The following is a 56,765-nucleotide window of genomic DNA, read 5'->3' as shown; positions in this document are numbered from 1 at the left end:
GAGTGGTCCTGCCCGCGGGCCAGAAGGCCGTAGTTTCGGCCATTGACGGGGCCACGGCTGTGGTTTCGGCCCCGCCGGAGCAAGCCAACCCGTCCTAGATACAGCTTCACTGTCAACTGGGGAAAAAGGAGATGTATGGATAACGCAGGCGGAGCCGCCCTGGCCATTGTGCTGGTGGTCCTGATCGTGTTCGTAATTATTGTTTTGGTCCGTTCGGTGCGGATCATCCCGCAGGCGCGGGCCGGCGTTGTGGAACGGCTTGGAAAGTACCAGCGGACCCTCAACCCGGGCCTCACCATCCTGATCCCTTTCGTGGACAGGCTCCTGCCGCTGCTTGACCTCAGGGAACAGGTGGTTTCCTTTCCCCCGCAGCCGGTGATCACCGAAGACAACCTGGTGGTGTCCATCGATACGGTGGTCTACTTCCAGGTCACCGATCCGCGCGCGGCCACCTACGAAATCGCCAACTACATCCAGGCCGTGGAGCAGCTCACCACCACCACGCTGCGTAACGTCGTCGGTGGTTTGAACCTGGAGGAAGCGCTCACGTCGCGTGACCAGATCAATGGTCAGCTGCGCGGTGTCCTCGACGAGGCAACCGGCCGCTGGGGCATCCGGGTCTCCCGCGTTGAGCTCAAGGCGATCGATCCGCCGCACTCCATCCAGGACTCGATGGAAAAGCAGATGCGGGCCGAGCGCGACCGCCGCGCCGCGATCCTCACCGCGGAGGGCACCAAGCAGTCCGCCATCCTCACCGCCGAAGGCCAGCGGCAGGCATCCATCCTCGCTGCCGAAGGTGACGCCAAAGCAGCCATCCTCAGGGCAGACGGTGAAGCGCAGGCCATCCAAAAGGTGTTTGATGCCATCCATAAGGGCAACCCCGATCAGAAGCTTCTTGCCTACCAGTACCTGCAAACACTGCCGAAGCTGGCAGAAGGCTCTTCCAACAAGCTGTGGATCATCCCCAGTGAGGTCGGCGAGGCTTTGAAGGGCATTGGCAACGCACTGGGCGGCACCAATCCCGATCCGCGCTCCGGTGGCGGTCTCTTCGACGAAGAACCTGCGAGGCAGCCCGGCTCCTGATGTGACCGCACCGCTTTATGACTGCGCCGCCTTGCGTCTGCGAGGCGGCGCACCGGCGCCTCCGGCGCGGTGTATAATTGTATATTTGTCCGGTCGGATTGGATCCACTGGAACAAGAAAGCTGCGCGAAGCGTTGAAACTTATGATGCAGCACAGTGAACACAGAAGTCCGGAGCGGTAATGTCGCGCCGGCATGCGCGGAGCCCTGCTTCGCGAACCGACCAGAGGGAGAAAACATGAGCGATCGCAGCCTGCGGGGTATGCGCCTTGGCGCGCAGAGCATGGAGACCGAGTCCGGCGTTGAGCCGGCCCCGCGTCAGCGTGTCGAATACCGGTGCGAGGACGGCGAGCAGGTTTTTGTCACCTTCTCCTCAGAGGCAGAAATTCCTCCTGTGTGGGTTTCCAAGACCGGCAAGGAAGCGCTTCTCGTGGACGGGGAACGCCCCGACACCAGCAACGAAAAAGCTGTCCGCACGCACTGGGACATGCTCCTGGAGCGCCGGTCCCTCCCGGAACTGGAGCAGATCCTCGAGGATCGGCTGACCATCCTGCGCGAACGCCGCGGCGAACGGCGCAGTGCCTGACCCAACCCTCAGGTACAGCATCGCCCCTTGAGGCGGTCTGACGAATTGAAAAAGCCGGCCCGGCAACGTGATCGCGTTGCCGGGCCGGCTCTTTTTGCGCTGTGCAGTGCTCTTAGGTTGCGGTTCTTAGGTTGCGCTTTTCCCGGTGAGCTTGTTCCACCGAGCCAGCAGGCCCCACTTGGTGACATTGATCATGGCCTCAACAACGATGTTGCCGCTCATCTTGGATGCCCCAAGCTCCCGCTCCACGAACGTGATGGGACGCTCCTCGATCCGGAGCCCCATCTTGGCCACCCGCCACGCCAGGTCCACCTGGAACCCATAACCCACAGAATCGACCTGATCCAGGTTCAGCTTTTCCAATGTGGTGCGCCGGAAGGCGCGGTAGCCGCCCGTGACGTCCTTGATCTTCAGGCCCAGCATCAGCCGCGCATAGGTGCTTCCAATGCGCGAGATTGCCTGCCGGTACAGCGGCCAGTTGACCACGCTGCCACCCGGAACCCAGCGTGAGCCCATGGCGAGGTCGGCGCCCTGTTCAACGGCTTCGAGCAGTTGTGGGAGCTGCTCGGGCTGGTGCGAGCCGTCGGCGTCCATTTCCACCAACACGTCGTAGCCGGCATCCAGCCCCCATTTGAATCCCGCGATGTAGGCAGCGCCGAGTCCTTCCTTACCCTTGCGGTGCAGGACGTGGACCTGTGAGTCTTCGGCTGCAAAGCCGTCAGCCAGCTCTCCGGTGCCGTCCGGGCTGTTGTCGTCCACCACCAGCACGTCCGAGGCGGGCACGGCTGCCCGCAGGCGTTGAAGGGTTATCGGCAGCGATTCCAGCTCGTTGTAAGTCGGAATGATGGTGAGGACGCGCACAAAGGGCCTTTCCTGGAGGGGAGCGGTCGGAGCGGCTGATCAACAGCTGGGTAGCTGGCTGGCAGGCACAACTTCCTATTATAGGGCGATCAGTTATGAATGAACTGTCTACCGTGTCAGGAACGCAGGCCAGGACTCGAGAAGAGCTCCTTGCCGTCCCGCACCGTCTGGAGGCAAGCCGGGTCGGTACCCGTGTCGAGCGCTGGCAGCAGCGGTGTGCGGGCCCGGGGATCCGTGCTCCAGGACTGCACGCGTCCATCCGCCACCTGGACCATCAGCTCCTCAACGTCCCAGACCGCGAAACTCGCCGGCGCGCCCGGTACCAGCTGGCCGGCCATCGGATTGTGATACTTCGCGGCGCGCCAGCCTGCCCGGGTGTGGCCCAGGAAAGCTGCCCGTGCGGAGATCCGTTCGTCGTGGTTGTGGTGTTCCAGGCAAGCGCGGACACTTGACCACGGACGAAGCGCTGTCACGGGGCTGTCGCTGCCGAAACAGATGGGGACGCCTGCTGAGTAGAACGAGGCGAACGCGTTCATAGAACGGCTCCGGCAACCCAGGCGCTGTTCGTACATCCCGCCGTCGTGCCCCCACGCGGCATCGAATCCCGGTTGGGCGCTGACGGTGACCGAGTACTGCGCCAGTTGCCGGATGGCGTCGGCGTCGGCAATTTCCACGTGCTCAAAACGGTGGCCCGCCGCCCGTATCCGTTGCTCCCCCACTTCCGCGGACGCCAGCTCCAGTGCCTTCAATGCAGCGTCAAGACCGGCGTCGCCAATGACGTGGAAGCCGCCCTGGATCCCCAGCAGCGAGCAGGCGGCCAGGTGCGCGGCAGCCTGTTCAGCAGAGAGGTACAGGCTTCCGCGCTCCCCTGCGGCGTCGCAGTAGTCCGAACGCACAGCTGCAGTCCGGGACCCGAGGGAGCCGTCAATGTTCAGGTCGCCGGCCAGGCCGCGCACCGGGACGCCAAGCCCGTCAAGCAGTGTCCGGGCATGCTCCTGGGAGGTGGCCAGTTCGCCCCAGTACGGCAGGACCTCGGGCGCAGCGGTCCCGCCGGCGCTGTTCCAGGTTGTGGCGACTCTGAGGTCGGCTACGCCGCCGATATGCGGCGCGGCCATCTCCACCACAGCCACGTAGCCATTTTCGGCGGCCTCCGTCAGGGTGCGCTGCTGATAGTCACGGAGCGTGGACTCCGGGAGCCGCCGCGCTTCCTGGCGGGCCGCTACATGGGCAGCCTTCGTGACCTGCGATCCGGACGTCAGGCCGTCAAGGCCGGAAAGTCCGGCAGCGGCCGCCAGCGAGGAAGACACCAGGGCCGAGTGTGAGTCCACCCGGGACAGGAATACGCGGCGGCCCCCGGCAGCGCGCTCCAGCTCGTCGGCTGCCGGCATGGCGGGGTCAGCCCACGTGGACTCATCCCACCCGTGACCCAGTACCGGCCCATCGCCTTTGAAGGATGCGACGGCGTCGAGCAGTTCCCTGGCTGAGCGGACCCCTGCCAGCTGCAGGGATCCCAGCGCAATACCGGATTCGGTGAGGTGGACGTGGGAGTCCACAAAACCTGGCGCCACCAAGGCGCCCTTCAGATCGATGATCTCCATCGAACTGTCGGCAATGGAGGATGCTGCCTGCTCGGAGCCCACCCATGCAACGGTGTCCCCGTCCACCAGCATGGCGGTAGCAAAGGGGTCCGCCGCTGTATAGACCGAGCCGTTGCGGTACAGGACTACTTTCCGCTCAGCGGGAACGGGCACGGTTGAGGGGTGGTTGGTCATGCAGTCAAGCTCCTGGAATTAGGGTGGGCAGTCGGCTGCCGGTGAATCAGAGGACTGAGGTGAATCAGAGGACTGAGGAGTACGCCACCACGCCGCGGCGGATGAGCGAGATGGCTTCGGCGCACAACCGGGCCAGGCGCGGGTCGAGTCCAGGGATTTTGGCGAGCTGGTCCAGGAGGTCGATCACCTGTTTGACCCAGCGGACAAAGTCGCCGGCCGCGAGGTCCGTGCCGCTGAGCACGTCCTGGAGGTGCCGTCCCTTGGCCCACTTGTACATCGGCCACATCAGCCCCAGTTCGGGCTCGCCGGTCAGCGGAAGTTTGTTCTGTTCCTCCACGTCTTCGAGTGCTGACCACTCCCGGACCACCACATCCACAGACGTTTCAAGCGAGACACTCGGCATCCGCGGGCGGAGGCCCCGGTCCTCGCGTTTGGCCTGATACACCAGCACAGTGGCCAAGGTGGCAACCTCGACGGCGTCGAGGTCATCGAAGGCGCCCAGCCGCAGTGACTGCGAAATCAGAAGGTCCTTCTCACCGTAGATCCGGCGCAGCCGCTGGCCGTCGGGGCTGATCGCCTGGCGGCCGTCAGCTCCTGTCTCCAGATAGCCATAAGCCGAAAGGACATCGCAGACCCGGTCGAAGGTCTTGGCGATGGTGTTGGTCCGGCCCTGGATCTGGCGGACCAGGGCGTCCGTCTCGCGGCGCAACTTCCACCAGCGCTCAGACCACCGGGCATGGTCTTCGCGCTCACTGCAGCCGTGGCAGGGGTGGGCGCGGAGGGCCCGGCGAAGCTCGGTAATCCGCTTTTCCTGATTGGGCAGGACTGCCGCCAAGCCGAAATCGGTGGAGCGGCCCGGCGCGGGCGGACGGTTTTCGCGCAATGCGTTCCGCGCAGAAGATGCCAGGTCCCGCCGGGACTTGGGTACTTTGGCGTTGAAGGTTTTTGGAATACGGATCCGGGTCAGCGGCGCGATGGGGCCTTCGAGGTCTTCGGTGCCGATTCTGCGCAGCTGGTTGTCAAGGGTCAGGACAGCCGGCCGTGGTTCCCGGCCGCTATGGTCCGAGCTGAGCACTATGGCCGGCCCGGGGGCACGCCCGCCGGGAACGTCCACCACATCGCCAGGCATGAGCCGTGCCAATGAGTCTTCGTTCAAGGACTTGCGTGCCCGCGAGGTGCTGCGGGTGGTGATGTTCTCGGCGTCGGACAGTTCCCGGCGCAACCGCGCATACTCGGTGAAATCGCCAAGGTGGCAGGTCATGGATTTGGCGTAGCCGGCCAGGGATTCCTCGCGGCTGCGCACCTGCTTGGCCAGGCCCACTACAGAGCGGTCGGCCTGGAACTGTGCAAAGGACGATTCGAGGATCTCGCGTGCGCGGGCGCGGCCGAACTGCGCCAGGAGGTTGATGCTCATGTTGTAGGTGGGCCGGAAGCTGGAATTAAGCGGGTACGTCCGCCGTGAGGCGAGGCCTGCAACGGCCGCAGGATCCGTCCCTGGCTGCCACAGGACAACGGCATGGCCTTCGACGTCGATGCCCCGGCGGCCGGCGCGGCCCGTCAGTTGGGTGTACTCCCCCGCGGTGATGTCCACGTGGGCTTCGCCGTTGAACTTGTCCAGTTTCTCAAGAACCACCGAACGGGCGGGCATGTTCACGCCCAGGGCGAGGGTTTCGGTGGCGAAAACAGCCTTGACAAGCCCTTCAACGAAAAGTTTCTCCACTACCTCCTTGAAAGTTGGCAGCATACCCGCGTGATGCGCCGCGAAGCCACGCAGCAGGCCGTCCCGCCAGGTCCAGAAGCCAAGGACGTCCAGGTCATCGGACGGGATGTCCTGCCCGGCCTCATCCACGCGCTGGGCGATGATCCGCTGCTCCTTCTCGGTGGTCAGCCACAGTCCCGAAGAAACGCACTGGGCTACCGCCGCATCGCAGCCGGCCCGGGAGAAGATGAACGTGATTGCAGGCAGCAGGTCCTGGCGGTCAAGGCTGGCTATCACCTGCGGACGGCTTGCTTTCCGGACAGCGCCCTGCGGTGCAGCCTGTCCCTGGCGTTCATCACCGCGCTGGCGGTGCTGGCGGCGTTGGCTCCGGCCGCCGTGCCCGAACCGTCCGCTGATGCTCTGCTGGCTTTCGCTACGTGCCATCGCCAGCAGGTCCGGGTTCACTTCGAAGCCTGGCCGGGAGGTGTCATCCCTGGCCGGGTCCAGCCGTTCGGGCGCCGTGACCGGAACGCCGGTTTCCGCGTCCGCCGGTGGTGCTATTTCGTCGAAGGTGGTTTCGCCGGCAAACAGGTCCACAATCTGGCGGCCCACCATCACGTGCTGCCACAGGGGCACCGGCCGGTGCTCGGACACTATGATGTCTGTGTCGCCGCGTACAGTGTCCAGCCAGGCCCCGAACTCCTCGGCGTTGGACACTGTGGCGCTGAGCGATGCCACCTGGACCTCGCTGGGAAGGTGGATGATGACTTCCTCCCAGACGGCGCCCCGGAACCGGTCCGCTAAGTAGTGCACTTCATCCATGACCACAAAGCCAAGGTCATCAAGCGTGTCCGAATCGGCGTAGAGCATGTTCCGGAGGACTTCGGTGGTCATGACAACCACGGGAGCGTCACCGTTGATGCTGGTGTCCCCGGTCAGCAGGCCCACATTTTCAGCGCCGTATTTCTCGGCGAGCTCGGTGAATTTCTGGTTGCTGAGTGCCTTGATCGGCGTGGTGTAGAAGGCCTTGAGATGGCGTTCGAGTGCTAGGTAGATGGCAAACTCACCCACGATGGTCTTGCCTGCACCGGTGGGGGCCGCCACCAGCACACCCCGTCCCTCCTGCAGCGACTTGCAGGCAAGCCGCTGGAAATCATCGAGTTCAAAATCCAGGGTGCGGACAAACCCGCCCAGATAGGTGCCTGCCTCGGCTGTGCGCTCCGCGCTGGCCCGGTAACTTTCAGAGGGCGAGAGCGGCTCGGAAATAGACATACCTCAAGCCTAGTGCGCCCGGCGCTACAGGTTTTTCAGTTCGCTGCCCGGCGTCGCGGTGTCGGCCGTCGCGTCAGTCTCGGCGGCGCGCTTCGCCAGCCGGGCATCACGCCGTTTGTCGTTGAAAATACACAGGCCGATCGCTGCGAAAAACAGCACCAGGAGCGGGGCTGCCAGCAGGAACATGGACAAGGCGTCGGTGCCCGGCGCTGCCAGGGCAGCGAGGACAAAAACCAGGAAGACGATGATCCGCCAGGCCTTGAGGATGGTCTTGCCCCGGACCACGCCCGCCATGTTGATACCCACCAGAATCACAGGTACCAGGAACGAGATGCCGAGGATCAGGAGCATCTGTGAGGTGAACGTGAGGTAGTCAGTCGCCGAAATATTGTTGGCGCCGGTGGCGGGCGTGAACTGGAGAAGCGCCCGCACGACGGTCGGGAATACGAGCCAGGCGACAAAAACCCCGGCCAGGAACAGTGGTACGGCTGCCGCCATAAAGCCGAGGGTGTAGCCGCGTTCCTTCCGGGTCAGGCCCGGGGTGATGAACGCCCACACCTGGTAGATCCACACGGGGCTGGAAATTACCAGGCCGATCTGGATGGCGATCTGGATCTTGAACGCGAAAGGATCCGCAATAGTGGCAAAGTTCAGCACCGCGGTGCGACCGGTCTCGCGCGCAATGGTGACCAGCGGTTCGGAGAGGCTGGCCACCACCGGATCGTAGAGGAACCAGCCGCCCACTGCTGCAAGAAGCACAGCAATAGCCGATTTGATCAGCCGGTTCTTGAGCTCCTTGAGGTGGTCCCAAAGAGCCATCCGCCCCTCAGGGTTGTTTTTGGGGCCCCGCGTCAGTGCCACTGTGCGTTAAGCGCGGTTCGACGGCGGTACGTCGGTGCCGTCAGTCGGCTCATCGGGCTGGGTAGGTGCAGGCCTTGCCTGCGGGTGGTTTACAACCTTGCCCTCCACCGGACCCGAAGGGTCAGGGGTGGATTCAGTCTTGCCGTCGTTCTTCATCTCCTTGACCTCGGATTTGATGATCCGCATGGACTGGCCAAGGCTGCGGGCCATGGCAGGGAGCTTGGGCGCGGCAAACAGCAGCAGTGCAACGACGATAATAATGACAATTGGCCACGGGCCATCAAAGAGTCTTCCCACGGGAAATCCTTTCCTCTTACAACATCCTACGTCTAGCTGAAATCCAGATCGCGTAGGGACTGTGGCTGGCCACGGTCCGTCTTGCGCTGTACCCGCCTCTGGCGGCGGTCCTCCCGGCGGGATGACTTGGATGCGTGGTAATCATGTCGCATCCGGGCCGGGGTAGCAAAAATGGCCTCTCCTGGCGGAACAGATGTCAGAGGCCGCGGGTGCTCGGCGGCAACTGCAAGCGGTGAAAGATGACCGATTTTCTCGCCGGCGGCGCCCAGATCCTTCACTGTGGCCATGAACTGGCGGTACAACCGGATACCCAAAAGAACATAGAAAAGCAGGGAGAGCGCAACGAGCGCTATCCAGATCAGGATCCAGGACCACCAAGGCATGCTGAAAAGTCTAGCCGCCGTACCGTGCCACAGCCGCCTCGACCCAGTTCCGCGCCGTTTGCGCCAGCTCCGCGGGTTCGAGGATCCGGGCAGCACCACCGTGCTGGGCTACCAGCATCGGGAGCCAGGCTGTGCTGCCGAACCGGATTTCAGCCACGAGCCCGCCGTCCGGCAGTGGCGCCACCCGCTCGGCGTAGTAGTCGTCCGCAAGGCCGGCCCCCTGCCTGGTGAGCTGCACGAGGACGGTGGTGTCGTCGTCGTTCGGTGTGAACAGCTTCGCCGGGAACCCTTCCTCTGGCCGTGCATGGCTGGAAGCCGGTTGTCCGTTGGGATGGACGTCCTGCACCCGGTCCAGCCGGAAATTCCTGAGGCCCTGCGCGGAGTGGCAGTAGGCCTCGAAGTACCAGGTGTTATCCAGCGAGTACAGGCGCAGCGGGTCAACATCGCGCTCTGAAACCTGGTCGCGCTGGGCGGAAAGGTAGACCAGGCGCAGCTGGGACTTGGTGCCAATAGCATGACGTACCGTCTCAAGGACAGCTGAATCGTCGGGGCCCACCGCAGGACCGGACAGCGACCCGGCGCGCAGCCCCTGTTCACCGGCTGCTGCCATCAGCTTGAGCGTCACCGACTCCAACGCACCGCCCTCCGCCAGGCCGGGAAGCCCGTTGAGCGTCTCCAGCCCGGTCAGGAGCGCGCACGCCTCTTCGACAGTAAACCGGACAGGCTTCTTAAGGTCCAGGTCCTCGGTGATGTAGACGTGGCCTTCCTCCCAGTGGATGTCCAGCAGATCGTCAGGGTATCCCCCGGGCAGTCCGGAGCAGATAAGGATGCGCAGGTCGCCTTCGAGCTCTTCGGGCGTGACGCCGAACCGCGCTGCAACCTCCTGGATGTGCAGGCCTTGGTTGTGGACCAGGAACGGGACAAGCTGCAGCATGCGCTTGAGTTGGTCCTCCGAGGTCCGTTTGCGCACGGTTGGGGTCCGTGCCGGGTCGGTGAACCGGTAGGAAGGAACCGGAGCGGCGCAGAAAGCTGCGGCTCCGCGAAGCCTCTGCTGGACAGCGGTGACAAGTTCTTCCGGCTCAAGCGCCACGGCGTCGGGACCGTACGACGCCAGCTCCTCCGCCAATGCGTCGCTGTCCCTGAAGCTGAGCACCAGCCTATCGTAGCCCGCACTGGGCTTGCCGCTGCCGGCCTCGGCTTCCGCTGTGGCCCGCCGTCGCAGGGCAAGGAGGCGGCCTTCCCGGACGTCCACAACGGCGTCCCGGAGCGGCAGTTCGGGAAGCTTGTCCAGGGCTTCGCGGATATTGAAGTTCGGTGGCGGTGTGTAAGTTTCCTTATCCAGCACTGTCACGGGGCCGGTGAACCGGGAGAGCCGGAAGTGCCGTGCCGCCTGACGTGAACGGTCGTAGCCGGTGAGGTACCAGTGCCCAAACCGGCTGCCCAGTCCCCAGGGCTCCACGGTCCGCTGTTCTTCCTTCCCCGTGGTGCCGGCCAGGTACGGGAAACGGACAGGATGTTGGGCGTGCATGGCAGCCACGAGGTCGTCAAAGGCCTGGCCTGCCGGCCTGATCCGGGGCTGCACTCCCACAGGCAGTTCGACGTCGGCGAGGGTACCGGAGGCCTGGAGCTTGCGGAGGGCGTCAGCCGCTGCAGTCCCAAGTGCGGCGCGCTCCCACAGCTGGGAGGCCAGGAGCAGGACCGCCCACTCCCCCGGGCTGAGCTGGACATCCGGCAGCCGGTTGGACTCCTTGCCAATCCGGTAGCGCGTGGTGGCAGAGTCGTCCTCCCACCCCGTGTCGGTGACGGCTTCGACGTCGAAGCCGAATTGCCGGAGATCGTTTTTATCACGCTCGAACATCCTGCCGAAGGCGGTGTCGTTGCCGGAAGTGTCGTGGTAGACCTTCTCACGGAGCTCCGAACGGCGCAGGCCGTATTTGGTGTTCAGGAGGGCGATCAGGAGGTTGAGCAGACGTTCAGTACGGGATGCGGACACTCTGGCTACGTTACTAAAATCCACTGCGGAAAGCAGAAAGCGCGGCAACAACCGGAAAACAGCTCCTGATTGTTACCGCGCCTTCCACCTGCCTCTACTCAGGCAAGGAACCTATGTCAGCGGACGCCGACGAGGTCCACCACGAAGATCAGCGCTTCGTTGGGGCCAATGGCTCCGCCGGCCCCGCGGGAGCCGTACGCAAGCTCGGAGGGGATCTCCAGCCGGCGCCGGCCGCCCACCTTCATGCCGAGCAGGCCCTGGTCCCAGCCCTGGATGACCTGGCCCACGCCGACGCGGAAGTCCAGCGGAGCGCCGCGGCCCCAGGATGCGTCGAACTCTTCGCCGGTGGACCAGGCCACGCCGACGTAGTGGGTGGACACGGTGTCACCCTTCTTGGCCTCGGCACCGTCACCTTCGATGAGGTCAGTGATGACCAGTTCGGTGGGGACGTCGCCTTCCGGGAAGTCAATTTCCGGCTTCTGGCGGTCGAAGTCGCGCTGACCAAATGACATTGTTGCTCCTTTGATGTGAGGTTGCTAAAGCAAGGTAACCGTGGGAAAGATTACTTGGAGCCGAGGATGTCCACAACGAAGACAAGGTCACCCTTGGCTTCGCCCTGGCCCTCGTCGCCGTACGCAAGGTCCTTGGGTATGACCAGCAGGACCCGTGAGCCTACTGTCTTGCCCGCCAGGCCCTGGGTCCAGCCCTTGATAACTCCGGTCAGCGGGAAGCTGGCCACTTCGCCGCGGTCAAAGCTTGAATCGAACTTGGTGCCGCCCACCAGGGTGACGCCTACATAGTTCACGGTCAGGGTGTCAGTTTCCTTGACTTCCGCGCCCTTGCCCTTGATAAGGTCCTGGGACACGAGGGCTGTCGGAGCAGCTGCGCCTTCGACGTTGATCTCGGGGACTCCCTCGCCGTTCTCGGTGACGGTCGGCAAACCAGCCGGCGGGGTCACGGTGTCGCCCTCGGGCTTCTCGAGGGCAGGAGTGACGTCCTTGGCGGAAACAATTTTGATGAGCAGGAGCTGGGTGGGCTGGGCTGGGGTTCCCTCAGCGGCGGCCTGGCCCGGGATGGCGAGGGCAAGGTTGGAACCGATTTTGGAACCTACAAATGCGTTGTAGATGACCGGGCTGCCGGTCTGCAGTTCCTCGTTGAGCTCCAGCGGCTCGGGCTCACCGGCGAAGGTGTCCTCCAACGTGGAACCGTCTGCCCCGCTGAGGGCAAGGATGGAGATGTTCGCGACCTGGTTGGCCTTCAGGAGGTCGCCGTTACCTTCGGTGACCACCTTGACGGTGGGCTCTGTGACCTCAAGCGGCTTGGTGAACTCAACGCCGGGAGCCGTCTTGTCCCCGTTGTCCGTCAGTTTCAGGGAGTCGAACTTGGCAGTATCACCTGCAGACTGGCTGGTGGGTTCCGGTGCTGCGGGCGAACCGCTGCAGGCGGTGAGCATCAGCAGACCGGGGATAAGGATTGCTAGGATTCGGCGCACGTAAGAGAACTTTCGTCGGGGCAGGGTGGACGCGGTGCCGGGACACAGGGTGCCTAAGCGCCGCTTCAGGGCCAAAGAACGGCCCTATCAAGGATAGCCCCTGAACCTGAACGTCAGCCCATAGAGTCCAGCAGGGCATCCACGCGGTCATCCACGCTCCGGAACGGATCCTTGCACAGGATGGTTTGGTGCGCGCGGTCATTGAGCTTCAGATGCACCCAGTCAACGGTGTAGTCCCGTCCCAGTTCCTGGGCCCGCCGGACGAAGTCACCCCTCAATTTGGCCCGTGTGGTTTGCGGCGGTGCGTCCACGGCATCCTTGACCACGGTGTCATCCACCACCCGCCGGACTGCACCGCGTGCCTGCAGCAGATAATAGAGCCCGCGGGTCCGCGAAATGTCATGGTAGGTCAGGTCCAGCTGCGCAATCCTGGGCGCATCGAGCCCCAGGTTGTGCCGCTCCCGGTAGTTGTCCATCAGCTTTTTCTTGATGGCCCAATCGATTTCGGTGTCGATGGTTTTGGTGTCGCCGCTTTCAATGGCTTTCAGGGTGCGTTCCCAGAGATCAAGGATGAGCGGCACATGGGGATTGTGGGCGCCGTGTTCCTGGACGAAGGCCGTGACCTTGGTCAGGTATTCCTGCTGGATCTCCAGTGCCGTCAGCTGGCGCCCGTTGGCCAGCCGCACCAGGGCCCGTCCACTGAGGTCGTGGGAGATTTCCCGGATGCTGCGGATGGGGTTCTCCATCCGCATGTCGCGCATGATCACTCCGGCTTCGATCATCCGCAGGATGAGGTCCACAGTGCCGGCCTTGAGCAGTGCGGTGGTCTCGGACATGTTGGAGTCGCCCACAATGACGTGGAGGCGACGGAAGAACTCGGCGTCGGCGTGTGGCTCGTCCCGGGTGTTAATGATGGGACGGGACCGTGTGGTGGCTGAGGAGACACCCTCCCAGATGTGGTCTGCCCGCTGCGAGAAGGCGTAGGTGGCGCCGTGCGGCGTTTTCAGGATTTTGCCGGCGCCCGCGATGAGCTGGCGCGTCACCAGGAAAGGAATCAGGATCTCGGCGAGCCGGGAGAATTCGCCCCGGCGCGGAATCAGGTAGTTTTCATGGCTGCCGTAGGAGTTACCGGCCGAATCAGTGTTGTTCTTGAACAGGTAAACGGTGCCGTTGAAGCCCTCCGCGGCCAGCCTCGCCTGTGCCTCGTCCACGAGGTCGTCAAGGATCAGCTCGCCCGCACGGTCGTGTGCGATGAGCTGGGCAAGGTCGTCACATTCCGCGGTGGCGTACTCCGGGTGTGAGCCGACGTCGAGGTAAAGGCGGGAACCGTTGGTCAGGAAGACGTTGGACGAACGGCCCCAGCTCACCACCTTGCGGAACAGGTAGCGGGCCACTTCCTCCGGTGCCAGCGGGCGTGAATCGGGGCTCGAGTACGAGATCCCGAATTCAGTTTCAATGCCAAAGATGCGCTTATCCATCTCAGTCCTCCTCAGCCAGCAGCGCCGTGATATCGGCGTCGTTAAGTCGTCGGAAGGCGCGCCGGGAACCCCGGGAGGTCTCCGACTGCCGGTCCAGGACCGCAACTTCAACAGCTTTAGCGGGCGGGGTCCCCGCGGCGTCGTCCTGGTCAGCACCGGTGGTCAGGGCGCCAATGGCGAGCCGGACGGCTCCGGCGAACCGCAGCGATGACCGCCACCCGCCGGCGATGGAAGCCGAGACCCGTTCCGCCTGGCCACCCATCACAATAAAGCCGTGTTCATCTGCGATTGAGCCGTCAAAGGTCAACCGGTAGAGGTGGTCCAGGTCCGGCGTCAGGCCCACTTCCGCCACCGCCAGCTCAACCTCAAAGGGTTTCTGTTCGGCGGTGAAGACTGCCCCAAGGCTCTGCGCGTAGACACTGGCCAGTCCCCGCGCCGTGACGTCCTCACGGTCGTAGGAGTAGCCGCGGACATCCGCGTACCGGACACCTGCCTGGCGGAGGCTCTCGAATTCGTTGTATTTGCCAACGGCGGCAAAGGCGATCTTGTCGTAGATCTCGCCGATCTTATGCAGGGACGGCGAGGGGTTTTCGGCCACCAGGGCAATGCCTTCCTCGCAACTGATAACCACCACGGACCTGCCGCGGGCAATGCCTTTCCGTGCGAAGTCCGCACGGTCCTTCATCAGTTGTTCGGGCGAAACGTAAAACTGCTGCGTCATCTCAGGCCTCCCGCCGCTCGGCAGTCCGGACTTCGATAATGCGGCCGGCAACTGCCGCAAGCTCAGCTTCGGGGACACGCCGTGCGCCGCTCCGGTTCACCGTGTACACCACGGGCCACAGCTGGCGGACAGGATCCGGACCGCCGGTGGCGGAGTCGTCGTCGGCCGCGTCGTAAAGCGATTCCACCGCGACTGACACAGCTTCTGCCTCCGTCAGGTTGGGCCGCCAAAGCTTCTTCAAGGCGCCCCGGGCAAAAACCGAGCCGGAGCCCACCGTGTGGTGCTCGCGTTCCTCGTACCTGCCGCCGGTGACGTCGTACGAGAAGAGGCGTCCCACCCCGGCGGTGGTGTCGAAGCCTGCAAATAGGGGAACCACGGCGAGTCCCTGCAGGGCCATCGGAAGGTTCCCGCGGATCATCGCTCCCAGGCGGTTCGCTTTACCGTCCAGGCTGAGGAGTGTGCCTTCGATTTTTTCATAGTGCTCCAGCTCCACCTGGAACAGCCGCGTCAGGTCGATGGCTATGCCGGCCGTCCCCGCAATGCCCAGAACGGAATACCTGTCCGCCGGGAAGACTTTTTCGATGTGGCGGCTGGCAATAACATTGCCCATCGTGGCCCGCCGGTCGCCGGCCATCAGCACGCCGCCGGCGTAGCCCATCGCCACGATGGTGGTGGCATGCGGCACCTGCAGCGGCGCTGCTGGCGCCGCCTGGAGCGGCAGTGCACGGTTATACGGAAGCAGGTCCGGCCGGTCCCGTTGCAGGTGCTCGGTAAAGGACGACGTCGCGTTGCCGGCTACCTGGTTGGCGGTTGATTCCTGCACTGATGCACTCCTTGAACGTGGTCCTTCAACGTCGGTACAGATTCCGTCCGGGTGCGGCAGCGCACCCGGAACCGGTTTACTGACCGCCCTTTTGGACGAAGGCCCGGACGAACTCCTCGGCGTTGGATTCAAGGACGCCGTCAATCTCGTCAAGGAGGTCATCGACGCCCTCGGTCGCGGCCGAAGCGCGGGCTTCGGGGGCCGCCGGGGGGGCCTCTGCGACGTCTTCGTCGACCTGGCTGTTCTGTGATTGTGGCTTCTGTTGCTCCTGGCCTGCCATGGTGATCTCTCCCTTTGCAATCATCGGATCCGGGCGGATCTGCCGATACGCCCATATTGCCACGCTCTGCGCCCGCCGGCGGTGTTTACGCCCGAGGCGGAGCGGTATTTTGCCCAAGCAGTTCAGCGAGGAACGGCCCCGCTGTGCGGTGGCGTGCAAAGAGCCCCCCGGTAAGCGCCCGGGTCCCCCGCAGGGGTTCGCGCGTGGGAACGCGCTGCAGCCGCCCGTAGCCTGGGACATCGAAAATGACCGAATCCCAGCTTGCCCCCACGACGTCTTTGCCGAACGTGCTGATGCAGCGTCCGCGGAAGAACGCACGGGTGTCCGGCGGCGGCTCGGTCACCGCTGTTGCGATGCGGGAGTCGTCCACGATCCGCTGCATCCGGTCCCGGGCCAGGAACCGGTAGTACAGTCCCTTCTCCGGCCGGATGTCCGCCCATTGCAGGTCCACCAGGCCCAGCCTGGCGTCGTCCCAGGCAAGGTTGTCGCGGTCGCGGTATCCCTCAAGGAGGGAGAGTTTCGCCAGCCATTCCACGGAGGCGGCCGCTGACTTCCGGTCCGAGTCGAGCTGGGTGAGTGTGGCCGCCCAGCGGTCCAGCACGTCATGCGTGTGGCCGTCCCCGTCTACAGCGTCACCGACGCCGGTGTCCTGTGCCAGCTTTGCCGCCGCCTCGTGGTACATCCACTGCAGGTCCAGGGCGGTGACCCGCCGGCCGTCCAGCAGTCTCAGTGTCGCCGTCAAAGTGGTGTCGTGGCTGATTGCCTGTAAGGCGGCGACGGGCTCGTGGACCTCCACTTTGGGTGCCAGCCCGGCTTCGATCAGGCTCAGGACCATTGCTGTGGTGCCGAACTTGAGATAGTTCGAGGCCTGGCTGAGGTTGGCGTCCCCGATGATGACATGCAGGCGGCGGTACTTGTCCGCGGTGGCGTGCGGTTCGTCGCGGGTGTTGATGATGGGCCGGCGGATAGTGGTTTCCAGCCCCACCTCAGCCTCGAAGAAGTCCGCCCGCTGGCTGATCTGGTAGCCCGGGGTCGAACTGTCCTGGCCGAGGCCCACGCGGCCGGCGCCGCACATGATCTGGCGCGTCACGAAGAAAGGGGTCAGCCCCCTGACGATGTCTCCGAAAGGGACTGGCCGCGGCATCAGGTAGTTCTCGTGGGAACCATAGGACACAGATTTGTTGTCCGTGTTGTTTTTGTATAGGTTGACCGGTGGCAGCTCAGGATCTGCGGCCAGGCGCCGCACCGCCGCCAGCGCAACGAGATCGCCGGCAGCGTCCCACACCACCGCATCACGGGGATTGGTCACTTCGGGGCTTGAGTACTCAGGGTGCGCGTGATCCACGTACAGGCGTGCGCCGTTGCCGAGGACCATGTTCATCAGCAGGCTGCCGGACTCGTCCTCGCCGTCAAGCTCCAGTTCCTCACGGCCATATGCCAGTGCCACCGCTTCGGCGTCGAGCACGGGCGGTTGGTCGGTCAGTTGGCTCGGGTGGGCCGCACCCCGTTCGAGGGTCCAGCCACGGGCATCATGGAGCGGTTCCTCGTCCGTATAGTCCCACCGGGTCTCGGCACCGCCGGCGGCCCGCTGCCGCGTCACCTGGGCGTAAGCCTGGACAACGCGGGCGGACATCATGGTGGCATTGGCTCCCGGGGCCGACGGCGCGTGGATGCCATACTCCGTTTCGGCACCCATGACACGCATGGCCCCGCCGGCCGGGAGTGCTCCCCCGCCGGCTGGTTCCGGAGCTGCCGTCACAGGTACTGCCCTGTGTTAGGCATGGTTTCGATGGACTTACCGGGCTCCTGGCCGGCCTTGCCCTGCACAATGGTGCGGATGTAGGTGATCCGCTCGCCCTTCTTGCCCGAGATCCTTGCCCAATCGTCCGGGTTGGTGGTGTTGGGCATGTCCTCGTGTTCGCGGAATTCATCCACCACGGCACGGAGGAGATGCTCGATGCGCAGGCCCTTCTGGTGCAGCGTCAGGAGATCCTTGATGGCGTACTTTTTGGCCCGGTCAACGACGTTCTGGACCACTGCCCCGGAGTTGAAATCCTTAAAGTACAGCATCTCCGTATCGCCGTTGGCGTAGGTGACTTCCAGGTACTCGTTGGATTTCTCCGTCGAGTACATGGCTTCAACAGTCCGCTGGACCATGGCGTCCACCGTGGCCTGCACATCGCCGTCGTGCTCTGCGAGATCGGACTCGTGGAACGGCAGGTCAGTGGTGATGTATTTGTTGAAGATGTCCGCGGCCGCTTCCGCGTCCGGGCGCTGGATCTTCACCTTCACGTCCAGCCGGCCCGGCCGCAGGATGGCGGGATCGATCATGTCCTCGCGGTTGGACGCGCCGATGACGATCACGTTATCCAGCCGCTCCACGCCGTCGATCTCGCTGAGCAGCTGCGGGACGATGGTGGTCTCGACGTCGGAGGAGATACCCGTTCCACGGGTCCGGAACAGCGAATCCATTTCGTCGAAAAAGACCACCACGGGGCTGCCGTCCGAGGCCTTTTCGCGGGCGCGGGAGAAGATCAGGCGGATATGCCGCTCGGTCTCACCCACGTACTTGTCCAGCAGTTCGGGCCCCTTGATGTTCAGGAAGTAGCTCTTCAGGTCCACGTTGCCCGAGCGCTCGGCCGCGCGCGCGGCGAGTGAATTGGCAACAGCCTTGGCGATCAGGGTCTTACCGCAGCCCGGCGGGCCGTACAGCAGGATGCCCTTGGGTGCCTTGAGGCCGTGTTCGCGGTAAAGGTCCGGGTGCAGGAACGGCAGTTCCACGGCATCGCGGATCTGCTCGATCTGCGGGCCGAGGCCGCCGATGTCCTCGTAGGTGATGTCCGGAACTTCCTCAAGAACCAGGTTCTCCACTTCGGAACGGGGCACTTTTTCGAGGGCGTAGCCCGTGCGGGAGTCGATGGACAAAGCGTCGCCCACCCTGAGCTTTTCGGTCAGCAGGGTGCCGGAGAGCCGGATGACCCGTTCCTCATCGGCCCGCCCCACCACCAGGGCACGGTCCGTTCCGAGCATTTCCTTCAGGGTTGCCAGCTCGCCGGCCCGCTCATAGCCGAGCCCAGCCACAACCAGGAGTGCCTCATTGAGGAGGACCTCCTGGCCGACGGCAAGCTGGTTGATGTTGACCAGCGGGCTGATCCCCACCCGCATCTTTCGGCCGGCGTTGAAGATATCCACGGATTCCTCCGTGGCGGCCTGGCCGCTGCTGCCAGCGGACGGCGGGCGCTTGGGATTAAGCGCCAGAACGGTGCCGAAGCTGTAGGGCGGTTGGCCTTCCTGCTCCAGCGCGCTCTTGAGCCGCAGAATCTCGGCTTTGGCGGCCTCCAGCATGCTGACGAGCTTGGTGTTGTTCTGCGTTGCAGCTGCAAGCTGGCGGTCGATGTGCCTGAGTTTGTCCCGGAGGATGTTCACCTGCCGGTCCGCGACGGTCAGTTCGTTGGCGGCCGACTGCTCCGCCGGTGTACGTCCGGAGTCCTGATTCGGCGTCTCCATGGTGCATCAGCCCCTTCCTGCTCTTCTTCTTAAGACCTTAGCCCCAAGATGGCGGGTACTGCTGGAGACTCCCAAAATATGGACTAGTTCGTGATCTCCGGTTCATCTTTAACGTTGGTGCCGGCGATTGCGTCCCGCGCTGCACGGCGGAGTTTCTTGTCTGAGACGAGGCGCTCCCCCACCGCGCCCGGTGTCCAGGCGTTGACATCGTCCTCGTTGAAGTCCGTCTTTGAGGGGCGCCGCTTGACCGAAATCCCGGTCACGCCGTCGGCCAGGCGCCTCGTTACCAGAAGGAAACCCGTGTGGGCCACCATCCGGTGGTCAGGACGGACAGCGAGCCCTTCCAGATGCCACCCGCGGACCATGGACTCCCATGCGTCAGGTTCGGTGAAGCGGCCGTCTGCCCTGATGGCCTCTGCCGTGCGGGAAAGCTGGGTGACGGTGGCGACGTAGTTGATCCAGACGCCGCCGGGAGCAAGTACGGTGGCTACGGCATCCAGGCACTCCCAGGGGGCCAGCATGTCCAGCACCACACGGTCCACCGAAGCGGGGGCCTCGGCGCGGACAACTTCCTCCTGGAAATCGCCGAGCGAAATCTTCCACGCCGGGTGCGGGCCGCCGAAGATGGTCTCCACGTTCCCGCGGGCAATGTCCGCGAATTCCTCGCGCCGCTCAAAGGAATGGAGGTAACCGTTGTCGCCGACGGCCCGGAGCAGCGAGATGGACAGCGCTCCGGAACCCACACCGGCCTCGACCACCCTGGCGCCCGGGAAGATGTCAGCCATGGTGACAATCTGGCCGGCGTCCTTGGGATAGACCACAGCGGCACCGCGGGGCATGGAGAGGACAAAATCAGAAAGCAGCGGGCGCAGCGTCTGGTACTGCTGGCCGACGTTGTTGACCACTACGGAACCGTCCACCCTCCCGATGATTTCATCGTGGTTCAGGAAGCCGCGGTGGGTGTGGAAGGCTCCGCCACTCTCCAGGGTGATCGTGTTCATCCGGCCACGCTCGTCGGTCAGCTGGACGCGCTCGCCAACGCGGAAGGGACCGCGGCGCCGGGCCGCCCCTACGGGCTGGGCGCCGGTGGCGGCAACGCCCGATGGGGCCGCCTCAACGGTTTCGGTGGCGGCAGTTTCGCTGCTCATGAATTTTCCTCGCTCCTGTAAAACTGTGGGGGCCGCTCATCGTAAAGGTTCACCCGGCGCGGTCCAGCCTTCGGGGCAGCCACACGGCAGCAATGCACGGCCGGCACGTAACTCTACCGGTTTTGACCCTGCTGGTACCTATTTTGAACGGACGGCCTTGCCGGTGATGGCGCCAACCACAGCGTTCTGTGCCAGGAGTCCGGTCACAATCCCGTTATGGTCCACCACCGCATACTCGTGGCCCTCGAGCTGGGAAAGGTACTGGATCAGCTCCTGCCCCTTGGACCACTCGGGAACATACGCCCCGGGAGCCAGGGCGTAGGAGACGGCGGTGACAGGCGTGGATCCCGCGGCGGAGGCCGGAACTGCAGCGACGGCGGCCGCATCCACCACACCCTGCGGGCGTCTGTCGGGCCCGCAGACAACGACGGCCTGCGAAGCATCCGGTGAGAGCCTGTGGAGGTCCGCAACTGTGGCGGTAGCGGGAATTCCGACGGCGGGTCCCGCCAACGCGCCGGCACTGACCAGGTGCAGCCTGCCGCGGAGTGCTCCCTGCTGGATCGAGGCGCTGGCCCCCATCCAGAGGAACCCGCAGACAAGGACTGTGACCATCAGGATACTGAAGTCCGTTTCGCCGCCTCCGAGCAGGGGCCTGCCGATGAACCAGAAAACCAGTCCCACCACAATGGCACGGCCAGCCCAGCCGGCGGCCACTGTGCCCTTGGCCTGGCTCCCGGTGGCCTTCCAGACGGCCGATTCGACGATCCTGCCGCCATCCAGCGGGAGCCCCGGCAAGACGTTGAAGATACCAATCACGAAGTTGGCCCACATGAAGATATTAACGAGGATCTCCGCCACACTGCCCATGCTGACGCTGGTCAGGACCACCCAGGCACCGCAGGCGAGGACCAGGTTGGCTGCGGGCCCGGCCAGGGCGACGATGACGGAACGCCCCGGAGATGCCGTGAAGTTTTCAAACTGGGTGTGCCCGCCCCACAGGTTGAGGACAATTTTCTGAGTGGGCCAGCCGAAGACCCTGGCCGTGAGGGCGTGGGCGAGCTCGTGGACCAGGACCGAAATCAGGAGGAGCAGGGCGTACGCGAATGCAACATAATAGGCGGCGGCACCGAGCGCGGGATTCTGGTTCGACAGCAATGGTCCATAGACAATGACGGTGAACGCGGCAATCACGAACCAGGAGTAGGCAAGAATCACCGGAATACCGGCAATCCGTCCCAGGCTGATTCCTTCACGGCGCCCTGTGACGGGAGCTGAGCTCATGGTGTTCTCCCGGACAAAGGTTCGGGCAGGACGGCCGTCGAGGCCAGGCTGACTGCGGCTATGGCCTCCAGGTCAGAGACTGTGCGGCCCGCCAACGTTTCCCAGATGGTGTGCCGGGGGTCCTCGGGCAGCGGGACGATGTGCGGGATGGCCACGGTGGCAACGCCGGAAGCCACTGCGGCTGCCACTCCAGGCGCGGAGTCTTCCAGCGCCACGCAGTGCCCGATGGTCAGGCCGGGGTCTGCGTCCTGGAGCAGTTCAACCGCCGTCAGGTACGCCTCGGGGTGGGGTTTGCCCTGGCTCACGGTGTCTCCCGTGACAAGGAATTCGAAGTACTGCTTTGGAAGGCTCGCCACAATCTCGCGGGCCAAAGGCGCCTCTGACATGGTGACCAGCGCACAGCGCACGCCGGCCTGGTGCAGGTCCTCCAGAAGTTCCCTGGCACCCGGGCGCCACGGAACCGAGCGCTGGACGCTGCTGATGACCTCCGCGGTGAGCGAGTCGATGATCTCCCGGATCTCCAGCTGAACGCCCGCTCCCTGGAGGATGCCTGCCGAGTATGTGAGTGACTGCCCCACGAGCTGCATGGCCTGGCCGTGCGACCAGGTTCCACCATGGGCTTCCACCAAGGCATGCTCAGCGGCAATCCAGTAGGGCTCGGTGTCAACGATGGTGCCGTCCATATCCCAAAGTACGGCTCTGAGCGGGGACACGGAGGGTGAGGGTCGCATGTTTTCAGTCTACGGTGCCGGCCTGAACGCCACCTGCGGGATACGCCCTTGGCGAATATAAGCACTGCGTTCGGCGCTCCCTGCGCCGCACCTTCACACTTTTCGGCGCTTCATTCAATGCATCACGCCTGTTCTTGGACGTAGGGTGAAGAAATGAATAGCTTCGACGGAGACACCACAGAACCGGGTGCCACGCCTGAACCGGAGCAGTTCCTGCTGCCAGTGCCTGATGGAGAGCGCATCACTGTGATGCTTGCCGCTTTTGAGGGCTGGAATGACGCCGGCGAAGCTGCCAGTGACTCCCTGCGCTATTTGAACAGGCTCTGGGGAGGCAAGAAGGTCGCGTCCATCGATGCCGACGAATACTACGACTTCCAGTTCACCCGGCCCACTGTCCGGCGGACCGCAACGGGAGAACGCAAAATCAAGTGGCCGTCCACCCGGATCTACAAGGCGAGTGTGCCCGATTCAAATGTGGACGTCATTTTCGTCCAGGGCACCGAGCCCTCCTACAAGTGGCGTGCGTACACTGCGGAACTGCTGGTCCATGCAGAGGCGCTTAAGGTGGACTACGTGATCCTGGTGGGGGCCCTGCTGGCAGATGTTCCCCACAGCAGGCCCATTCCGGTGAGCACGTCCTCCGACGATGCCCCGTTGCGGGAGCGCCTGAACCTCGAGGCCTCCCAGTATGAAGGCCCGGTGGGAATCGTGGGTGTCCTGGCAGAGGTGGCGTTGCTGGCCGGCATTCCCACCGTCTCGCTCTGGGCGGCCGTGCCCCATTACGTGGCGCAGGCCCCGTCTCCAAAAGCCCAGCTCGCCCTCCTTAACAGGGTCGAGGAACTGCTCCAGGTCCCGCTCGACACCCACGAACTGGCCGAAGAATCGGCTGCCTGGGAACGTGGCGTGGACGAATTGGCCACTGAGGATCCCGAAATCGCCGCGTACGTCCGTCAGCTCGAGGAAGCAAAGGACACAGCAGACCTTCCGGAGGCCACCGGCGAGTCCATTGCCCGCGAGTTTGAGCGCTATCTGAAGCGTCGCGGCCGGGACAAGCCCTAGGGTCCGGGCGAAGTCCTTAGGGCTGGGACAGGCCCTTAGAGTACGACGCCGAGCAGTGCGTCAGCGGCGTCGCTCACCAAAGCTTGATCGTGCTGGGAACCCGCTGCCGCGGCGGAGTTAGCCGCCGCTGCCCAGCGGTCAAGAGCCGCCAGTGCCGCCGGCGCATTGAGGTCGGCGGCGAGGGCGGAACGCATTTCTGCGATCACACCTGCAGCCGAGCCGGCCGGCGCAACGTCAAGAGCCTGCCGCCAGGTGGCCAGCCGTTCTTTGGCCTCAGCGAATCCCTCAGCTGTCCAGGACCAGTCGGAACGGTAATGGTGGGCCAGGATTGCCAGCCGGATGGCCGCCGGGTCTTCGCCGTCTGCCCTCAGCCTGGAAACCAGGACCAGGTTGCCCTTGGACTTGCTCATTTTTTCGCCGTCGAGGCCCACCATCCCTGCGTGGGCATAGTGGTGCGCCAGCGGGACGCCTGCCAGCGAGTAGGCATGCCCGGCCCCCATTTCGTGGTGCGGGAAAATGAGGTCAGTCCCGCCACCCTGGACAGTGAACGGGGCGGGAAGGTATTGCTGGGCTATGACAGTGCACTCAATGTGCCAGCCCGGCCTTCCCTGGCCCAGTTCGCCGCCGGGCCAGCTGGGCTCTCCGTCGCGGGCGACGCGCCACAGCAGCGGGTCCAGGGCCTGGCGTTTTCCGGAGCGTCCGGGGTCCCCGCCCCGCTCGGCGAAAAGTTCGAGCATTTCCGATTCGCCGAGGTGGGACACCGAACCAAGGGTCCAGGCGTCCGGGGCGACCGTACGCTTTCCGGCGGCTTCCACGTCATAGTAGACGTCGCCGTCGGGCTCCCCCGCGGTCCCCGGCACGCGGTAGGCGAGGCCATCGCGCAGTAACCGCTCAATGGCCGGGACGATCAGGGGCACCGATTCAACGGCACCCACGTAGTGGTCCGGCGCCAGGACGTTCAGGGCTTCCATGTCGGTCTGGAAGAGCTCGATCTGGCTCGCCGCCAGGTCCTGCCAGTCGACGCCGGTGGCCGTGGCGCGCTCCAACAAAGGATCGTCCACGTCGGTCACGTTCTGCACGTAGGAGACCTGCTGGCGGGCGTCGCGCCATGCCCTGTTCAGGAGGTCGAAGGCCACGTAGCTGGCGGCGTGGCCCATGTGGGTGGCGTCGTAGGGGGTGATTCCGCAGACGTACATGGACTGCTCCCCGCGGGCCGGGAGTGCCACTTCGCTGCCTTGGGCTGTGTCGAAGAGCCGGAGGGCAGGCATGGTGCCGGGCAGCACGGGGACAGGGCGGGAGGTCCAGGATTTCACAGACCAAGCCTAGTGCTAGGCGCTGATGACATTGAAACCGAGCAGGAGGTAGAGGGCGATGCCCAGGAGAATGCGGTACCACACAAAGAGCCGGTAGCTTCTGGTGGAAATGAATTTCAGGAACCAGCCGATGATGATGTAGCCCACCACAAATGCGATGACGGTGGCCAGCGCGGTCTCCGGGAGGCCGTATGGGCCGCTGATGCCCTCCTTGGAAACCGTCTTGTAGAGCTGGTAGAAGCCGCTGCCGAATACGGCAGGGATGGCGAGGAGGAAGGAGTAGCGGGCAGCTGCCTCGCGGGTGTAGCCCATCAGCAGGCCGGCAGTGATGGTCCCGCCGGAGCGGGAAACGCCTGGGATGAGGGCCAGAGCCTGTGCAAAGCCGTAGAGGATGCCGTGCTTGTAGGTCAGTTGGGTCAGTTCGCGTTCCTGTTTACCCACCGCGTCTGCCACTGCCAGGATCAGCCCGAAGACGATCAGCATGGTGGCCACGAGCCACAGGCTGCGGAGAACGGATTCGATCTGGTCCTGGAACAGGAGGCCGAGCACCACGATGGGGAGGCTGCCGAGGATAACCAGCCAACCCATGCGGGCATCCGGGTCCTGCCGGGAAACCTTACCGGTCAGCGATCCGGCCCACGCCTTGACAATCCGGACGATGTCGCGCCAGAAGTAGACCACTACTGCCGTTTCGGTGCCCAGCTGGGTGATGGCCGTAAAGGCCGCCCCGGGGTCGGCCGCATTGGGCAGGAACTGCCCCACAATCCGCAGATGCGCGCTTGATGAAATCGGAAGAAATTCGGTCAGTCCCTGCACAAGGCCCAGCAGGGCCGCCTCAAACCAGTTCACGGTAAGACCCTACGTCATGGACCGGAGGTCCATCCCCGTAAGCTTGCAGCTATGCAGCAGCGTTACGTCGGCAACAGTGGATTGCGAGTCTCCGCCCTCTCCCTCGGCACCATGTCCTGGGCTGGTGACACCGACGAACAGGACGCAACCGAAATCCTGCGCACCTTCATCGAAGGTGGCGGGAAACTTATTGATACTGCAGCGTCCTATGCTGACGGCCGGGCCGAGGCCATGATCGGTTCCCTGCTGGGCGATGTCGTTTCCCGCACCGAAGTCTGCATCTCCACCAAAGCCGGGATGTCGACGTCGGACGGCCGCCGCACGGTGGACACATCCCGTAATGCGCTGCTGACCGGCTTGGACGCCAGCCTCGCGAGGCTGGGGACCGACTATGTGGACCTCTGGTTCGCGCAGGCGTGGGACGGCAACGTCCCCCTGGACGAAACCCTGTCCGCGTTGGAATTCGCGCTCCGCAGCGGGCGCGCCCGCTATGTGGGGATCTCGAACTTCAACGGCTGGCAGAGCGCAAAGGCGGCCGCAGTGGCAGGGTTTCCGCTGGTTGCAGCCCAGGCTGAGTATTCGCTGCTGCACCGGACGCCTGAGGCGGAGCTGATTCCCGCCGTCGAAGACGCCGGGCTCGGCCTGATGGCGTGGGCGCCCTTGGGCCGCGGCGTCCTGACCGGTAAGTACCGCAGCAGTATTCCTGCTGATTCCCGCGCATCGCGCAATGATTCTGCACCGTATGTGGAGCCCTATTTGGCGCCGCAGCCTTCGAGCGTTGTGGAGGCAGTTGCGATGGCCGCCAAGGGGTTGGGCCGGACCCCGCTGGACGTCTCGCTGAGCTGGCTGCTGGCCCAGCATGGGGTTGCTACCGCGATCATCGGGCCACGGACGCCGGTCCAGGCGAAGGAAATCCTGGCTGCCCATCTGACACGGCTCCCGCCGGAAATTGCCAGGGCCCTTGAGGATGTGTCCTTGCCCGCCTGATCAGCCGGGCAGCGGGAAAAATTCAGTCTTCGACGATCTCCAGGTCCTCGTCGTCATCAACGCCGGATTCTTCGTCCTCATCCTCGTCTTCTTCATCGTCAAAGACCTGGAGGGGCGTGACTTCGCTGTAAGCCTCGTAGATCGCGTCTTCATAAACCTCGAAAGCATCCGCTACCGCGAAAAACGCGGCTTCAACGGCAGGATCCCCATCTCCGCGTCGGTTGGATGCTGCTATAAGGTGTTCTTCCAAAGCGGTGGTCAAAGATTGAAGCGCGACACGCGGATCGATGCTCATGACTTCACGTTAGCCGGAAAAGGACGAAAATGGAGAGCAATGAAGGAACATTTTCTGACCAGCTCGGTCCAACGGGAACGGGACTTTCTCAGTCAGTACGAGTACCTCGTATTGACGGTCAGTCCTGTGGATTCACTGCCTGAAGCACGCCGCCGGCTCGTTGAGCATTCCGAATACGGCAAGTGGGAACTCGAACGCAGCAAGCTGTATCTGGGCGGCGGCAGGCGTTTCTGGCTTCGCCGGCGGGTCATGCAGGTCCAGCGGACGGTCTAGGTTTCCAGCGGTCCCAGCCAGGCATTCGCCACGGTGTTGTGCGCCGATTCATCATCCGAGGGATGGAACATTCCGGCCAGCACATCACGGTACAGGCGTTCGAGCTCCGAGCCGCGGAAGTAACTGGATCCGCCGCTCACGCGGATAGCGAGGTCCACGACGCGGCGTGCTGTCTCTGTCGCGTTGACCTTCAGCCCCACGAGTTTGGGGAACCACTGGGGCCCGTGGTCGGTGAGGGCGTCGACGTCCCGGGTCACGGTCTGCAATTGCGGGTAGAGGTTGTCCATCGCCATGGCAGCCTCGGCCACTTTCCAGCGGATATCCGGATCCTGGGCGTAGCTCCTGCCACCGTTCTTGAACGATGTCCGGCGCTTCACGGCCTCCACGCCCAGCGTCAGCGCCCTCTCGCCGATGCCCGTATACACAGCAGCCAGGAGAGACTCGAAGCAGGCGAAAATGGCAAAAATCAGCGGGTCCGGAGCCGGCCCCACAGGCAGCTTGCGAAAGATCCGGTCCGGACCCACCGTGACGCCGTCCAGGACCGTGGTGTGGGACTGGCTGGCACGCATGCCGAGGGTGTCCCAGTCATCCAGGACCCGGTAGCCGGCGGTTTCGCGGGTGATGAACCCGTGGACCAACTCGCCTTCGCCGTCGCGCGCCGAGCCATCTTTGCCGAAGATCCCCAGCCTTGTCCACGCCGGGGAAAGGCTCGTGAAGATCTTCGTCCCGGTAAAGCGGTAGCCCCCGTCCGGAAGTGCTTCGGCCGTGGTTCTTGAGTCAAAGAGGACCGAATCGTTGCCTGCCTCGGAGTTGCCGAAAGCAAAAACCTCCCCTCGGCCTGCCTCCCGCAGGACAAAGTCCAGCGAATGGTCTCCCCGGGCTGCCAGCACTTGCGCGACGCCGGTCCACACCAGATGCATGTTGATGGCCAGTGCGGTGGCCGGGGCGGCCGTTGCCAGCCTCCGTTGGCACTGGGCTGCCGCTTCGAGCCCCAGGCCCAGCCCGCCGTCGGACACGGGAACCAGCATTCTGAGGTAGCCGGCTGCCGTCAACTCCTCCAGGTCCTCGGCGAAAAATGCGTTGTCCCGGTCATAGCCTGCGGCGCGGCCGCGGATGGCCTCGATCAGCGGTTCGGGCAGCACTTCTTCAGGAGTCATAGCCGGCCTCCTCAGTAGTTGGTGAGGAGGGTGTTCAGGACCCGTGCGCCGAACTTCAGGGAGTCCGCCGGCACCCTTTCATCCACGCCATGGAACATGCCGGTAAAGTCCAGATCGGGCGGCAGTTGGAGCGGAGCGAAGCCGTAGCCTGTGATACCCAGCCGGCTGAGCGACTTGTTGTCCGTGCCCCCGGAGAGTGTGTAGGGCAGAACCTTGGCCCCGGGGTCCTCGGAGTGCAGGGCATCGATCATGGAGTCCACCAGGTTTCCGGCGAACGGGACCTCAAGTGAGACGTCGTTGTGGACGTAGCTGACTTCGACGCCGGTACCTGCGAGCTCCCGGACGATCTCCAGGACGTGGTCCTGCTGGCCAGGCAGTGTGCGGCAGTCCACCAGGGCCTCGGCTGACTCGGGGATGACGTTGTGCTTGTAGCCGCCCTTGAGCAATGTGGGGTTGGTGGTGTTCTGCAGGGTGGCTCCCACGAACCGGGCCACCGTGCCGAGCTGGTCCAACAGGCGGTCAGGGTTATCCGGATCGAATTCGACGCCGGTGAGTTCTGTCACACCGTCCAGGAACTGACGGGTGGTGGGGGTCAGTTCGATGGGCCACTTGTATTCGCCGATCCGGGTCACCGCCGCAGCCAGGCGGGTGACAGCGTTATCGGTGTTGATCTGCGAACCATGGCCGGCCCGGCCATGAGCAACGAGTCGAAGCCAGGAGATGCCCTTCTCCGCTGTCTGCAGGAGGTAGGTACGCTGCCCGCCGATGGTCGCCGAGAATCCGCCAACCTCCGAGATGGCTTCCGTGGCCCCTTCGAAAAGTTCAGGCCGCTTGTCCACCGCATAGCGTGCGCCGTACTCGCCGCCCGCCTCCTCATCGGCGAAGAAAGCGAAGATGATATCGCGCTTCGGCTTCCGTCCCGTTCTGGCAAAATCCCGCAGGACCGCAAGAATCATGGCGTCCATGTCCTTCATGTCCACAGCCCCGCGGCCCCAGATGAGCCCGTCCTTCAGTTCGGCGCCAAACGGGTCCACCGACCATTGTTCGCGCAGGGCCGGAACCACATCCAGGTGGCCGTGCACCACCAACGCACTGGCTGACGGGTCCTCACCCTCCATCCGGGTCACCACGCTGGCCCGGCCGGGGGCGGATTCAAAGATCTCTGCCGAGAGGCCCACCTCCTCAATCAATCCCGCTGTGTATTCAGCGGCGGCGCGCTCCCCCGGACCGGAACCGTCTCCATAGTTTGAGGAGTCAATCCGGATGAGTTCCTGGCAGATCCGGACAACTTCATCCTCGGCACGGGTATCAGTCATGTTGGCTCCTAGGGCGGTGCGAGGGCGGCTGAGAACCGGTGAGGTCTCGTGTTTCCTTCAGCCTACCCAGTTGTCCCGATTCCATCTTTCCGGAAAGTTCGTGTTAGAGTTTTTCTCGCTGCTTCGGACAAGAGCGAAACGCTGAAAGGCGGAATCGTGGTCCGGAATACCACCTGCGCGGGTGGCGGAATGGCAGACGCGCTAGCTTGAGGTGCTAGTCCTCGAAAGGGGGTGGGGGTTCAAGTCCCCCTCCGCGCACAATGGGAAAAGCCCCTGAAATCCAAGGATTTCAGGGGCTTTTCTGTCTCCAACCACGGACGTGCGTATATGCGACCGCTGCGCCGGTGCCCCGCGATTGGTGACTTGGCTGCTCGCAAAGAAATAGACGGCATGGCGAGTCTGGAGAGCTTTGACAGTGGTGGGAAGATCGCCGCTTCTATTCCACCGTCCAACTACTCCCGGAACTGACCCGTGGTGAGCTGTTGAGGACCCGGACCTGAATGGTCCTGCCCGAACTGCCGGGCTCGCAGATATTGAACGAGGCTCTCGAGAAGCCCCCTGCAGCCAGGAAGTCATGCGGCTGAACGGCGGGCTGTAACAGAACTTACCGAAAATCGTTGACTGATCTTGTAACTACCTGTTACAAATATTGCAACGTAGAGATTCAAACCCCAAAGATGCTCATTCCCATACAGAGCCATCCTCGATCTGCACGCAATTTTGAAACGATCCAATCCAAGACGCTGTTGCCTTGCTCCACGCGTCATCAAAGGAGATGCACGTGAACGGCAGTCCCATGTCACCCAGCAATTCCCGTAAACGCCCTAAGACCCTGGCCGCCGGCCTGGCAGCCGCCGCGCTGGTGAGCTGCGCGGGCGTAAGCCTTGAAGCTCCCGCAGCTAACGCGGAACCCAGCAACTACCGGTTCGACTTCGGCAACGGGCGGCTGGAGGAGGGCTTCATAGGCGTAAGTGCGTCGGACTCCTACAGCCCGGAAACCCGGTACGGCTTCAACACCCCGGAGAACATGACCAACGTAGGCTCCTCCGGCAGCGGTGCAGGCAGCGACGCGGTCCGCTTCCTGCAGTTCGGCACAAAGAGCACCAACACTTTCAACGTTGATTTGAAAGAGGGCCTCTACAAGGTGACAGTCACGCTGGGCGACACCGCGCGGGCCAGTATCGCCGCCGAAGGGGTCTTCCAGGCCATGAACCTCACCGGCAACGGCGCCGAGGATTCCTTCGAGATCCCAGTGACCGACGGGCAGTTGAATTTGCTGGTGACCGAAGGCAAGGCGGGCACTGCCTTCACCCTCAGCGCCCTGGAAATCGAGAAGGTGTCCCGCGATCCGGAGATGGACCCCACCATCTGGGTGGGTGGTGATTCCACGGTGGCCAGTTATTACCCGCTCGAATCCAGCGTCCAGGGAGGCTGGGGGCAGATGCTCCCGCAATTTATCGACCCTGATGCGTTCGATGTCCGCAACATGGCCACCGGTGGACAGATCGCCCGCGGGTTCAGCCATGACGGCCAGCTCGAGGCCATCCTCCAGTATATCAAGCCCGGCGACCTGTTCTTGCTGGAAATGGGCATCAACGACACTGCGGCCAAAAACGCAACCACGGAGGCTGAGTTCAAGGAGATCATGCGGGACATGGTCCTTCAGGTCGCAGCCACCGGCGCCACGCCTGTGCTGGTGACTCCGCAGGGCCGCGCCACGGACTTCGTAGATGGCGTGCACAGTTCGGTCAACCGCTGGTACCGCAACTCCACTGTTGCCCTTGCCGCGGAGGAGGCCGTGCCTCTGGTGGACCTGAACGTCCTGGCATCGGCCTACTTCACCGAAATCGGCCCGGAGGCAACGCTGGGCCTCTTTATGGCCGGCGATACGCTCCACCCCAACCGTGCCGGCGCAGGCCAGCTCGCCCGGCTGGTTTCGGGTGAACTCGCCCGCCAGGGCCTCTGACCGACCGAGCAGCCACCAGAAGGTTCCGGGACACTTGGCTGATTTCGAGGCATGTCCTGGGAACCCTGAGCAGGTGGCGGTCCACGCTATAGACATCAGATCCTCGTCTGCGGGAAGCAGAAAGAGTCACGCCGAGAAGGGTTCAAGTCCTCCTCCGCGCACAAAAGGAAAGCCCCTGGAATCCATGGATTCCAGGGGCTTTCCTGTGACCCTACGTACTATGTATGCGGGACGCCTTAGTCCGGATGAAGTCGTGATCCTCCCGGGACAGAGCCATCTCGCCATGCCGGCCGGTGACAGGGACAGTCCCGGTCTCCCTGGAGATGATGGACGTGATTGTCCGCGGAAGAATCTGACATCCCGGGTTCTCGATGAGCCACTTCTGTGTGGCCGGGTCGAGGCGGTCCCAATTGTCTTTGATGTTCATCGTGATCGATGCTGCCTTCCGAATGGATGCTGGGTCTCACGGGGTGCAACAAGGTGTTTAACCGGGGGTGTATGAGGTGTCCCCGAGCCCCCAAAGTACGCCACTCCAGTACGGAAGACAACGCAAATTTTCCGCTGTTTCCGAGCTTCACAAAGTCCCCCCATTTGCCTGAGGCGCAACGCGGCGACGAACTCGTTGTCATTGCCTCCGGTTCCCTCCCCGCCGCTGTCCCTCACCAGCAGGTCCCATAGTGCCGTTGGTCACATCCGGTGCACTTTCCGGCGGATGTGGGGTTTAATTCCCTGAACCTATTGGGGAATACCAGTGTGATGCTGTACGTTTCATACGCGACAGACGAACCAAAGAAAAGAGAAACACCTAAGTGGCAACCGATTACGACGAGCTCCGTTCCGACGTCAAGGAATCCCAAGACAACTCCCTGGAGCAGCTTCAGTCAGCCAATGCGCCGGACGCCCGCAGCGTTGTCCTCGAGCTCGATGAAGCCGACGGACTTGACGGCGCCGGTGTTCCCGGAGGCGAATTCGTAGCCGAGGAACTGGTGGTCCAGGTCATTCCCCAGGCTGACGACGAGTTCACCTGCTACTCCTGCTTCCTGGTCCGGCACCGCTCACAGATTGCGAAGCAGAAAAACGGACACACCTACTGCACGGACTGCGAAGGCTGATCCGGCACCAAGGACTTGCGGCGCCGGCGATCCATGCCCCGGGCCATACGGTAAGGCACGCCCACTGCGAAGTGGACGTGCCTTATGTGTTTACCGCCCGGCGACATTACCGCTGTCGGCCGGGAGCCAAACACCCTCTAGGCGAGGCGGCTGCGGACAATCTGGCTCACGGCCTTGCCGTCGAAACGTCCGGCGACCTTCGCCGTCACAGGCTTCATGACCTCACCCATCTGACGGGCAGTCAGCTCCCGGCCTTCGGCCCTGAGTGCGGCGATCGCATCATCCACGATCGCCTCCACCTCCGCCTCTGAAAGTGCCCGGGGCAGGTAGGCCTCGATAACCTCGGCCTCCGCAATTTCTGCTGCGGCACGGTCCGGCTCGCCGGCCTCGGTATAGATGCGGGCCGTGTCGCGCCGTTTTGCAGCCTCCTTTTGCAGGAGTGCCGTCACCTGGAGGTCATCCAGTGTGACGGGCGTTTTGCCGGATTTCTCGCGCGTTTCTATCTCGCCCAGCACGTTGCGCACAGTTGTCAGCGCTGTTTTGTTGCGTTCCTTCATATGGACGACGACGTCGGCATGCAGCCGTTCCTTCAAAGTGGTCACGATTTTCCTCTGTTCATCAACGGCGGGGTGGTCCATCAGGGTCCTCTAGTACCGTAGAGGTCTATGGCTGACAATCACCACTCCCCCTCCTGACCGCCATGATCCCCCTCCCCGAACAATTGTGGCAACGCCTGATCGAAGCCTTCAGCCGCACGGCTCCTCCCGCCGTGACGTTGACGGAGCTGTCGCTGGTGATGGCCGTAGCGATCGCGCTGTCCATCCCCCGGCAGACCTGGAAGTACTTCGGGCTGCTCGCGACGGCCACCCACGAACTCGGCCATGCGTTCGCCGCGGTACTGAGCGGACAGCGGCTGGGAGGTATCCACCTCCGGCTCGACCACTCCGGCACCACCACCAGCTACAGCCGGCGGCCCCTCGCAGCCGTCTGGTCCGGGTTCTGGGGCTACCCCGTGCCTGCCTTGGTCGGGGCGGCATTTGTGTGGTGCGGGTTCAGTGGCTGGGGACCTGCCGCCCTCGTCGTCGGAGCCCTGGTACTGCTGATCTCCGTGATTTTCATCCGGAACCTGTCAGGACTGCTGATCACGGCCGCCTGTGTCCTCTGCAGCGCAGCACTGGTCCTGTGGGTGCCGGCGGTCTTCAGTGGCCACATAGCGATCATCCTGGGACTGGCACTGCTCGTTGCAGCTGTCCGGGACCTCATCAAACTGACAAACGTGCACCTCCGCCGGCGCGACAGACTGGCCAGCTCCGACGCCTACCTGCTCTACCGGGCCACGTCAGTGCCGGCCTTTATCTGGATCGCCCTGTTCAGCGCAGTCGTGGCAGGTTGCTGGCTGGTCGCCTGGGTTCCGATCTCCACAATCCTCGCCGCCGGCGCATAGGCTGGTCCCATGAGCCAGGAAACGCAAGCGACCCAGCAGACCACCGGCACCCCGGACCACAGCACCAGGGGCGCCTACGTCACCGGCGGAGCGGAATTCACCCGGGATACGAATTACATCGAGGACCGGATTACCCGTGATGGGCGGGCCGGGGATAATGGCGAGCCGGGCTGGCGCGCAGAAGCCGGCCGCTACCGGTTGATAGCCGCGCGGGCCTGCCCATGGGCGAACCGGACCGTCATTGTCCGCAGGCTGCTCGGGTTGGAGGACGCCATCTCGCTGGGTCAGCCTGGCCCTACCCATGACGCAAGATCCTGGACCTTCGACCTCGATCCGGGAGGCGTGGATCCTGTCCTTGGTGTTGAGCGGATCCAGGAGTCCTACTTCCGTCGGTTCCCGGACTACCCCCGCGGCATTACGGTGCCGGCCATCGTCGATATTCCCAGCGGCGGGGTGGTCACGAACAACTTTCCCCAGATCACCCTGGACTTTTCCACTGAATGGGCCGCGTTCCACCGCGCCGGCGCCCCGGACCTTTACCCGGAAGCCCTCAGGGAGGAGATCGATGCTGTCAATAAGCGGGTCTTCACCGAGGTCAACAACGGTGTATACCGGTGCGGCTTCGCTGGCTCCCAGGACGCCTATGATGCGGCGTATGACCGCCTGTGGACGGCCTTGGACTGGCTCGAGGAGCGCCTCACCAGCCAACGGTTCCTGGTGGGGGAAACCATCACTGAAGCGGATGTCCGCCTGTTCACCACACTTGCCCGGTTCGACCCCGTGTACCACGGGCATTTCAAGTGCAACCGCCAGAAGCTCACCGAAATGCCGGCTCTGTGGGGCTACGCTCGGGACCTGTTCCAGACGCCCGGCTTTGGCGACACCATCGACTTTGTACAGATCAAGCAGCATTACTACATCGTTCATGAGGACATCAATCCCACCGGCATCGTTCCGCAAGGACCTGATCTTGCCGGCTGGCTGGAGCCTCACGGCCGGGAAGTACTCGGTGGCCGGCCGTTCGGCGAAGGCACTCCTCCGGGGCCGGTGCGGCCCGGTGAAGAAGTCGCAGCAGGCTATGGGGCGGTCGCTGGCCGGGAAAGCGGTTTCTAACCCGCTAGGCTATGACCATGCAGAAATCTCACGGCTTTGCAGCGCCCGGATACGAGGGCGTCCTGGACTTGTTCGAAGCCTTCCTTGCCGACGATCCGGAATACAGCGCTCAGATGTCTGCCTACCGCGACGGTGAGAAAGTTGTGGACCTCGTTGGTGGACCGCATATAACGGCCGGGACCATCACCGGGGTCTATTCGGTCTCGAAAGGCGTTGCCGCACTGGTGATCTCCCTGCTTGTCCAGGACGGGCTGCTGGATCTCGACCGGACCGTGGCGCATTACTGGCCAGAGTTCGGTGTCCACGGCAAGGACAGGCTGTTGGTGCGTGAAGCACTCTCCCATCAGGCCGGCTTGATGGGCGTGGAAGGCGGTTTCGCCCTTGACGAATTCCACACCGCGCAAGCCGCCGAAAAGATCGCTGCCGCCATGCCTTCCTGGCGTCCGGGAAGTTGCTTCGGCTACCACGCCCTCACCATCGGCATCCTGATGGAGGAACTGTGCCGGCGGGTCAGCGGCACCAGCCTGCAGAGCATCTATGATCACCGGATCCGCAACGCCCACGGAATCGAGTTCTTCCTGGGCCTGCCCGAAGAACTGGAGCCGCGCTACCGGGATGTCCTGTATGACATCGATCCCGGACAGCCGTGGCTGGACCCGCTGAGCCTGGCCGGGCTCAACAGCAACGCCGCAGTCAGTTCCATCATGGAACTCCCCAACATTCAGGTGGTGCGCGCGGCCGGTATGAGTGCGGCCGGAGGCGTTGGCACCGCCGAGGGACTGGCCCGGCTTTACGCAGCGGTCACCACCGGCGTCGACGGCGGTGCGCCGTTGTTGACTCCGGAAACGGTCGGCACCATGACGCAGGAGCAGGTGTGGGGCCTGGACCGGAGTTCCGGGTTGGACAACGCCTTTGCCGTCGTCTTCATGAAGCCCCACCCCTCGCGGAGTTTCGGCAGCCACCGCGCTTTTGGCCATGAGGGCGCCAGCGCTGCTCTTGGTTTCGCCGATCCTGCCTACGGCCTCGGTTTCGGCTATGTTCCGCGGCGGGCGGAAGATGGCCGCACGCCGGGAAAGGCGCACCGCCTGGCCTCAGCCGTTCGATGCTCGGCGGCAACCCTGCCGTAATCGAACGCTTGTCCTCTGTGAATAGGCGCCCTAATGTTGGGCAGTGCGAAACTCTAAAAGCCAGCCTGAAGCGCAACCGATGGGGACCCGGCTACTGAGGAATGCAGTAGCCGGGCTGTCCTCGGCATTTACCGCGCAGCGGCTGCAGCTGGCAGCCAAGGCGGCGATCGCGGCAGGCCTGGCATTTTTCATCGCCCCGCTGATGCCGGGCGCCGCGGCAAACTACCCGTACTACGCCCCGCTCGGCGCATTGGTGGCGATGTACCACAACGTAGCGGGATCGGTGAAGCAGGGTGCTCAGGCCTTGATCGGCCTCGCCATGGGCATTGGCCTGGCCTTCCTCCTGGTCAACATCACCGATCCCTCACCGCTCAGTGTGGCCGTCTTCATGGGCATTGGTGTCCTGCTCGGCGGGCTTCCGCGGCTCGGTTCAGGCAGTGACTGGATCCCGACGGCGGCCCTCCTGGTTTTGCTGGTGGGCGGCAGCAACCCTGACGATTTCTCCCTGGGCTACCTGGTCCAGATGGGCGTGGGAGTGGCCGTGGGCATTGCAGTAAATTTCCTCATCTTCCCTCCTCTGCATTTCGCTGCAGCGGCGGAAAGCCTGGATGAACTCCGCGCCGCGTTGGGCAGGCAGCTCACTGACATGGGCGCGGCCCTGAAGGAGCACTGGCCACCCGAGCACGAGGACTGGTCCAGGCGCTCGGACGAGCTGGCAGGAGCGGCCCGGACTGTCCGCCACCTCGTTGAAGAAGCTGACGCCAGCCGCCGCGCCAACCCGCGGCGCAAGCTCCATCCCCGCGACGTGGATCTGGACTACCGCAACCTCCGCGAGCTGGAGCGGGTGACGTTCCACATCCAGGACATGACTGAAGTCCTCTCCGACGTCATCTGGAAGGATGACGTGCCCTACGAGGTTCCCTTCGAGGACAGTGCTCCGCTCGCGGATGCCATGATCGCCACCGGCGAGCTGCTGGGTTCTTTCCAGCACGAGGATGTCCACAAGCAGCGGCAGTTGTTCGCTGCAGCGGAATCCGCTGTCGAACACTGCGTCGCGGCGGCGGCGGACCGGAAGCCGGTTGAAGGCACCGTGCCGGCTTCCGAGTCAATCGTCCTGAGCCTGCACCGGATTCTGCGGGCGGCGCGGCCGGAACCTGAGTAGCCCGGCCGCGCAGGAGTCTGTCCTAGAGCGGCGCCACGGAACCGCTGAAGTGCTTCCGGCCCGAACGGGGGTTCCAGGCGACGTAGTCAGAACACTGCCACGCTCCCCCAAGCCCCTGCCCCGTCCTGATATCCAAGGCAACGCGCGCGGGGAGGAACACCGGCGCCTCGAAGGTGACGTCCCAGCGGAAGGCGTCGCCCTTGGCGGGCCCGACATCTGCGAGGGCGCGCGAGGCGAGGTACATGCCGTGGGCGATGGAACGCCGCATTCCCAGGGCCTTGGCCGACAGCACGCTCAGGTGAATCGGGTTGAAGTCCCCGGACACTGCGGCATACGCCCGTCCTGTATCGACCCCCAGATGCCAGATCGCCGTCGGGTCCGCCGGGGCGAATTCGTTGGCGCCATTTGGCGGGGTTGGCTTGTCAATCCCCGGCAGGAAGACTCCCTTGGCCAGGTACGTTGAACGCCCCGCCCAGCTGATGTCCGGCGAACCCGACGCCCGGATCTCGGCCACGATATCCAGCTGCGTTCCCGCCCGGTGGCCCCTGAGGTTTTCCGCCCACGCCAGGATGTCCAACGGCTGCGTGAACAGGATTGGCGAGCGTTGCTCCACATGGTTGCTGAGGTGGATCATCCCGAGCATGGGCAACGGAAAATCGTCACGGTTCATCAGACTGATGGCCAGCGGGAAAGTCAGCGCATGAAGGTAGCCGGCCGGCAGGGTGTCCCGTGCCGTCAGTCCGATGAGGTGCTGGTACGCGGTGAGGTTGCCGACGTTGGCCGTTACCCCCCTCACCTCGTGGCCCGTCTCCGGAAGGCGTGAACCCGTGTGTGTCCCCAGCACCCGCCTGCGGGCGGCCTGCGCGGCGGCGTTGACGTAAAGCTTGGAAAGGGACGGCATTTCCCCAAGGATCATAGGCCGGACCAGGCTCATGCCCCCACCATGTACTGCCCGCAGACGCGCAGCACGCCACCGTTGATGCCGCCTGCGGCATCGCTGGCAAGGAAGGCGATGGCTTCGGCCACGTCTGTGGGCTGGCCGCCCTGGCGGAGCGAGTTCAGCCGGCGGCCGGCTTCCCTGAGCACCAACGGGACCCGGGCGGTCATGTCCGTTTCGATGAAGCCCGGAGCCACGGCGTTGATGGTTCCCCCGCGCTCGGACAGCAATGGCGCGGCTGCCCGGACCATGCCCATGACTCCCGCCTTGGATGCTGCGTAGTTGGTCTGCCCGCGGTTGCCGGCAATTCCGCTGGTAGAGGCCACTGACACAATCCTCGGCGAAGTGCGGAAATGTTCCGAGGCGAGGAGTGCCTCGTTGATCCTGAGCTGCGCGGCGAGGTTGACGTTGATGACAGAGCTCCAGCGGGAGTGATCCATGTTCGCCAGCAGCTTGTCCCTGGTGATGCCGGCGTTGTGGATGACGATGTCCAATCGGCCGTGGCGCTGGACTGCGTGGTCAATGATCCGCTGACCGGCGTCTTCGCGGCTGATGTCCAGTTGCAGGGCGGTGCCGTGGAGTTCGTTGGCAACACTGGCGAGGTGGTCCCCGGCGGCGGGGATGTCCACCAGCACCAGGGTGGCCCCGTCCCGGTGGAGCGTGCGGGCAATGGCTGCACCGATGCCGCGGGCGGCGCCGGTGACAACTGCCACCTTGCCGGCAAGGGGCTTATCAAAGTCTGCCGGCAGCTGCCCGTCCGGAGAAGTGACGGTCAGGAACTGTCCGTCCACGTAGGCGGAACGGCCCGAGAGCAGGAACCGAACGGCCGCCAGGGTGCTGGGGCTGGTGGTATCAACGGCATCGCCGAGCAGGATCCCGTTACCGGTGGCACCTGCCCTGAGCTCCATGGCCAGCGACCGCAGGAAACCGTCCACACCTTGCCGCGTGGCTGCCTGGGCAGGCGTCAAACCGTCAGTAACGGGCCGGGAAACCGTCAGGAAACGACCGCTCGGGGCGAGGTCGCGCAGCGACGAGGCAACCGACAGGATGGGCCGCTCGAGTTCGTCTGGCCGGGCGACGTCGTCCAGGACCAGGATGATGGCGCCCAGCCGTTCGCGGGGAACGGCGTGCCTCCGGACGTCGAGGTCCCAGGCGAGCAGTGTTGCTGCGAGGGCATCCGCGCCGGTAGTGGTTCCCTGGACCAGAACCGGCCCCGTGATCAGCGGCTGTCCCGGCTGGTACCGGCGCAGGATTGCCGGTTGGGGCAGGCCAAGCTTCTTCGCGACGTTACGCCCGAGCCCCTGGTTCACCAATTGTGTGTATTTGTCCGTCATGCGGTCCCCCTACAGTGCTTCGAGAATTGCGACGACGCCCTGGCCGCCGGCCGCGCAGATTGAAATGAGGCCGCGTGCCGGCCGTCCGTCAACCGTGCCCTTGGCTTCGAGCATTTTGGCGAGCGAGGCGACAATCCGTCCGCCGGTGGCTGCGAACGGGTGCCCCGCGGCGAGGGAGGATCCGTTGACGTTCAGTTTGGCGCGGTCAATGCTGCCGAAGGCGCCGTCCAGCCCCAGCCGGGTGCGGCCAAATTCCTCGTCCTCCCAGGCTGCCAGGGTGCTCAGAACTGTCCCGGCGAAGGCTTCGTGGATCTCGAAGAAGTCGAAGTCGGCCAGGGTCAGCCCGTTGCGGGCCAGCAACCGCGGCACGGCGAACGCGGGAGCCATCAGGAGGCCGTCCTTGCCGTGGACGAAGTCCACAGCTGCAGCTTCACCGTCCACCACGGCTGCGAGCTTGGGCAGGTCGTGGGAGTCGGCCCATTCCTCCGAGGCCAGCAGAACGGTGGATGCTCCGTCTGTCAGCGGGGTTGAGTTACCTGCCGTCATGGTGGCTTCGGCGCCCAGGCTCTTGCCAAAGACAGGCTTGAGGGTGGCCAGTTTTTCCAGGGTGGTGTCCGCCCTGAGGTTGGAGTCCCGGGACAGCCCGCGGTAGGGCGTGAGCAGGTCATCGAAGAAGCCGGCGTCGTAGGCTGCGGCAAGGTTGCGGTGGCTGTTGAAGGCAAGCTCGTCCTGGGCCTCACGCGGGATATTCCACTGGGCGGTGGTCAGCGCCTGGTGCTCCCCCATGGACAGGCCCGTGCGCGGCTCCCCGGTGTTGGGCGCGTCCGGCGCAATGTCCTTGGGCCGGAGCCGGCTCAGCACCTTCAGCCGCTGCGGAAGGGTCTTGGCCCGGTTGAGATCCAGCAGAACTTCGCGCAGCCCTTCGCTGACCGCGATCGGCGCATCGGACGCAGAGTCCACGCCGCCGGCGATCGCAGAATCGATCTGGCCCAGTTTGATCTTGTTAGCCAGGCTGAGGACGGTCTCAAGGCCCGTGGCGCATGCCTGCTGCACGTCGTAGGCGGGGGTCTCCGCAGACAGCGCCGAACCCAGGACAGCTTCACGGGTGAGGTTGAAATCCCTCGAGTGCTTGAGCACCGCCCCGGCCGCCACCTCACCAATGCGCTCGTCCTGCAGCCCAAACCTGGCAATCAGGCCGTCCAGGGCAGCCGTGAGCATGTCCTGGTTCGAAGACTTCGTAAAAGCGCCTCCGGTCCGGGCGAACGGGATCCTGTTGCCGCCCACCACCACTGCCCGGCGGACTGGCCTGCCGCCGCCGTGTACTGCAGCGCTGCTGAATTCCTGGGGTCCGGGTGCGGACTGTCCATTGACGGACATGGGTGTCTCCTCTGATCTGCGGCGGTTACCGATACCCAGCGTACCTGATACGCTGAGTATCGTGAACAACCTCCCCGCAGACCTTCCGACGCCGGCTTCCGGCGCGAGTGCCGATGGCCGCTCGTCACGCTGGCAGACGCACCGGGAAGAACGCCGCCGGGAGCTCATCAAATCTGCGCGGCGGGCTGTCCACGCTTTGGGCAGCGATGCCTCCATGGAGGAGATCGCCGCCGCCGCCGGCACCTCGAAGTCCGTCTTCTACCGGTATTTCGGCGACAAAGCCGGCCTGCAACAGGCCGTGGGTGAAGTTGTCCTCAGCCAGATGCAGCGCAAGATCGGGGAAGCTGCCCAGAGCGCCCAGACCCCGCGCGAAGGTTTGTTGGCCATGATTTCCGCCTACCTCCAGATGGCGGAGACCAGCCCCAATGTGTACAGCTTCGTCACACGTTCTGCCCCGGTTGAAGCGGGCAGTTCCCCGGCCACGGCCGCAATTTCCGGAGCACTTGGGCACTTCTTCGAATCCATTGCCGAGATGATCGCCGTACCGATGCGGACACATCTGGGCGGCGGCAAGGAAGCTGTGATCGGGTATTGGCCCACGGCAGCGATCGGCCTGGTCCGGAATGCCGGGGAACAGTGGCTCAGCACTCCCGCTTCCACCTCGAAACCTGACCAGGAAGCCATGGCCCGCCAGATTACAGCCTGGCTGTGCGTCGGTATCGCCCCTGAACTCATCGAACCATCCGTCAGAACCAACGAAGGACAATGACATGACCGAAGTAGTTGACCGTCCCGCCGGCAAGGGACCCGCCGCGGGCATTTCCGCCGCCCGCCAGCAGCCGGCCGTCCTGCCCGCCGTCGATGTTGCGGCCCTTGGCGAACAGCTGCTCGGCAAGTGGGCCGCATCCCGGCGGCAGGCACGTGCGCTGGCCAGCCAGCCGGAACTGCACAAAATCGAAGGCCTTACCCATACGGACCACCGCACCCGCGCGTTCGGCCAGCTGAAATTCCTCGTCGATAACAATGGCGTGCACCGGGCCTTCCCAGCGGAACTGGGTGGCGCGGATGACCACGGCGGCAATGTGGCCGGGTTCGAGGAACTGGTCACCGCTGATCCGTCCCTGCAGATCAAGGCCGGCGTCCAATGGGGCCTCTTCGGCTCAGCCGTGATGCACCTCGGGACGGCAGAACACCATGCCAAGTGGCTGCCCGGCATCATGAGCCTGGAGATCCCGGGCTGCTTTGCCATGACCGAGACCGGCCACGGCTCGGACGTCGCCAGCATCGCCACCACGGCAACATTCGATGCCGGGACCCAGGAATTCGTGATCAACACGCCGTTCCGCGCTGCCTGGAAGGACTACATCGGAAACGCCGCCATCGACGGGCTGGGCGCAGTTGTCTTTGCCCAGCTGGTGACCAAGGACGTCAACCACGGCGTCCACGCCTTTTACGTTGAGCTGCGGGACCCGGAGACCAAGCAGTTCCTCCCGGGAATCGGCGGTGAAGACGACGGCGTCAAGGGCGGCCTCAACGGCATCGACAACGGCCGGCTGCACTTCGACAAGATACGCATCCCCCGGACAAACCTGCTCAACCGCTACGGCGACGTGAGCGAGGACGGTTCGTACACGTCCCCCATCGCAAGCCCCGGCCGGCGGTTCTTCACCATGTTGGGAACGCTCGTCCAGGGCCGCGTGTCGCTGGACGGCGCAGCAGTGGCAGCATCGAAGATCGCCTTGACGGCTGCCATCCGCTACGCCACCGAGCGCCGTCAGTTCAACGCCTCGTCCCACACCGACGAGGAAGTGCTCCTGGACTACCAGCGCCACCAGCGCCGCCTGCTCACCCGCCTCGCCACCACCTACGCTGCAAGCTTCGCGCACGAGCAGCTGCTCCAGAAGTACGACGAAGTGTTCTCCGGCGCCCACGACACGGACGCGGACCGGCAGGACCTTGAGACCCTCGCCGCGGCCCTCAAGCCGCTCAGCACCTGGCACGCCCTCGACACCCTCCAGGAATGCCGCGAAGCGTGCGGCGGCGCCGGGTTCCTGATCGAAAACCGCTTCGCATCGCTCCGCGCCGACCTCGACGTATACGTCACCTTTGAAGGCGACAACACCGTGCTCCTCCAGTTGGTGGCCAAGCGCCTCCTGGCCGATTACGCCAAGGAATTCAGAAAGGTCGATTTCGGCGTCATGGCCCGCTACGTTGTGGGGCAGGCCACCGGCGCCGCCATCCACCGCACCGGCCTGCGCCAGGTTGCACAGTTCGTCGCCGACACCGGACTGGCGCAGAAGGCGGCCATTGCGCTGCGGGACGAGGCCGGCCAGCGCGCGCTGCTCACCGACCGGGTGCAGACCATGGTGGCCGACGTCGGATCGGCTCTGAAGGGCGCCAACAGGCTGCCGGTGGAACAGGGTGCAGCCCTCTTCAACCAGCACCAGAATGAGCTGATCGACGCGGCCCAGGCCCACGCCGAGCTCCTGCAGTGGGAAGCCTTCACCGAAGCCCTGGCCGGCATCACCGATCCCGGTACCAAAAAAGTCCTGACCTGGCTCCGCGATCTCTTCGGCCTCTCCCTGATCGAAAAGAACCTCGCGTGGTACCTGATGAACGGCAGGCTCTCCATGCAGCGGGCACGGACTGTGGGTGATTACATCAACCGGCTGCTGGCCAAGATCCGGCCGCACGCCCTGGACCTGGTGGAAGCCTTCGGGTACGGCGAGGATCATGTCCGCGCGGAGATAGCCACCGGAGCCGAGAAAGCGCGGCAGGACGAGGCACGCGCCTACTTCAGGGCACAACGCGCCAGCGGCAACGCGCCGGTCGAAGAGAAGGTCCTGATCGCCCGCGCCACGGCAGGGGCCGCCGCAAAGGCAGCCTCGAACTCACGGCCGGCCCGGGTACAGTGACGCGCTTGGCCCGTTAGCGGCCCCGTTTTTCACTGACAGATGACGACGGCGCCGCTCCCCTTCTGCAGGGAGCGGCGCCGTCGGCCGTTCAATGTCATTGGCACCGCAGTTCAGTGCCGGGCGTCAGGACAAAACTGAACGGTACACCTCAAGGGTGGTCTCGGTGATGGACTCCCAGGAGAAATGCTCCTCCGCGCGGCGCCTTCCGGCCTGGCCCATTTCACGGGCCCGTTCGGGATCCGAGACCACCTCCGTCAGCGCGGCGGCAAATTCCGTCACGAACTTCTCCGGATCCAGGGGTGTGCCTGTGCCATCGGTGACCTGCTCGATGTCCACCAAAAGCCCGGTCTTGCCGTGCTCAACCACCTCCGGGATGCCGCCGGTGGCACTCGCCACCACGGCAGCGCCACAGGCCATGGCCTCCAGGTTCACGATGCCCAGCGGCTCGTAAATGGAGGGGCAGGCAAAGGCCGTGGCGTGGCTGAGGACCTGGATGAGTTCGTTACGGGGCAGCATCCGTTCAATGAGGACGACGCCGGTCCGCTGGGTCTGGAGCTCCTCGATCAGACGCGCGGTTTCCGCCGCCAGTTCCGGAGTGTCGGCCGCACCGAGGCAGAGGACCAGCTGCACATCCGCCGGCAGCTTTGCCGCGGCGCGCAGGAGGTAGGGGACGCCCTTCTGGCGTGTGTTGCGGCCAACGAACACCACGCTGGGCTTGGCGGGGTCAATGCCCAGCGCCTTAATGGCGTCGTCGTTTTCGTCGCGGTGCCACATCTCTACGTCAATGCCGTTATGCACCACACGGACCTTGGCCGGGTCAACCTCGGGGTAGCTGCGCAGGATGTCCTGGCGCATGCCCTCGGAGACCGCGATGATGGCTGCCGCGGCCTCATAGGCGGTTTTCTCGACCCAGGAGGAGACGGCGTAGCCGCCACCGAGCTGCTCTGCTTTCCACGGACGCAGCGGCTCCAGGCTGTGGGCGCTCAGGACATGCGGGATGCCGTGCAGCAGTGAGGCCAGATGGCCTGCCATGTTGGCGTACCAGGTATGCGAATGGACCAGGTCCGCACCTGCCACGTCAGGCACGATCCGGAGGTCCACCCCGAGCGTCTGGATGGCAGCATTTGCCGGACCGAGGTCTTCGGGCACGGAGTAGGAGGTCACCCCGGCGCCGTGGTAGTCGGCGTCGCGGGGAGCCCCGAAGGCACGAACCTGCAGGTCAACATGCTTACTAAGCACCCTGCTCAATTCGGCTACGTGTACTCCGGCGCCACCATAGATCTCCGGCGGGAACTCTTTAGTCACAATGTCTATTCGCACGCTACCCAAGGTAGTCCTTCGGGCTTAACTGTTCTAGTGTGAAGGAGTCCGGGCATGCCGGACTGTTTGGGGAGTTACGAAGGCGTACAGGAGCGACCACCATGCCGTTGAACAAAAAAGTCCTGGCCATTGTCCTCGCAGGCGGCGAGGGAAACCGGCTGATGCCACTGACGGCAGACCGTGCCAAACCAGCCGTACCCTTTGCGGGCAGCTACCGCCTGATCGACTTCGCCCTCTCCAATCTTGTGAATTCCCGCTATCTGCAGATCGTGGTGCTGACGCAGTACAAGTCCCACAGCCTTGACCGGCACATCTCCGAGACCTGGCGGATGTCCACCCAGCTCGGCAACTATGTGGCCTCCGTTCCGGCCCAGCAGCGCGTCGGCAAGAGCTGGTTCCTGGGCAGCGCCAACGCCATCTACCAGTCACTGAACCTGATCCATGACGCCAACCCCGACATCGTCGTCGTGGTGGGCGCGGACCACGTGTACCGGATGGACTTTGCCCAGATGGTGGAGCAGCACGTCCTCAGCGGCGCCAAAGCCACTGTGGCGGCCGTACGCCAGCCGCTGAACATGGCCAACCAGTTCGGCGTGATCGAAGTGGACCAGAACGATCCCCAGAAGATCGGCGCATTCGTGGAGAAGCCGGCCACCACGCCCGGCCTCGCTGCGGATCCCACCCAGTTCCTCGCCTCCATGGGCAACTACGTCTTCGACGCCGACGCCCTGGTGGCTGCCCTCCACGTCGACGCCGAGCGGCTCGATACCAAGCACGACATGGGCGGGGACATAATTCCTTACTTCGTGGACCAGGGAGAGGCCGGAGTCTACGACTTCACCCTCAACGAGATTCCCGGCTCCACGGAGCGGGACCGGACCTACTGGCGCGATGTCGGCACCATCGATTCGTTCTACGACGCACATATGGACCTCATCTCCCCGCTGCCAGTCTTCAACCTCTACAACTCCGAGTGGCCCATCTACACCCGCCAAAGCATCTCGCCGCCGGCCAAATTCGTCCGCGGCGGGAACAACACCGTGGGAACAGCGCTGGACTCGATTGTCTCCAGCGGTGTGGTCATCTCCGGCGGCATTGTGGAGGGCTCCGTCCTGTCCAATGACGTCTTCGTGGGGATGAGCAGCCGGATTGTTGATTCCGTCCTGATGGACAAGGTCATCATCGGCGAAGGCGCGGTGATCAACCGGGCCATCATCGACAAGAACGTCAAGGTCCCCGCCGGAGCCGCCATCGGGCTCGATCACGAGCTGGACCGTGCCCGCGGGTTCAAGGTGACAGAGTCCGGCATCACCGTGCTCGCCAAGGGCCAGCAGGTCCCAGAACCGGGTGAGCAGGAACGTGCACTGTCGGCCCGGAACCTGCACCTGGTCCCTGATGCAGTAAAGGCAGCCACTGAAAACTACCCGGACCTCCGCGAGTCGGTTGACAAGGTTGCCGGCGTGCACGCCGAAGCCGCCGCCCGGGCCGGCCGCGGCGCGGGCCACTCCTAGCCACACACAGCCCAGGGCCGGGGGCGCGTCCGGTCCGGTCCGGCCGCGCCTGCCCCAGGCTGTAAAACGCGCCTCCCCCAGGCTGTAAAATCGGTACAATGAGCTCCCCCGATCTGACGCCTGAGGAAATTCAGGCCTGCCTCAAGGTTTTGAACTCCATCCACGTCTATGACGAGGAAGACCCTGACTACGTCTCGGTCCGCCGTGCCACCGGAAAAATGTTCAAAGCCGTGAAGCGGCACCGCAGGGTGACCAAAAGGGACCTCATCTCCGAAGCGGACCGTGCAGTCATCGCCCAGACGGCCACGGCCGCCCCGGACCGTATCGATGATGAGACGCGCGGCAACAAGCTGGAGACGTCAGCAACGGGCAAGGTGGCCGGGCACCTGATCCGCTCGCGTCCGTGCTACATCTGCAAGAAGCACTACACCCAGGTGGACGCCTTCTACCACCAGCTCTGCCCGGAATGTGCGGCCTTCAGCCACAGCAAACGCGATGCCCGCACGGACCTGTCCGGCAGGCGTGCCCTGCTGACCGGCGGGCGGGCCAAGATCGGCATGTACATCGCCCTGCGCCTGCTCCGGGACGGCGCCCACACCACCATTACCACCAGGTTCCCCAAGGATGCCGCGCGGCGGTTCGCGGCCATGGAGGACAGCGGTGAATGGTTGCACCGGCTCCGTATTGTGGGCATTGACCTCCGCGACCCTTCGCAGGTCATGGCACTGACGGATTCCCTGAACGCCGCCGGTCCCCTGGACATCATCATCAACAATGCTGCGCAGACCGTCCGCCGCTCCGGCAATGCCTACAAGCCATTGGTGGACGCCGAGGACGAACCGTTGCCGGCTGCTCTGGAACCAGCCAATGGCGGCCCGGAGCTGGTGACGTTCGGCCACGCCCACGACAAACACCCGCTTGCCCTGGCCAGCAGTGTCACTGAGCACCCCGTGCTTGCCGGCGACGCCATCACGTCCCTGGCGTTGTCCACCGGATCAGCTTCGCTGGAGCGTATTGCCTCGGGCACGGCCATCGATGCCGGCGGGTTGGTCCCGGACCTCGCTGGCATCAACAGCTGGACCCAGGTGGTGGACGAGGTTGACCCGCTGGAAATGCTGGAGGTCCAGCTTTGCAACGTCACGGCTCCCTTCCTGCTGGTGAGCAGGCTGCGGGATGCAATGAAGCGTTCCACGGCGCACCGGAAGTACATCGTGAACGTCTCCGCCATGGAAGGCCAGTTCTCCCGCGCGTACAAGGGCCCGGGGCACCCTCACACCAACATGGCAAAGGCTGCGCTGAACATGATGACCCGGACCAGCGCGCAGGAAATGCTGGACACCGACGGCATCCTGATGACCGCCGTGGACACCGGCTGGATTACCGATGAACGTCCGCACTTCACCAAGGTCCGGCTCATGGAGGAAGGCTTCCACGCACCCTTGGACCTGGTGGACGGCGCCGCCCGCGTCTACGATCCGATCGTGATGGGCGAAGAGGGCGAGGACCAGTACGGCGTCTTCCTCAAGGATTACAAACCCAGCCCCTGGTAACTGTTGTGCCCGGCCGCCGGCGCGTAGGCTCAGCGGCATGAACGAATCAATTTCCGAAGTGCACAAGCTGGAACACCACGAGTGCTGGGAGCTGCTCCGGACGGTGTCCGTAGGCAGGCTTGCAGTAGTGGTTGACGGCCATCCGGACATCTTCCCCATCAACTACACGGTCGACGGCGGCACGCTTGTTTTCCGCACAGCCGAGGGAACAAAACTGGCCAGCGCCACCGGCGGTTCGCCGGTGGCTGTGGAGGCTGATGGCGTTGACGCCGTCACCGGCCTTGCCTGGAGCGTGGTGCTGAAGGGACCCGCCGCCGTCGTCAAGGGAACGGAGCGGATCCTGGACACCGCAGCCCTCTTCCTGTTCCCGTGGCAGGCCGGGAAAAAGGACGTCTTTGTGCGGATCAGCCCCGACACCCTGACGGGCAGGCGGTTCAAGGTCACCGCTCCCGTGACGTGGTGGACGCAGCTCAGCGGAGCCGCGAAGGCTTCCCCGGAGTAGCCCCTCCTGTACGTGCCGCCCCAGCGGGGCGGCGCAGCGGGGCGGCGCAGCGGGGCGGCGCAGCAGGGCTCAGGCGAGGCGGGTGATCTCCACGCTGACGCTCAGCGCTGAACCGCCGCCACCGGAGAGGATTCCTTTCAGCGGCGGCACGTCACGGTAGTCCCGGCCCTTGGCCACGGTGACGTGGTAATCGCCGGCGGGCTTGTGGTTGGTGGGATCCCAGCTGCGCCAGGCTCCGTCCCACCACTCCAGCCACGCGTGGGACTGGCCGGCCACTGTCTCGCCGATTCCCGCCGTCGACCGCGGGTGCAGGTAACCGGAAACATAGCGGGCCGGGATGCCGCAGCTCCGGAGGGCGCCGACGGCCAGATGCGCAAGGTCCTGGCAGACGCCCTGCCGCTGGCCCCAGGCTTCCTCAGCGTTGGTGGTGACCGCTGTGGAGCCGGTCATGTAGGTCATCTCGCCACGCATCCACTCAAAGATGGCCATGGCGGCCTCGTACGGGTTTTTACCCTCTACCACCCCGGGGATGATGCCCAGGACTTCGTCCCCCGGATGGCTGAGCTGGGACTGCGGGAGCCAGTCGCTGTGGGTGTTCAGGGTCTCGGCCGACGCCAGGACATCCCAGCCGGCGATGTCGGAGCCGGCGGGGATCTTTTCCGCCCGGTACACCTCGACGGTGATGTTGGAGATGACCTCCAGGTGATCGTGCGGCATCTGCATATCGAACGCGGTGACCCTGGTGCCCCAGTAGTCCCGGTAGTTGCTGACGGCCGCCTGCGATGGCGAGACCTTGAGGACTGACTCCAGGACCACCTGCTGGGGATCGGTCAACGGCGTCATCCGGGCTTCGTTGTAAGAGAGCGTGACGCGCTTGTTGTACTTGTAGGCCGTCGTATGGACGATGCTCAGCCGGGTCATGAAACTTCTCCCACCCAGGCAAGTTCGTCGGCCTGATTGAAGTATTTTCGGGAAATGGCGTCCGAGGCCTGGGCGACGGCCTTCTGCACGCGTTCCATGTGCTCAGGCAGTTCGGACATCAGATCGTCGGTCCGGTGGAACTCGAGGAAGGTTCGGGCCTGGCCCACGATCCGGCGGGCGTCGTTGATAAAACCAACGCGCTGGGCGGACGGGTCCAGCTTGGCGAGGCACTCATCAGCGTCACGCAGGGCGTAGACGATGGAACGGGGGAACAACCGGTCAAGGAGGAGGAACTCGGCGGCGTGCTGGTCTCCGAAGGCGGCCCGCCGGGTCCGCAGGAAGGACTCGTAGGCCCCTGCGCACCGCAGCATGTTGACCCAGGACATCCCTGCTGACAGGACATCGCGGGTGGAAAGCATACGTGCGGTCATGTCCGCGCGTTCCAGGGAACGGCCGAGGACCAGGAACAGCCAGCTTTCGTCGTGGCTCACGGTGGTGTCGGCCAGGCCGCTCACCATGGCCGTCCGCTCCAGGGTCCAGTTGCAGAAGCGGTATGTGCCCACAACGTCCTTGCGGTGCTGGCTCAGCCCGTAGTAGGTGGTGTTGAGGCTTTCCCACAGGCCTGAGGAGACCGTCTCGCGGGCACGGCGGGCATTCTCGCGGGCGGCGCCGAGGGACCCGGCAATGGAGGTGGCGCTGGTTTTGTCGTACGCCAGGGCGTGAAGGAGTTCGGGCAGGCCGAAGTCCTCGCTCTCCGGCCGGGCGCCCATAACGGCGAGGAGTTCCTGCGCCACCCTGCGGCGTTCTTCCATGGGCAGGTGGTTGAGGCGTTCCAGGTGCACGTCCAGGATGCGTGCAGTGCCGTCGGCACGCTCCACATAACGGCCGATCCAAAATAGGGACTCAGCAATACGGCTAAGCATTCGCGGTTACCTCCTGCGGGTCCGAAATCTGTGGGGATGAACCCGTTACTGATGGTGCCGGTTCACGCGCCGGCCTCACTGCTGCTGCTCCGACTGGCGGTCGCGCCAGTTGCTCTCCACGGGCCAGACGGAGACCCGCTCACGGATGGAGATGGTGGACCGCGGCAGCGTCTCCACCGGCACCTGCGGCGAATCCGCCAGGACCCAGGTGTCTTTGGAGCCGCCGCCCTGGCTGGAGTTGACGATCAGGGACCCTTCCTTCAGCGCCACCCGGGTCAGGCCGCCGGGCAGGACCCAGACGTCGTCGCCGTCGTTCACTGCGAAAGGGCGCAGGTCCACGTGCCGCGGGCCAAATTTGTCCCCGCCCAGGGTAGGCACGGTGGAAAGCTGCAGCACCGGCTGGGCGATCCAGCCGCGCGGGTCCGCGACAACGCGCTGGCGCAATGCCTCCAGTTCGTCCTTGGAGGCGTCCGGGCCGATGACCAGGCCCTTGCCGCCGGAGCCGTCCACCGGCTTCACCACCAGTTCGGCGAGGTTGTCCAGGACGTACTCCCGGGCTTCCTTCTCTTCCAGCCGGAAGGTGTCAACGTTCGCAATGACGGGTTCCTCGTTGAGGTAGTACCGGATCAGGTCCGGGACGTAGCTGTAGACAAGTTTGTCGTCGGCGACGCCGTTGCCCACGGCGTTGGCGATGGTCACGCCGCCGGCCCTCGCGGCGTTGACCAGGCCCGGGCAGCCGAGCATGGAATCGGAGCGGAACTGCAGGGGGTCCAGGAATTCGTCGTCGATCCGTTTGTAGATCACGTCCACGCGCTGTTCGCCGGCTGTGGTGCGCATGTAGACGCGGTTGCCGCGGCAGATGAGGTCGCGTCCTTCTACGAGCTCCACGCCCATCAGGCCGGCCAGCAGGGTGTGTTCGAAGTAGGCGCTGTTGAAGACGCCAGGGGTCAGCACCACCACGGTGGGATCATCGACGCCGGCTGGCGCCGTTTTGCGAAGGGCGGACAGCAGCCGGCGGGGGTATTCCTCTACCGGCCTGATGAGTTGCTGGCCGAACGCCTCGGGCAGGCCCTTGGCCATGGCCCGGCGGTTCTCCAGGACGTAGCTGACGCCGGAGGGTACGCGGACGTTGTCCTCAAGCACCCGGAAGGTGCCGGCGGCGTCACGGACAACATCGATGCCCGAAATGTGGACCCGGACCCCGCCGGCGGGTTCGAAGCCGTGCACCTGGCGGTGAAAGTGGGCACTGGTGGTGACCAGCTGGCGTGGAATGACGCCGTCGGCAACCACTGCCATCTTGTCGTAGACATCGTTCAGGAAGGCCTCGAGTGCCCGGACTCGCTGCGCAACGCCTTTCTCCAGTACGGTCCACTCATCGGCAGGGATAACGCGGGGAACGATGTCCAGCGGGAACGGGCGCTCCTCCCCCGCGAAATCGAAGGTCACGCCACGGTCCAGGAACGTCCGCGCCATCGAGTCCGCCCGTGCGCTGACGTCCGCAAGGGAGAGCTTGCCGAGGGCGTCAGCCACCTCCGCATAGGAACTGCGGGCCTCCTGGCCGGGGGTGAACATCTCGTCGTACGCGCCGGTGCGCACGGCGGCTACCGAGTAATCCTGGAAAAGGTCTGACATGCCCTAAAGCCAACCATCTTTTTGTTTCGAATTCATTACCGTCATCCATTGTGGCGTGTTGAAGCGGCACCGCCGGTTCGTCGAATCCCGGACCCATCCGGCAAAGTAGGTGAGTGCCCAAGGTGGATCAGTGCCAGAGATGAGCAGAAGCAGGCTGCTGCCGGGCCTGGTCACGGCCGCTCCCGCCCTTGCTGTTGCCTTTGCCGTGCATGCGCTGGTGCCTGCACTGCCCGCGATGACCGTAGCGGTTGCCCTTGGCCTGCTCGCCGCAAACCTTCCCACCACGGCGGTGTGGATCGCCGGACGCGCGCGGCCCGGCCTCGACTTCGCCGGAAAGCACTTCATGCGCGCCGGCATTGTGCTGCTGGGCCTCAAGGTGAGCATCCAGGACATTGTGGGCCTGGGCTGGCTGGCCATGCTCCTCATCAGCGGTGTGGTTCTGCTGAGCTTCGGCGGCACCTATCTCCTGGTGCGGCTTTTCCGGCTGCCCCGGGACACGGCGCTGCTGGTGGCCACCGGCTTTTCGATCTGCGGGGCGTCCGCAATCGGTGCCATCGCCGCCGTGCGCCGCATCAAGCATGCTGACACAGTCCTGCCCGTTGCGCTGGTGACGCTGTGCGGCACGCTGGCGATCGGGCTGCTGCCGTTGCTCATGCAGCCGCTGCACCTGAGTCCCCTGGCGTTCGGCGCGTGGACCGGTGCTTCCGTGCACGACGTCGGCCAGGTGGTGGCTACCGCCCAAACTGCCGGCACCGCGGCGCTGGGACTCGCCGTCGTCGTCAAGCTCACGCGCGTCCTCTTGCTGGCACCGGTGGTGGCAGTGGCGGGACTGCATCACCGTGCCAACAGCTCCGGGGAGCAGTCCCTGCCTCCAGTGGTGCCCCTGTTCGTCCTCGGGTTTGTGGCCATGGTGATGCTAAGGTCCACGGGCTGGCTCTCGGCGGCATGGCTCGATACGGGCGCCGGGTTCCAGGACATTTTTCTCGGAGCGGCACTGTTCGGGCTGGGGTCCGCAGTGCGGATCCGTACCCTCCTGCACACCGGCGCCCGGGCCCTCTCCGCTGCACTGGCAGCGTGGCTGCTGATCGCGCTGCTTGGCCTGGCAGCAGCCCTGCTGATGACCGCCTAAGGCTGCGGGCCGGTAGTGAATTGCGGGCGGTGAAACGTCCTCGGCGGTGCGTGATTAGATAGCGGAGTGTCACATGAGAATCTGCAGCGAAGTGAAGCTGCTCACCGTTCAGCCCTGATCACCACCCACAGCTACGATGTGTCCCTGGACGTGCGCCGGGCTGCGGATCCCGGCGTGGCCGGCTACACCAGCCGCAGCGTGATCAACTTCTCCGCTGCCAGGACAGGACCGGGTACATCCACCTTCCTGGACTTCATTGCCGGCGACGTGCACAGCGTGTTCCTGAACGGCAAGGGCCTGCCCGTGGCCGACGTGGTGGACGGGTCCCGGATCCGGCTGGACAACCTGCAGGCAGAGAACCAGGTCACCGTCACAGGCACCGCGCTCTACAGCCGTTCCGGCGAGGGCATGCACCGTTTTGTGGACCCGGCTGACGGCCAGTGCTACCTGTATACGCAGTACGAGCCCGCCGATGCGCGCCGGGTGTTCGCCAATTTCGAGCAGCCGGACCTCAAGGCCGAGTTCACCTTCCACGTGATGGCGCCGTCGGACTGGGCTGTCGCGTCCAACGGGGTTGAGGCCGCCCGGACCCAGCTGACCAGTGACCCCGCCACCAGCCGCTGGGACTTCACCGCCACCCGGCCCATGTCCACCTACATCACTACCGTGCTGGCCGGACCCTACTTCAAAGCCCAGGATCACTGGAGCGGAACGCTCGAGGACGGCACAGCACTTGAGGTGCCGCTGGCACTCTATAGCCGGGCCTCCCTGGCGGATTCCTTCGACCCTGACGAGCTGTTCCGGCTCACCAAGAGCGGCCTGGACTTCTTCAACCGCCTGTTCGACTTTCCCTACCCCTGGGGAAAATACGATCAGGCGTTCGTACCCGAATACAACCTCGGGGCAATGGAGAACCCGGGGCTGGTCACTTTCACAGAAAGCTACGTGTTCACTTCCCGCGCCACCGATTCGCAGTACCAGGGACGCGCCAACACCCTGATGCACGAGATGGCCCACATGTGGTTCGGCGACCTCGTGACCATGCAGTGGTGGGACGATCTGTGGCTCAAGGAATCGTTCGCCGACTACATGGGCACCCTGGGCGTTGACCGCGCCACCGGCTGGGAAACCGCGTGGGTGAATTTCGCGAACAAGCGCAAGGCCTGGGCCTACGTCCAGGACCAGCTGCCCACCACCCACCCCATCGTTGCCGACATCCCCGACCTTGAGGCCGCCAAGCAGAACTTTGACGGCATCACCTACGCCAAGGGCGCCGCCGTGCTCAAGCAGCTGGTGGCGTACGTGGGGTTCGACGCTTTCATCGCCGGTTCCCGTGAGTATTTCCGGGACCACGCGTACGGCAACACCACATTGGCGGACCTCCTGAAGGCCCTCAGCGCTGCTTCCGGCCGCGATCTCGCCGCCTGGGCCGCCCCCTGGCTCCAGACCTCAGGAATCTCCACGCTTTCCGTGGACGCGGAAACGCACGACGGCGTTCTCGGCGCCGTGGCGATCGTCCAGGAGGCTGTGGACCCGGTCACCGGACGGGAGGAGCTGCGCCCGCACCGGCTGCGGGTGGGACTGTACAACTTCGACCCACAAGGTGCACTGGTCCGGACCGGAAGCGTCGAAACCGACGTCAGCGGTGCACGGACACCCCTCCCCGAGCTCACCGGCCAGGCCCAGCCGGCCCTCATGCTGCTGAACGACGACGACCTGACCTACGCCAAAGCCCGGCTAGATCCTGCATCCGAGGCGACAGTGCTGGAATCGTTGGACCGCATCACCGATCCCATGGCACGGGCCCTCGTGTGGACAGCGCTCTGGAACTCGGCCAGGGATGCCGAAAGCCCGGCAGCACGCTACGTGGACGCCGTGCAGTCCTTCGGACCGGCCGAGACCGGGATCGGCGTGCTGCTGAACATCCTCGAAAACGCCGGCACCGCCGTCGAACGCTTCACGCCCACGGCCCAGCGGGACACCGTACGGAGTGGCTTCCTGGCTGCCGTGGACAAGCAGTTGGACTCGGCGGCGCCGGGCTCGGACCACCAGCTCGCATGGGCGCGGACGCTGGCGTCTGTCAGCCGTCAGGACGCCGCGCTCCTCCCCCGGCTCAAAGGACTCCTGGACGGCACGGAACAGGTTGCGGGCCTGGCGGTGGACGCGGAACTGCGCTGGACCCTCTGGCATGCGCTGGCCGCCAACGGCCAGGTAACCCTCGCGGACCTGGATGCCGAATGGGAACGGGACAGGACGGCCTCCGGCAAGGCCGGCCATGCGACCGCTGCTGCCGCCCGTCCGGACGCTGACGTGAAGGCTGCCGTGTGGGACGCAGCGGTCCAGGGGACGGGGCTCTCCAACCAGATCCTCAGCGCCACGATCGCCGGCTTCACCACGGCACCCGCCGGGCTCCTGGAACCCTACATTGAGCCGTACTTCGACTGCCTCCGCGAGGTCTGGGAGAAGCGGAGCATTGAGATCTCAAGCCGGATTGTCCAAGGACTGTATCCGCACGCCCAGGACCTTTCGGCCGGTACGCGGCCTGAGCTGCAGCCGGTGGTGCTCCGGACAGACCAGTGGCTCGCTGCCAACGCTGACGCGCCCGCGGCCCTCCGCCGGATCGTTGTGGAACAGCGCAGCCACCTGCTGCGGGCACTCACGGCCCAAGCCCGGACGTAGATTCCCCGCCTAGGGGATCCGGTTGAGCCATTCCTTGGTGCCGAATTTGGCGGCGACGCGGTGGCGGGCTACCCCCATCTCTTCGCTGCTCAGTTCGGATGGGGTGGCGGCATACCGTTCGGTGAAGACCTCCATCATGGCCGCGATGATCTCCGTGCGGGCGAGCCCTGTTTGCCGGCGGAGGGGATCCACGCGCTTCTTGGCGCTGCGGGTCCCCTTGTCCGAGAGCTTTTCCTTGCCGATCCGGAGCACATCGACCATCTTGTCGGCGTCGATGTCGTAGCTCATGGTCACGTGGTGCAGCATGCCTCCGTTGGCCAGACGCTTCTGCGCGGCGCCGCCGATCTTGCCCTGGTCTGTGGCGATGTCGTTCAGCGGTACATAGAAGGCAGTGATCCCGAGTTTCTCCAGGGCGGCCATAACCCACGCATCCAGGAACACGTAGGAGTCCGCGAAACTGATCCCGTCCACCAGCGTCTGCGGCAGGTAGAGGGAGTAAGTGATGCAGTTTCCGGCCTCCATGAACATCGCGCCCCCGCCGCTGATCCGGCGGACCACGCTGATGCCGTGCCTGGCCACGCCGTCGGGATCCACCT

At 64.5% G+C, this 56,765-nt stretch carries 51 protein-coding genes and 1 tRNA gene (2 of these 52 only partly in view); 20 read left to right on the top strand and 32 right to left on the bottom strand.

Annotated elements, in window-relative coordinates; all coding sequences use genetic code 11:
- From ACP7AX_RS07315 to ACP7AX_RS07305, 3 genes are all read left to right on the top strand, one after another.
- Positions 1-98, top strand: the final stretch of a protein-coding gene (locus ACP7AX_RS07315; RefSeq protein ID WP_426225937.1) for an NfeD family protein. Its footprint begins 367 nt before the window's first position; only the last 98 of its 465 coding nucleotides appear in the window; its start codon lies off the left edge, out of view; it ends in the stop codon at positions 96-98.
- Positions 99-135: 37 nt separating this feature from the next.
- Positions 136-1,083, top strand: coding sequence for an SPFH domain-containing protein (locus ACP7AX_RS07310; RefSeq protein WP_131681371.1), 948 nt, complete (start codon positions 136-138; stop codon positions 1,081-1,083).
- A 236-nt stretch (positions 1,084-1,319) separates the two neighbouring features.
- Complete coding sequence (locus tag ACP7AX_RS07305; RefSeq protein WP_003802221.1) at positions 1,320-1,667, top strand: RNA polymerase-binding protein RbpA; 348 nt, start codon at positions 1,320-1,322, stop codon at positions 1,665-1,667.
- A 126-nt stretch (positions 1,668-1,793) separates the two neighbouring features.
- On the opposite strand, the gene ACP7AX_RS07300 is transcribed toward ACP7AX_RS07305, so the two are convergent.
- The 18 genes from ACP7AX_RS07300 to ACP7AX_RS07215 form a co-directional block, all read right to left on the bottom strand.
- A complete protein-coding gene (locus tag ACP7AX_RS07300; protein ID WP_131681372.1) occupies positions 1,794-2,528 on the bottom strand; it encodes a glycosyltransferase in 735 nt (244 codons plus the stop codon).
- 116 nt (positions 2,529-2,644) lie between these two features.
- Positions 2,645-4,300, bottom strand: a complete 1,656-nt coding sequence (locus ACP7AX_RS07295) for an amidohydrolase (protein WP_426225936.1) — start codon at positions 4,298-4,300, stop codon at positions 2,645-2,647.
- A 64-nt stretch (positions 4,301-4,364) separates the two neighbouring features.
- Positions 4,365-7,271, bottom strand: coding sequence for a DEAD/DEAH box helicase (locus ACP7AX_RS07290; protein WP_426225935.1), 2,907 nt, complete (start codon positions 7,269-7,271; stop codon positions 4,365-4,367).
- A 24-nt stretch (positions 7,272-7,295) separates the two neighbouring features.
- The gene (gene tatC / locus ACP7AX_RS07285; RefSeq protein WP_108599377.1) at positions 7,296-8,090 is read right to left on the bottom strand and encodes a twin-arginine translocase subunit TatC; all 795 of its coding nucleotides are present in this window, start codon (positions 8,088-8,090) and stop codon (positions 7,296-7,298) included.
- Positions 8,091-8,138: 48 nt separating this feature from the next.
- Positions 8,139-8,429 carry a Sec-independent protein translocase subunit TatA gene (tatA, locus tag ACP7AX_RS07280; protein WP_426225934.1) on the bottom strand — a complete coding sequence of 97 codons (291 nt, stop codon included), beginning with the start codon at positions 8,427-8,429 and terminating at the stop codon, positions 8,139-8,141.
- 32 nt (positions 8,430-8,461) lie between these two features.
- Positions 8,462-8,812, bottom strand: coding sequence for a hypothetical protein (locus ACP7AX_RS07275; protein ID WP_426225933.1), 351 nt, complete (start codon positions 8,810-8,812; stop codon positions 8,462-8,464).
- A 10-nt stretch (positions 8,813-8,822) separates the two neighbouring features.
- Positions 8,823-10,805 carry a helix-turn-helix transcriptional regulator gene (locus ACP7AX_RS07270; RefSeq protein ID WP_426225932.1) on the bottom strand — a complete coding sequence of 661 codons (1,983 nt, stop codon included), beginning with the start codon at positions 10,803-10,805 and terminating at the stop codon, positions 8,823-8,825.
- A 116-nt stretch (positions 10,806-10,921) separates the two neighbouring features.
- Entirely contained in the window at positions 10,922-11,317 is a 396-nt protein-coding gene (locus ACP7AX_RS07265) for an FKBP-type peptidyl-prolyl cis-trans isomerase (protein ID WP_108599373.1), read from the bottom strand.
- A gap of 50 nt (positions 11,318-11,367) precedes the next feature.
- Positions 11,368-12,297 (bottom strand): FKBP-type peptidyl-prolyl cis-trans isomerase, encoded by a 930-nt coding sequence (locus ACP7AX_RS07260; RefSeq protein WP_426225931.1) that lies wholly within the window; start codon positions 12,295-12,297, stop codon positions 11,368-11,370.
- Between the two features lie 113 nt (positions 12,298-12,410).
- Positions 12,411-13,775 (bottom strand): Pup--protein ligase, encoded by a 1,365-nt coding sequence (pafA, locus tag ACP7AX_RS07255; protein WP_131681379.1) that lies wholly within the window; start codon positions 13,773-13,775, stop codon positions 12,411-12,413.
- Position 13,776: 1 nt separating this feature from the next.
- Entirely contained in the window at positions 13,777-14,496 is a 720-nt protein-coding gene (gene prcA, locus ACP7AX_RS07250; protein WP_131681380.1) for a proteasome subunit alpha, read from the bottom strand.
- Between the two features lies 1 nt (position 14,497).
- Positions 14,498-15,319 carry a proteasome subunit beta gene (prcB, locus tag ACP7AX_RS07245; RefSeq protein WP_131681381.1) on the bottom strand — a complete coding sequence of 274 codons (822 nt, stop codon included), beginning with the start codon at positions 15,317-15,319 and terminating at the stop codon, positions 14,498-14,500.
- 76 nt (positions 15,320-15,395) lie between these two features.
- Complete coding sequence (locus tag ACP7AX_RS07240; RefSeq protein WP_131681865.1) at positions 15,396-15,599, bottom strand: ubiquitin-like protein Pup; 204 nt, start codon at positions 15,597-15,599, stop codon at positions 15,396-15,398.
- Between the two features lie 85 nt (positions 15,600-15,684).
- Complete coding sequence (gene dop / locus ACP7AX_RS07235) at positions 15,685-17,358, bottom strand: depupylase/deamidase Dop (RefSeq protein ID WP_426225930.1); 1,674 nt, start codon at positions 17,356-17,358, stop codon at positions 15,685-15,687.
- Positions 17,355-19,106, bottom strand: a complete 1,752-nt coding sequence (gene arc / locus ACP7AX_RS07230) for a proteasome ATPase (RefSeq protein WP_426225929.1) — start codon at positions 19,104-19,106, stop codon at positions 17,355-17,357. The genes dop and arc overlap by 4 nt, the downstream gene beginning before the upstream one ends.
- 83 nt (positions 19,107-19,189) lie before the next feature.
- Positions 19,190-20,254 carry a tRNA (adenine-N1)-methyltransferase gene (locus ACP7AX_RS07225; protein WP_426225928.1) on the bottom strand — a complete coding sequence of 355 codons (1,065 nt, stop codon included), beginning with the start codon at positions 20,252-20,254 and terminating at the stop codon, positions 19,190-19,192.
- Positions 20,255-20,392: 138 nt separating this feature from the next.
- Positions 20,393-21,535 carry a site-2 protease family protein gene (locus ACP7AX_RS07220; RefSeq protein WP_426225927.1) on the bottom strand — a complete coding sequence of 381 codons (1,143 nt, stop codon included), beginning with the start codon at positions 21,533-21,535 and terminating at the stop codon, positions 20,393-20,395.
- Positions 21,532-22,266 (bottom strand): HAD family hydrolase, encoded by a 735-nt coding sequence (locus ACP7AX_RS07215; RefSeq protein WP_426225926.1) that lies wholly within the window; start codon positions 22,264-22,266, stop codon positions 21,532-21,534. Before ACP7AX_RS07215 ends, ACP7AX_RS07220 begins: the two co-directional genes overlap by 4 nt.
- Before the next feature lie 153 nt (positions 22,267-22,419).
- Between ACP7AX_RS07215 and ACP7AX_RS07210 the strand changes: the two genes are divergently transcribed.
- Positions 22,420-23,325, top strand: a complete 906-nt coding sequence (locus ACP7AX_RS07210; RefSeq protein WP_426225925.1) for a PAC2 family protein — start codon at positions 22,420-22,422, stop codon at positions 23,323-23,325.
- Positions 23,326-23,360: 35 nt separating this feature from the next.
- Here the strand turns inward: ACP7AX_RS07210 and mshC are convergent, their stop codons facing one another.
- Both mshC and ACP7AX_RS07200 read right to left on the bottom strand, forming a co-directional pair.
- Positions 23,361-24,638, bottom strand: a complete 1,278-nt coding sequence (gene mshC / locus ACP7AX_RS07205) for a cysteine--1-D-myo-inosityl 2-amino-2-deoxy-alpha-D-glucopyranoside ligase (protein ID WP_426225924.1) — start codon at positions 24,636-24,638, stop codon at positions 23,361-23,363.
- A gap of 15 nt (positions 24,639-24,653) precedes the next feature.
- Positions 24,654-25,487 (bottom strand): undecaprenyl-diphosphate phosphatase, encoded by an 834-nt coding sequence (locus ACP7AX_RS07200; RefSeq protein ID WP_426225923.1) that lies wholly within the window; start codon positions 25,485-25,487, stop codon positions 24,654-24,656.
- A gap of 51 nt (positions 25,488-25,538) precedes the next feature.
- Between ACP7AX_RS07200 and ACP7AX_RS07195 the strand changes: the two genes are divergently transcribed.
- Positions 25,539-26,474: an aldo/keto reductase gene (locus ACP7AX_RS07195; RefSeq protein WP_426225922.1), complete on the top strand. Its 936-nt coding sequence runs from the start codon at positions 25,539-25,541 to the stop codon at positions 26,472-26,474.
- A gap of 22 nt (positions 26,475-26,496) precedes the next feature.
- Here ACP7AX_RS07195 and ACP7AX_RS07190 read toward each other — a convergent pair whose 3' ends face one another.
- Complete coding sequence (locus ACP7AX_RS07190) at positions 26,497-26,769, bottom strand: hypothetical protein (protein ID WP_131681391.1); 273 nt, start codon at positions 26,767-26,769, stop codon at positions 26,497-26,499.
- 39 nt (positions 26,770-26,808) lie between these two features.
- On the opposite strand from ACP7AX_RS07190, the gene ACP7AX_RS07185 reads away from it, so the two are divergent.
- On the top strand, positions 26,809-27,042 hold the full coding sequence (locus ACP7AX_RS07185; RefSeq protein WP_131681392.1) for a DUF5703 family protein: 234 nt from the start codon (positions 26,809-26,811) through the stop codon (positions 27,040-27,042).
- Here ACP7AX_RS07185 and ACP7AX_RS07180 read toward each other — a convergent pair.
- Both ACP7AX_RS07180 and ACP7AX_RS07175 read right to left on the bottom strand, forming a co-directional pair.
- Positions 27,039-28,199: an acyl-CoA dehydrogenase family protein gene (locus ACP7AX_RS07180; protein ID WP_426225921.1), complete on the bottom strand. Its 1,161-nt coding sequence runs from the start codon at positions 28,197-28,199 to the stop codon at positions 27,039-27,041. The two genes, ACP7AX_RS07185 and ACP7AX_RS07180, sit on opposite strands and share 4 nt — an antisense overlap.
- A gap of 11 nt (positions 28,200-28,210) precedes the next feature.
- The gene (locus ACP7AX_RS07175) at positions 28,211-29,515 is read right to left on the bottom strand and encodes a M20/M25/M40 family metallo-hydrolase (protein WP_426225920.1); all 1,305 of its coding nucleotides are present in this window, start codon (positions 29,513-29,515) and stop codon (positions 28,211-28,213) included.
- A 175-nt stretch (positions 29,516-29,690) separates the two neighbouring features.
- On the opposite strand from ACP7AX_RS07175, the gene ACP7AX_RS07170 reads away from it, so the two are divergent.
- The 3 genes from ACP7AX_RS07170 (at position 29,691) to ACP7AX_RS07160 (ending at position 32,593) form a co-directional block, all read left to right on the top strand.
- Positions 29,691-29,773: transfer RNA gene (locus tag ACP7AX_RS07170), tRNA-Leu, on the top strand.
- Between the two features lie 523 nt (positions 29,774-30,296).
- Entirely contained in the window at positions 30,297-31,481 is a 1,185-nt protein-coding gene (locus tag ACP7AX_RS07165) for a rhamnogalacturonan acetylesterase (protein ID WP_426225919.1), read from the top strand.
- Positions 31,482-32,290: 809 nt separating this feature from the next.
- Positions 32,291-32,593, top strand: coding sequence for a DUF4193 family protein (locus ACP7AX_RS07160; RefSeq protein ID WP_131681397.1), 303 nt, complete (start codon positions 32,291-32,293; stop codon positions 32,591-32,593).
- Between the two features lie 137 nt (positions 32,594-32,730).
- Here ACP7AX_RS07160 and ACP7AX_RS07155 read toward each other — a convergent pair whose 3' ends face one another.
- Positions 32,731-33,195 (bottom strand): GatB/YqeY domain-containing protein, encoded by a 465-nt coding sequence (locus ACP7AX_RS07155; protein ID WP_426225918.1) that lies wholly within the window; start codon positions 33,193-33,195, stop codon positions 32,731-32,733.
- A 98-nt stretch (positions 33,196-33,293) separates the two neighbouring features.
- Here ACP7AX_RS07155 and ACP7AX_RS07150 point away from each other — a divergent pair, with 98 nt between their 5' ends.
- The 4 genes from ACP7AX_RS07150 to ACP7AX_RS07135 all read left to right on the top strand — a co-directional run bounded on the left by ACP7AX_RS07150 (position 33,294) and on the right by ACP7AX_RS07135 (position 37,439).
- Positions 33,294-34,037, top strand: coding sequence for a M50 family metallopeptidase (locus ACP7AX_RS07150; RefSeq protein WP_426225917.1), 744 nt, complete (start codon positions 33,294-33,296; stop codon positions 34,035-34,037).
- A 9-nt stretch (positions 34,038-34,046) separates the two neighbouring features.
- Entirely contained in the window at positions 34,047-35,150 is a 1,104-nt protein-coding gene (locus ACP7AX_RS07145; protein WP_426225916.1) for a glutathione S-transferase family protein, read from the top strand.
- 17 nt (positions 35,151-35,167) lie between these two features.
- Positions 35,168-36,277: a serine hydrolase domain-containing protein gene (locus ACP7AX_RS07140; RefSeq protein WP_426225915.1), complete on the top strand. Its 1,110-nt coding sequence runs from the start codon at positions 35,168-35,170 to the stop codon at positions 36,275-36,277.
- 79 nt (positions 36,278-36,356) lie between these two features.
- The gene (locus ACP7AX_RS07135) at positions 36,357-37,439 is read left to right on the top strand and encodes an FUSC family protein (RefSeq protein ID WP_426226001.1); all 1,083 of its coding nucleotides are present in this window, start codon (positions 36,357-36,359) and stop codon (positions 37,437-37,439) included.
- 22 nt (positions 37,440-37,461) lie between these two features.
- Here ACP7AX_RS07135 and ACP7AX_RS07130 read toward each other — a convergent pair whose 3' ends face one another.
- Genes ACP7AX_RS07130 through ACP7AX_RS07120 form a run of 3 tightly spaced genes read right to left on the bottom strand, consistent with a single transcriptional unit; the run spans position 37,462 to position 41,087 of the window.
- Complete coding sequence (locus ACP7AX_RS07130; RefSeq protein WP_426225914.1) at positions 37,462-38,373, bottom strand: MaoC family dehydratase; 912 nt, start codon at positions 38,371-38,373, stop codon at positions 37,462-37,464.
- Positions 38,370-39,710 (bottom strand): 3-oxoacyl-ACP reductase, encoded by a 1,341-nt coding sequence (locus tag ACP7AX_RS07125; RefSeq protein WP_426225913.1) that lies wholly within the window; start codon positions 39,708-39,710, stop codon positions 38,370-38,372. The genes ACP7AX_RS07130 and ACP7AX_RS07125 overlap by 4 nt, the downstream gene beginning before the upstream one ends.
- A 9-nt stretch (positions 39,711-39,719) precedes the next feature.
- Entirely contained in the window at positions 39,720-41,087 is a 1,368-nt protein-coding gene (locus tag ACP7AX_RS07120) for an acetyl-CoA C-acetyltransferase (RefSeq protein ID WP_426225912.1), read from the bottom strand.
- A gap of 61 nt (positions 41,088-41,148) precedes the next feature.
- On the opposite strand from ACP7AX_RS07120, the gene ACP7AX_RS07115 reads away from it, so the two are divergent.
- Together ACP7AX_RS07115 and ACP7AX_RS07110 are read left to right on the top strand one after the other, a co-directional pair.
- Complete coding sequence (locus ACP7AX_RS07115) at positions 41,149-41,856, top strand: TetR/AcrR family transcriptional regulator (protein ID WP_426225911.1); 708 nt, start codon at positions 41,149-41,151, stop codon at positions 41,854-41,856.
- A gap of 1 nt (position 41,857) precedes the next feature.
- Positions 41,858-44,002, top strand: a complete 2,145-nt coding sequence (locus tag ACP7AX_RS07110; protein WP_426225910.1) for an acyl-CoA dehydrogenase — start codon at positions 41,858-41,860, stop codon at positions 44,000-44,002.
- A 123-nt stretch (positions 44,003-44,125) separates the two neighbouring features.
- Here ACP7AX_RS07110 and glgA read toward each other — a convergent pair whose 3' ends face one another.
- Complete coding sequence (gene glgA / locus ACP7AX_RS07105; protein WP_426225909.1) at positions 44,126-45,322, bottom strand: glycogen synthase; 1,197 nt, start codon at positions 45,320-45,322, stop codon at positions 44,126-44,128.
- A 101-nt stretch (positions 45,323-45,423) separates the two neighbouring features.
- Between glgA and glgC the strand changes: the two genes are divergently transcribed.
- The 3 genes from glgC to ACP7AX_RS07090 all read left to right on the top strand — a co-directional run bounded on the left by glgC (position 45,424) and on the right by ACP7AX_RS07090 (position 48,885).
- Complete coding sequence (glgC, locus tag ACP7AX_RS07100; RefSeq protein ID WP_131681408.1) at positions 45,424-46,833, top strand: glucose-1-phosphate adenylyltransferase; 1,410 nt, start codon at positions 45,424-45,426, stop codon at positions 46,831-46,833.
- A gap of 98 nt (positions 46,834-46,931) precedes the next feature.
- Positions 46,932-48,383, top strand: a complete 1,452-nt coding sequence (locus ACP7AX_RS07095) for an SDR family NAD(P)-dependent oxidoreductase (protein ID WP_426225908.1) — start codon at positions 46,932-46,934, stop codon at positions 48,381-48,383.
- Between the two features lie 37 nt (positions 48,384-48,420).
- Complete coding sequence (locus ACP7AX_RS07090) at positions 48,421-48,885, top strand: pyridoxamine 5'-phosphate oxidase family protein (RefSeq protein WP_426225907.1); 465 nt, start codon at positions 48,421-48,423, stop codon at positions 48,883-48,885.
- Positions 48,886-48,954: 69 nt separating this feature from the next.
- On the opposite strand, the gene ACP7AX_RS07085 is transcribed toward ACP7AX_RS07090, so the two are convergent.
- From ACP7AX_RS07085 to ACP7AX_RS07075, 3 genes are all read right to left on the bottom strand, one after another.
- Positions 48,955-49,806, bottom strand: coding sequence for a transglutaminase N-terminal domain-containing protein (locus tag ACP7AX_RS07085; RefSeq protein WP_131681411.1), 852 nt, complete (start codon positions 49,804-49,806; stop codon positions 48,955-48,957).
- Positions 49,803-50,729, bottom strand: a complete 927-nt coding sequence (locus ACP7AX_RS07080; RefSeq protein ID WP_108598852.1) for an alpha-E domain-containing protein — start codon at positions 50,727-50,729, stop codon at positions 49,803-49,805. Before ACP7AX_RS07080 ends, ACP7AX_RS07085 begins: the two co-directional genes overlap by 4 nt.
- A 75-nt stretch (positions 50,730-50,804) precedes the next feature.
- Positions 50,805-52,361, bottom strand: a complete 1,557-nt coding sequence (locus tag ACP7AX_RS07075) for a circularly permuted type 2 ATP-grasp protein (RefSeq protein ID WP_131681412.1) — start codon at positions 52,359-52,361, stop codon at positions 50,805-50,807.
- Positions 52,362-52,500: 139 nt separating this feature from the next.
- Between ACP7AX_RS07075 and ACP7AX_RS07070 the strand changes: the two genes are divergently transcribed.
- Positions 52,501-53,490 (top strand): YeiH family protein, encoded by a 990-nt coding sequence (locus ACP7AX_RS07070; RefSeq protein WP_426225906.1) that lies wholly within the window; start codon positions 52,501-52,503, stop codon positions 53,488-53,490.
- 66 nt (positions 53,491-53,556) lie between these two features.
- Complete coding sequence (gene pepN / locus ACP7AX_RS07065; RefSeq protein ID WP_426225904.1) at positions 53,557-56,169, top strand: aminopeptidase N; 2,613 nt, start codon at positions 53,557-53,559, stop codon at positions 56,167-56,169.
- 9 nt (positions 56,170-56,178) lie between these two features.
- Here pepN and ACP7AX_RS07060 read toward each other — a convergent pair whose 3' ends face one another.
- Positions 56,179-56,765, bottom strand: partial view of a lipoyl protein ligase domain-containing protein gene (locus ACP7AX_RS07060; RefSeq protein WP_131681415.1) — the 3' portion only. It continues 508 nt past the right edge of the window; the window shows 587 of its 1,095 coding nt (coding positions 509-1,095); its start codon lies beyond the right edge, outside the window; the stop codon is at positions 56,179-56,181.

This window comes from Pseudarthrobacter sp. DSP2-3-2b1, assembly GCF_049895945.1.
Taxonomy (GTDB): Bacteria; Actinomycetota; Actinomycetes; order Actinomycetales; family Micrococcaceae; genus Arthrobacter.
The sequence above is the reverse complement of the archived record's forward strand: the minus strand, read 5'-3'. Positions and strand labels throughout refer to the sequence as shown.

Excerpts from the sequence above, each read along its gene's own strand:
- ACP7AX_RS07310 (WP_131681371.1), top strand. The coding sequence starts at position 136 with ATGGATAACGCAGGCGGAGCCGCCCTGGCCATTGTGCTGGTGGTCCTG.
- ACP7AX_RS07305 (WP_003802221.1), top strand. The coding sequence starts at position 1,320 with ATGAGCGATCGCAGCCTGCGGGGTATGCGCCTTGGCGCGCAGAGCATG.
- ACP7AX_RS07295 (WP_426225936.1), bottom strand. The coding sequence starts at position 4,300 with ATGACCAACCACCCCTCAACCGTGCCCGTTCCCGCTGAGCGGAAAGTA.
- ACP7AX_RS07290 (WP_426225935.1), bottom strand. The coding sequence starts at position 7,271 with ATGTCTATTTCCGAGCCGCTCTCGCCCTCTGAAAGTTACCGGGCCAGC.
- tatC (WP_108599377.1), bottom strand. The coding sequence starts at position 8,090 with ATGGCTCTTTGGGACCACCTCAAGGAGCTCAAGAACCGGCTGATCAAA.
- ACP7AX_RS07275 (WP_426225933.1), bottom strand. The coding sequence starts at position 8,812 with ATGCCTTGGTGGTCCTGGATCCTGATCTGGATAGCGCTCGTTGCGCTC.
- ACP7AX_RS07265 (WP_108599373.1), bottom strand. The coding sequence starts at position 11,317 with ATGTCATTTGGTCAGCGCGACTTCGACCGCCAGAAGCCGGAAATTGAC.
- pafA (WP_131681379.1), bottom strand. The coding sequence starts at position 13,775 with ATGGATAAGCGCATCTTTGGCATTGAAACTGAATTCGGGATCTCGTAC.
- prcA (WP_131681380.1), bottom strand. The coding sequence starts at position 14,496 with ATGACGCAGCAGTTTTACGTTTCGCCCGAACAACTGATGAAGGACCGT.
- ACP7AX_RS07240 (WP_131681865.1), bottom strand. The coding sequence starts at position 15,599 with ATGGCAGGCCAGGAGCAACAGAAGCCACAATCACAGAACAGCCAGGTC.
- arc (WP_426225929.1), bottom strand. The coding sequence starts at position 19,106 with ATGGAGACGCCGAATCAGGACTCCGGACGTACACCGGCGGAGCAGTCG.
- ACP7AX_RS07225 (WP_426225928.1), bottom strand. The coding sequence starts at position 20,254 with ATGAGCAGCGAAACTGCCGCCACCGAAACCGTTGAGGCGGCCCCATCG.
- ACP7AX_RS07220 (WP_426225927.1), bottom strand. The coding sequence starts at position 21,535 with ATGAGCTCAGCTCCCGTCACAGGGCGCCGTGAAGGAATCAGCCTGGGA.
- ACP7AX_RS07215 (WP_426225926.1), bottom strand. The coding sequence starts at position 22,266 with ATGCGACCCTCACCCTCCGTGTCCCCGCTCAGAGCCGTACTTTGGGAT.
- ACP7AX_RS07210 (WP_426225925.1), top strand. The coding sequence starts at position 22,420 with ATGAATAGCTTCGACGGAGACACCACAGAACCGGGTGCCACGCCTGAA.
- ACP7AX_RS07195 (WP_426225922.1), top strand. The coding sequence starts at position 25,539 with ATGCAGCAGCGTTACGTCGGCAACAGTGGATTGCGAGTCTCCGCCCTC.
- ACP7AX_RS07190 (WP_131681391.1), bottom strand. The coding sequence starts at position 26,769 with ATGAGCATCGATCCGCGTGTCGCGCTTCAATCTTTGACCACCGCTTTG.
- ACP7AX_RS07185 (WP_131681392.1), top strand. The coding sequence starts at position 26,809 with ATGAAGGAACATTTTCTGACCAGCTCGGTCCAACGGGAACGGGACTTT.
- ACP7AX_RS07180 (WP_426225921.1), bottom strand. The coding sequence starts at position 28,199 with ATGACTCCTGAAGAAGTGCTGCCCGAACCGCTGATCGAGGCCATCCGC.
- ACP7AX_RS07175 (WP_426225920.1), bottom strand. The coding sequence starts at position 29,515 with ATGACTGATACCCGTGCCGAGGATGAAGTTGTCCGGATCTGCCAGGAA.
- ACP7AX_RS07150 (WP_426225917.1), top strand. The coding sequence starts at position 33,294 with ATGATCCCCCTCCCCGAACAATTGTGGCAACGCCTGATCGAAGCCTTC.
- ACP7AX_RS07145 (WP_426225916.1), top strand. The coding sequence starts at position 34,047 with ATGAGCCAGGAAACGCAAGCGACCCAGCAGACCACCGGCACCCCGGAC.
- ACP7AX_RS07140 (WP_426225915.1), top strand. The coding sequence starts at position 35,168 with ATGCAGAAATCTCACGGCTTTGCAGCGCCCGGATACGAGGGCGTCCTG.
- ACP7AX_RS07135 (WP_426226001.1), top strand. The coding sequence starts at position 36,357 with ATGGGGACCCGGCTACTGAGGAATGCAGTAGCCGGGCTGTCCTCGGCA.
- ACP7AX_RS07130 (WP_426225914.1), bottom strand. The coding sequence starts at position 38,373 with ATGAGCCTGGTCCGGCCTATGATCCTTGGGGAAATGCCGTCCCTTTCC.
- ACP7AX_RS07125 (WP_426225913.1), bottom strand. The coding sequence starts at position 39,710 with ATGACGGACAAATACACACAATTGGTGAACCAGGGGCTCGGGCGTAAC.
- ACP7AX_RS07120 (WP_426225912.1), bottom strand. The coding sequence starts at position 41,087 with ATGTCCGTCAATGGACAGTCCGCACCCGGACCCCAGGAATTCAGCAGC.
- ACP7AX_RS07110 (WP_426225910.1), top strand. The coding sequence starts at position 41,858 with ATGACCGAAGTAGTTGACCGTCCCGCCGGCAAGGGACCCGCCGCGGGC.
- glgC (WP_131681408.1), top strand. The coding sequence starts at position 45,424 with ATGCCGTTGAACAAAAAAGTCCTGGCCATTGTCCTCGCAGGCGGCGAG.
- ACP7AX_RS07095 (WP_426225908.1), top strand. The coding sequence starts at position 46,932 with ATGAGCTCCCCCGATCTGACGCCTGAGGAAATTCAGGCCTGCCTCAAG.
- ACP7AX_RS07090 (WP_426225907.1), top strand. The coding sequence starts at position 48,421 with ATGAACGAATCAATTTCCGAAGTGCACAAGCTGGAACACCACGAGTGC.
- ACP7AX_RS07085 (WP_131681411.1), bottom strand. The coding sequence starts at position 49,806 with ATGACCCGGCTGAGCATCGTCCATACGACGGCCTACAAGTACAACAAG.
- ACP7AX_RS07080 (WP_108598852.1), bottom strand. The coding sequence starts at position 50,729 with ATGCTTAGCCGTATTGCTGAGTCCCTATTTTGGATCGGCCGTTATGTG.
- ACP7AX_RS07075 (WP_131681412.1), bottom strand. The coding sequence starts at position 52,361 with ATGTCAGACCTTTTCCAGGATTACTCGGTAGCCGCCGTGCGCACCGGC.
- ACP7AX_RS07070 (WP_426225906.1), top strand. The coding sequence starts at position 52,501 with ATGAGCAGAAGCAGGCTGCTGCCGGGCCTGGTCACGGCCGCTCCCGCC.